The sequence below is a fragment of the Pontibacter lucknowensis genome (assembly GCF_900156415.1).
GTDB classification, from domain to species: domain Bacteria; phylum Bacteroidota; class Bacteroidia; order Cytophagales; family Hymenobacteraceae; genus Pontibacter; species Pontibacter lucknowensis.
The window spans coordinates 346,029-403,699 of record NZ_FTNM01000006.1 but is presented as its reverse complement, the minus strand read 5'-3'; the positions used below and the strand labels follow the sequence as shown (position 1 = coordinate 403,699).

The 57,671-nt window shown below is 51.3% G+C and carries 54 protein-coding genes (2 of these 54 cut by a window edge); 33 read left to right on the top strand and 21 right to left on the bottom strand.

From position 1 onward, the window contains the following. The 6 genes from BW972_RS18470 to BW972_RS18445 form a co-directional block, all read right to left on the bottom strand. Positions 1-9, bottom strand: partial view of a M28 family metallopeptidase gene (locus BW972_RS18470; RefSeq protein WP_007658064.1) — the 5' end (the start) only. 1,641 nt of this gene lie to the left of the window's left edge; only the first 9 of its 1,650 coding nucleotides appear in the window; it begins with the start codon at positions 7-9; the stop codon falls past the left edge of the window. A 228-nt stretch (positions 10-237) separates the two neighbouring features. Then, complete coding sequence (locus BW972_RS18465; RefSeq protein WP_007658065.1) at positions 238-870, bottom strand: hypothetical protein; 633 nt, start codon at positions 868-870, stop codon at positions 238-240. Between the two features lie 168 nt (positions 871-1,038). Next, positions 1,039-4,887: a PQQ-dependent sugar dehydrogenase gene (locus tag BW972_RS18460; RefSeq protein WP_076423210.1), complete on the bottom strand. Its 3,849-nt coding sequence runs from the start codon at positions 4,885-4,887 to the stop codon at positions 1,039-1,041. A gap of 489 nt (positions 4,888-5,376) precedes the next feature. Beyond that, complete coding sequence (locus tag BW972_RS18455; RefSeq protein WP_076423209.1) at positions 5,377-7,677, bottom strand: nitric-oxide reductase large subunit; 2,301 nt, start codon at positions 7,675-7,677, stop codon at positions 5,377-5,379. 73 nt (positions 7,678-7,750) lie between these two features. After that, on the bottom strand, positions 7,751-8,650 hold the full coding sequence (locus tag BW972_RS18450) for a hypothetical protein (RefSeq protein WP_076423208.1): 900 nt from the start codon (positions 8,648-8,650) through the stop codon (positions 7,751-7,753). A 67-nt stretch (positions 8,651-8,717) separates the two neighbouring features. Further along, positions 8,718-9,008, bottom strand: a complete 291-nt coding sequence (locus tag BW972_RS18445; protein WP_234986447.1) for a hypothetical protein — start codon at positions 9,006-9,008, stop codon at positions 8,718-8,720. 268 nt (positions 9,009-9,276) lie between these two features. Here BW972_RS18445 and BW972_RS18440 point away from each other — a divergent pair, with 268 nt between their 5' ends. From BW972_RS18440 to BW972_RS18365, 15 genes are all read left to right on the top strand, one after another. Continuing rightward, on the top strand, positions 9,277-9,678 hold the full coding sequence (locus BW972_RS18440; RefSeq protein WP_083674259.1) for a cupin domain-containing protein: 402 nt from the start codon (positions 9,277-9,279) through the stop codon (positions 9,676-9,678). A gap of 212 nt (positions 9,679-9,890) precedes the next feature. Next, complete coding sequence (locus tag BW972_RS18435) at positions 9,891-10,373, top strand: c-type cytochrome (RefSeq protein WP_234986446.1); 483 nt, start codon at positions 9,891-9,893, stop codon at positions 10,371-10,373. Positions 10,374-10,402: 29 nt separating this feature from the next. Then, entirely contained in the window at positions 10,403-12,421 is a 2,019-nt protein-coding gene (gene nosZ / locus BW972_RS18430) for a Sec-dependent nitrous-oxide reductase (protein ID WP_076423206.1), read from the top strand. Between the two features lie 91 nt (positions 12,422-12,512). Further along, complete coding sequence (locus BW972_RS18425; RefSeq protein WP_007660487.1) at positions 12,513-13,115, top strand: hypothetical protein; 603 nt, start codon at positions 12,513-12,515, stop codon at positions 13,113-13,115. Then, positions 13,112-13,576: a nitrous oxide reductase accessory protein NosL gene (locus BW972_RS18420; protein WP_076423205.1), complete on the top strand. Its 465-nt coding sequence runs from the start codon at positions 13,112-13,114 to the stop codon at positions 13,574-13,576. Before BW972_RS18425 ends, BW972_RS18420 begins: the two co-directional genes overlap by 4 nt. Continuing rightward, complete coding sequence (locus BW972_RS18415; RefSeq protein ID WP_076423204.1) at positions 13,560-14,858, top strand: nitrous oxide reductase family maturation protein NosD; 1,299 nt, start codon at positions 13,560-13,562, stop codon at positions 14,856-14,858. Before BW972_RS18420 ends, BW972_RS18415 begins: the two co-directional genes overlap by 17 nt. Then, positions 14,821-15,528, top strand: a complete 708-nt coding sequence (locus BW972_RS18410; RefSeq protein WP_076423203.1) for an ABC transporter ATP-binding protein — start codon at positions 14,821-14,823, stop codon at positions 15,526-15,528. The genes BW972_RS18415 and BW972_RS18410 overlap by 38 nt, the downstream gene beginning before the upstream one ends. A gap of 3 nt (positions 15,529-15,531) precedes the next feature. Next, complete coding sequence (locus BW972_RS18405) at positions 15,532-16,299, top strand: ABC transporter permease subunit (RefSeq protein WP_076423202.1); 768 nt, start codon at positions 15,532-15,534, stop codon at positions 16,297-16,299. A 338-nt stretch (positions 16,300-16,637) separates the two neighbouring features. Continuing rightward, positions 16,638-17,138: a c-type cytochrome gene (locus BW972_RS18395; protein ID WP_234986445.1), complete on the top strand. Its 501-nt coding sequence runs from the start codon at positions 16,638-16,640 to the stop codon at positions 17,136-17,138. A gap of 17 nt (positions 17,139-17,155) precedes the next feature. Continuing rightward, positions 17,156-19,192, top strand: coding sequence for a Sec-dependent nitrous-oxide reductase (nosZ, locus tag BW972_RS18390; protein ID WP_076423199.1), 2,037 nt, complete (start codon positions 17,156-17,158; stop codon positions 19,190-19,192). A gap of 83 nt (positions 19,193-19,275) precedes the next feature. Then, entirely contained in the window at positions 19,276-19,857 is a 582-nt protein-coding gene (locus BW972_RS18385; protein ID WP_076423198.1) for a hypothetical protein, read from the top strand. A gap of 16 nt (positions 19,858-19,873) precedes the next feature. Next, on the top strand, positions 19,874-20,341 hold the full coding sequence (locus BW972_RS18380; RefSeq protein WP_007659140.1) for a nitrous oxide reductase accessory protein NosL: 468 nt from the start codon (positions 19,874-19,876) through the stop codon (positions 20,339-20,341). Further along, a complete protein-coding gene (gene nosD, locus BW972_RS18375; RefSeq protein WP_076423197.1) occupies positions 20,325-21,641 on the top strand; it encodes a nitrous oxide reductase family maturation protein NosD in 1,317 nt (438 codons plus the stop codon). Before BW972_RS18380 ends, nosD begins: the two co-directional genes overlap by 17 nt. Further along, the gene (locus BW972_RS18370; RefSeq protein WP_076423196.1) at positions 21,586-22,296 is read left to right on the top strand and encodes an ABC transporter ATP-binding protein; all 711 of its coding nucleotides are present in this window, start codon (positions 21,586-21,588) and stop codon (positions 22,294-22,296) included. The genes nosD and BW972_RS18370 overlap by 56 nt, the downstream gene beginning before the upstream one ends. Beyond that, the gene (locus BW972_RS18365; protein ID WP_076423195.1) at positions 22,293-23,060 is read left to right on the top strand and encodes an ABC transporter permease subunit; all 768 of its coding nucleotides are present in this window, start codon (positions 22,293-22,295) and stop codon (positions 23,058-23,060) included. Before BW972_RS18370 ends, BW972_RS18365 begins: the two co-directional genes overlap by 4 nt. A gap of 136 nt (positions 23,061-23,196) precedes the next feature. Here the strand turns inward: BW972_RS18365 and BW972_RS18360 are convergent, their stop codons facing one another. The 4 genes from BW972_RS18360 to BW972_RS18345 form a co-directional block, all read right to left on the bottom strand. Beyond that, entirely contained in the window at positions 23,197-23,418 is a 222-nt protein-coding gene (locus BW972_RS18360; protein ID WP_040574535.1) for a hypothetical protein, read from the bottom strand. 166 nt (positions 23,419-23,584) lie between these two features. After that, on the bottom strand, positions 23,585-24,034 hold the full coding sequence (locus BW972_RS18355) for a 6-pyruvoyl trahydropterin synthase family protein (protein ID WP_076423194.1): 450 nt from the start codon (positions 24,032-24,034) through the stop codon (positions 23,585-23,587). 7 nt (positions 24,035-24,041) lie between these two features. Beyond that, positions 24,042-25,847, bottom strand: coding sequence for a hypothetical protein (locus BW972_RS18350; protein WP_076423193.1), 1,806 nt, complete (start codon positions 25,845-25,847; stop codon positions 24,042-24,044). Positions 25,848-26,120: 273 nt separating this feature from the next. Then, positions 26,121-27,314 carry a proline dehydrogenase family protein gene (locus BW972_RS18345; protein ID WP_076423192.1) on the bottom strand — a complete coding sequence of 398 codons (1,194 nt, stop codon included), beginning with the start codon at positions 27,312-27,314 and terminating at the stop codon, positions 26,121-26,123. A gap of 239 nt (positions 27,315-27,553) precedes the next feature. On the opposite strand from BW972_RS18345, the gene BW972_RS18340 reads away from it, so the two are divergent. The 3 genes from BW972_RS18340 to BW972_RS18330 are packed head-to-tail and all read left to right on the top strand — an operon-like array spanning position 27,554 to position 29,934. Further along, positions 27,554-28,198, top strand: coding sequence for a thioredoxin family protein (locus BW972_RS18340; protein WP_007659154.1), 645 nt, complete (start codon positions 27,554-27,556; stop codon positions 28,196-28,198). After that, positions 28,195-28,635 (top strand): hypothetical protein, encoded by a 441-nt coding sequence (locus tag BW972_RS18335; RefSeq protein ID WP_076423191.1) that lies wholly within the window; start codon positions 28,195-28,197, stop codon positions 28,633-28,635. The genes BW972_RS18340 and BW972_RS18335 overlap by 4 nt, the downstream gene beginning before the upstream one ends. 3 nt (positions 28,636-28,638) lie before the next feature. Beyond that, positions 28,639-29,934 carry a hypothetical protein gene (locus tag BW972_RS18330; RefSeq protein WP_076423190.1) on the top strand — a complete coding sequence of 432 codons (1,296 nt, stop codon included), beginning with the start codon at positions 28,639-28,641 and terminating at the stop codon, positions 29,932-29,934. A gap of 68 nt (positions 29,935-30,002) precedes the next feature. Here the strand turns inward: BW972_RS18330 and BW972_RS18325 are convergent, their stop codons facing one another. Next, positions 30,003-30,302, bottom strand: a complete 300-nt coding sequence (locus BW972_RS18325) for a helix-turn-helix domain-containing protein (RefSeq protein ID WP_076423189.1) — start codon at positions 30,300-30,302, stop codon at positions 30,003-30,005. 2 nt (positions 30,303-30,304) lie between these two features. Continuing rightward, positions 30,305-30,643 (bottom strand): type II toxin-antitoxin system RelE/ParE family toxin, encoded by a 339-nt coding sequence (locus BW972_RS18320; RefSeq protein WP_076423188.1) that lies wholly within the window; start codon positions 30,641-30,643, stop codon positions 30,305-30,307. Between the two features lie 28 nt (positions 30,644-30,671). Between BW972_RS18320 and BW972_RS18315 the strand changes: the two genes are divergently transcribed. Further along, on the top strand, positions 30,672-31,004 hold the full coding sequence (locus BW972_RS18315; protein ID WP_076423187.1) for a hypothetical protein: 333 nt from the start codon (positions 30,672-30,674) through the stop codon (positions 31,002-31,004). 181 nt (positions 31,005-31,185) lie between these two features. Here the strand turns inward: BW972_RS18315 and BW972_RS18310 are convergent, their stop codons facing one another. The 4 genes from BW972_RS18310 to BW972_RS18295 all read right to left on the bottom strand — a co-directional run bounded on the left by BW972_RS18310 (position 31,186) and on the right by BW972_RS18295 (position 37,697). Then, positions 31,186-32,865 carry an AlwI family type II restriction endonuclease gene (locus BW972_RS18310; protein ID WP_076423186.1) on the bottom strand — a complete coding sequence of 560 codons (1,680 nt, stop codon included), beginning with the start codon at positions 32,863-32,865 and terminating at the stop codon, positions 31,186-31,188. A 6-nt stretch (positions 32,866-32,871) separates the two neighbouring features. Then, complete coding sequence (locus BW972_RS18305) at positions 32,872-33,780, bottom strand: DNA adenine methylase (protein ID WP_076423185.1); 909 nt, start codon at positions 33,778-33,780, stop codon at positions 32,872-32,874. Further along, complete coding sequence (locus BW972_RS18300; RefSeq protein ID WP_234986444.1) at positions 33,777-34,097, bottom strand: helix-turn-helix transcriptional regulator; 321 nt, start codon at positions 34,095-34,097, stop codon at positions 33,777-33,779. The genes BW972_RS18305 and BW972_RS18300 overlap by 4 nt, the downstream gene beginning before the upstream one ends. 285 nt (positions 34,098-34,382) lie before the next feature. Next, complete coding sequence (locus BW972_RS18295; RefSeq protein ID WP_317042646.1) at positions 34,383-37,697, bottom strand: vitamin B12-dependent ribonucleotide reductase; 3,315 nt, start codon at positions 37,695-37,697, stop codon at positions 34,383-34,385. Positions 37,698-37,874: 177 nt separating this feature from the next. On the opposite strand from BW972_RS18295, the gene ric reads away from it, so the two are divergent. The 13 genes from ric (at position 37,875) to hemA (ending at position 51,672) form a co-directional block, all read left to right on the top strand. Next, positions 37,875-38,831, top strand: a complete 957-nt coding sequence (ric, locus tag BW972_RS18290) for an iron-sulfur cluster repair di-iron protein (RefSeq protein ID WP_076423183.1) — start codon at positions 37,875-37,877, stop codon at positions 38,829-38,831. 414 nt (positions 38,832-39,245) lie between these two features. Next, complete coding sequence (locus BW972_RS18285; protein WP_076423182.1) at positions 39,246-39,746, top strand: hemerythrin domain-containing protein; 501 nt, start codon at positions 39,246-39,248, stop codon at positions 39,744-39,746. A gap of 2 nt (positions 39,747-39,748) precedes the next feature. Continuing rightward, positions 39,749-40,567, top strand: a complete 819-nt coding sequence (locus BW972_RS18280; RefSeq protein WP_076423181.1) for a DUF2249 domain-containing protein — start codon at positions 39,749-39,751, stop codon at positions 40,565-40,567. 327 nt (positions 40,568-40,894) lie between these two features. Next, entirely contained in the window at positions 40,895-42,223 is a 1,329-nt protein-coding gene (locus tag BW972_RS18275; protein ID WP_076423180.1) for a hypothetical protein, read from the top strand. After that, positions 42,183-42,503: a metal-sulfur cluster assembly factor gene (locus BW972_RS18270; protein WP_007658699.1), complete on the top strand. Its 321-nt coding sequence runs from the start codon at positions 42,183-42,185 to the stop codon at positions 42,501-42,503. The genes BW972_RS18275 and BW972_RS18270 overlap by 41 nt, the downstream gene beginning before the upstream one ends. Before the next feature lie 39 nt (positions 42,504-42,542). Beyond that, positions 42,543-42,998, top strand: coding sequence for an RrF2 family transcriptional regulator (locus BW972_RS18265; protein ID WP_076423179.1), 456 nt, complete (start codon positions 42,543-42,545; stop codon positions 42,996-42,998). A gap of 46 nt (positions 42,999-43,044) precedes the next feature. Next, positions 43,045-44,088 (top strand): quinolinate synthase NadA, encoded by a 1,044-nt coding sequence (gene nadA, locus BW972_RS18260; protein WP_076423178.1) that lies wholly within the window; start codon positions 43,045-43,047, stop codon positions 44,086-44,088. A 108-nt stretch (positions 44,089-44,196) separates the two neighbouring features. Beyond that, positions 44,197-45,753 carry an L-aspartate oxidase gene (gene nadB, locus BW972_RS18255; protein WP_076423177.1) on the top strand — a complete coding sequence of 519 codons (1,557 nt, stop codon included), beginning with the start codon at positions 44,197-44,199 and terminating at the stop codon, positions 45,751-45,753. A 94-nt stretch (positions 45,754-45,847) separates the two neighbouring features. Next, complete coding sequence (locus BW972_RS18250; RefSeq protein ID WP_007658693.1) at positions 45,848-47,392, top strand: sensor histidine kinase; 1,545 nt, start codon at positions 45,848-45,850, stop codon at positions 47,390-47,392. 6 nt (positions 47,393-47,398) lie between these two features. Next, entirely contained in the window at positions 47,399-47,845 is a 447-nt protein-coding gene (locus BW972_RS18245; protein ID WP_007658692.1) for a response regulator, read from the top strand. A 178-nt stretch (positions 47,846-48,023) separates the two neighbouring features. Further along, positions 48,024-49,253 (top strand): hybrid sensor histidine kinase/response regulator, encoded by a 1,230-nt coding sequence (locus BW972_RS18240; RefSeq protein ID WP_076423176.1) that lies wholly within the window; start codon positions 48,024-48,026, stop codon positions 49,251-49,253. A gap of 2 nt (positions 49,254-49,255) precedes the next feature. Next, positions 49,256-50,317 carry a response regulator gene (locus BW972_RS18235; RefSeq protein WP_007658680.1) on the top strand — a complete coding sequence of 354 codons (1,062 nt, stop codon included), beginning with the start codon at positions 49,256-49,258 and terminating at the stop codon, positions 50,315-50,317. 89 nt (positions 50,318-50,406) lie between these two features. Then, positions 50,407-51,672, top strand: a complete 1,266-nt coding sequence (gene hemA / locus BW972_RS18230; RefSeq protein WP_007658679.1) for a glutamyl-tRNA reductase — start codon at positions 50,407-50,409, stop codon at positions 51,670-51,672. Positions 51,673-51,777: 105 nt separating this feature from the next. Here hemA and BW972_RS18225 read toward each other — a convergent pair whose 3' ends face one another. The 3 genes from BW972_RS18225 to BW972_RS18215 all read right to left on the bottom strand — a co-directional run bounded on the left by BW972_RS18225 (position 51,778) and on the right by BW972_RS18215 (position 53,802). Beyond that, positions 51,778-52,392, bottom strand: a complete 615-nt coding sequence (locus BW972_RS18225; protein WP_076423175.1) for a carboxypeptidase-like regulatory domain-containing protein — start codon at positions 52,390-52,392, stop codon at positions 51,778-51,780. 23 nt (positions 52,393-52,415) lie between these two features. Beyond that, entirely contained in the window at positions 52,416-53,261 is an 846-nt protein-coding gene (locus BW972_RS18220; RefSeq protein WP_076423174.1) for a carboxypeptidase-like regulatory domain-containing protein, read from the bottom strand. A 226-nt stretch (positions 53,262-53,487) separates the two neighbouring features. Continuing rightward, positions 53,488-53,802, bottom strand: a complete 315-nt coding sequence (locus tag BW972_RS18215; protein WP_007658670.1) for a putative quinol monooxygenase — start codon at positions 53,800-53,802, stop codon at positions 53,488-53,490. A 228-nt stretch (positions 53,803-54,030) separates the two neighbouring features. On the opposite strand from BW972_RS18215, the gene BW972_RS18210 reads away from it, so the two are divergent. Then, positions 54,031-55,314 carry a serine hydrolase gene (locus tag BW972_RS18210; RefSeq protein WP_234986443.1) on the top strand — a complete coding sequence of 428 codons (1,284 nt, stop codon included), beginning with the start codon at positions 54,031-54,033 and terminating at the stop codon, positions 55,312-55,314. Between the two features lie 62 nt (positions 55,315-55,376). On the opposite strand, the gene BW972_RS18205 is transcribed toward BW972_RS18210, so the two are convergent. Together BW972_RS18205 and BW972_RS18200 are read right to left on the bottom strand one after the other, a co-directional pair. Further along, positions 55,377-56,807, bottom strand: a complete 1,431-nt coding sequence (locus BW972_RS18205; protein WP_076423173.1) for a SusD/RagB family nutrient-binding outer membrane lipoprotein — start codon at positions 56,805-56,807, stop codon at positions 55,377-55,379. A gap of 14 nt (positions 56,808-56,821) precedes the next feature. Beyond that, positions 56,822-57,671: the 3' portion of a SusC/RagA family TonB-linked outer membrane protein gene (locus tag BW972_RS18200; RefSeq protein ID WP_076423172.1), read on the bottom strand. Its footprint extends 2,270 nt past the window's final position; 850 of the gene's 3,120 nt are visible here — the last part of the coding sequence; the start codon falls outside the window, past its right edge; it ends in the stop codon at positions 56,822-56,824.

Here is a 57,671-nt window from a genome sequence, read left to right as displayed (position 1 = left end):
GCGTTTCATTCAGATCAGATTGGTTGTTTCACCAAATATAAGGGAAATGCAGCATAGCGCCTATGCTACACCTGCCCGAAAGGTATAGGAGGAGAAGTATAGAGTTAATCTCTACGGTTTTTGCGATGCTCGATCTTTCTCAAAATGAAGGTCAGCGCAGTCAGGAACATCAGAAACAGAATCAGGCTCAGGATTTTCATACCTTATGCAACTGTTGGTAGAGTTACACACAGCTGACTACTCGTCTTTTCTCTCCTCCTGGTGCACGAGGTAGCTGGTAAGCTTGTCCCATTGCAGCCCCTGAAAACCGGCCCAGCCGCCTTCTGCTATCAGGGTGTTCAGCACCGAGCGGTCACCGGATTCTTCGCCCTGGTTGTTGATGTACTCATTCTTACCGATCTCGGAGGCGATGAGTCTGGTGCCCTGCAATTCTACCCGAAACGTACTGCTGGCCTCTTTGGTGAAAAAGTGCTCGGTTACTTCCTCCTCATCCACAGGCGGATTGGGTTTCTCGCTGGGATGTACCGTAAACTCGGCCAGGTTGTCCTCGATGCGTATGCTGGATATGTTCACCCAGTTTTCTACATTGGAGGCAGGCAGCGTAATCTTCACAAAATAGCCAATCTCCGGAATTTCTGCCGTCGTTTTCCGCCCCCGGTCATCATGCAGTTCGAAAGTGGAATTGATGCCCTCCAGGTTTGACCAGAGGTTTACGTTGAAAAGCTTCTTCTTTGATTCCTCAAAAGCCGTTCGCGCAGTGGTCATATCCGGGTAGTTCTGTTCGTTCTGGTAGACTTTGTCCTTGGACTCTTCGCCCTTCAGCACTTTTACTTCTTCTTTTACCTTATCAACTACTTTCTTGATGCCCATGTTGTCTTGTTTTAGTTTGTTAACTGAACTAGGTGTATACGTTAGATATGTCGATCTGAAGGATATAGGAGGACTAAAACGATCCGAATTGTTTTACATAAACTAATATCAGACCAGCACTGTCATGCGATAAGCAGCGCTGGTCTGATATTATGATTCTGAATGTCCTTACCGTTTGGAGAGTTTGACCTTATAAGATTCTCCTTGCCGATCTACACAATACAGCATGTAGATGCCTGAGTTCAGTTTTAGCGCTCCTAAGTTGATTTCCAGCTTGTTATCCGGGGTTTTTATTTCTGAAGCTGACCGGTATACCTGTCTTCCTGCCATGTCATAGATGGTCAGCTGCCGGACCTCTGCCATGCCCTCTGGAAGCTGTAGCGTAAGCTCATCCCGGAACGGGTTAGGGTATGCGGTGATCTCCTGGCTGAGCAGCGGGTCCGTTGAGCCGGTAACAGCTTGCGTTGCAGTAGCGGCTATACCTGAAACGACGTATGGTGACAACCTGCTGCCAGGTATAGGGCGCTCGAGCGTGCCATTCGGCAACTGCCAACCTACGGCCAGGTGATCTGAGCCGCCGCCCTCCAGGTGCACAGCCTCAATGTAGTAGCGTTTACCGGCTTCCAACGTGATCCTGGCTGACTGCTGACTTGGCGACTTCAGCCATTCCCGCTCATAGGTCCACCCCGGAACAGAGGCAATGCGTACTTTTTGTGCCGGATTCTCTGAGGTGCTCAGGTATAGCTCGGCCACATCGTCGCCGGCAATCCAGAAAGTATACTGGCCAGAGGCAGGGGCAGTCACGTAGCCTCTGATACGCTGCCCGTAATTAGTGCCCACATTGACTGGCGCTTCGAAACTAGTGAGCTCAGAGGTGCTGGTCGGCGTAGAGTTAACGGGTACGGCACTTACGCTCGAACCGTGCACATTGGTCCAGAAGTCGCGGGTGATTTTGCCGGCGGTAGTGGGAGGTGTGCTGCCAAAAGGCGAGAGCCTGCTGCCGGGTATGGGCCGCTCGAGGGTGCCGTTTGGCAGCTGCCAGCCGACAGCCAAATGGTCACCACCGCCGCCCTCCAGGTGCAGGGCTTCTATATAATAGCGCTTGCCTGCCTCCAGCGTGATCTTTGCTGACTGCTGGCTTGGGGCCTTGGTCCACTCCCGCTCGTAGGTCCAGCCTGGAACTGTGGCGATGCGCATCTTCTGCGCCGGATTGTCGGTCGTACTCAGCCACAACTCCGCAAAGTCGTCGGCAGCGATCCAGAAGGTATACTGTCCTGACACCGGCGCGGTGACGTAACCCCGCACCCGCTGGCCATAGTTGGTGCCTGCGTTCACGGGCGCCTCAAAGCTTGTCAGTTCGCTCACGCTGGTAGGCGTGCTGCCAACAGGTATAGCCGTTACGCCGGAGCCATGTACGTTGGCCCAGAACTCCCTGGTGATCTTACCTGAGCCGGACGTTGTTCCTCCGGTGATGTTGACGGTGATCGGATTGGAAGTAGACGTGTGCCCCTGGCTGTCGGTGGCTCTTGCCGTGATGCTGTAGCTGCCTGCCGTGGTGGGTTGCCAGGTATAGCTGAAGGGCTGTGTGCTTGAACTGCCGATGACGGTGGTGCCGGCCAGGTATTCGACTTTCGTCCAGGTGCGGGCCAGGTCCGTGAAACTGACTTTTAGCTCCACATTGCTGCCCACTGCAAACGAGGAATTGTTGGCAGGCGAGGAAATGGTAACCGGCTTGGTGGTGGTGGTGCCGCAGTCAGGGTATAAGTCCACGAAGGACGAAGCCGACAAGCCCGCAGGGTCTGTCACTTTCAGGTTGATGCGGTAGAAATAGGTTTCGCCGTCGCAGCCAACCGGAGTGATGGTGGCAGAGGTGGACGGGTTGGTGTCGATGGCCTCGGGGTGAGTGTGGGTGTTGTGGTGCAGCACTGCCTGCCATTCGTATTTTAGCTGCGCTGCCGTATGCTCCCGGTCCGTTACATTGGCCGTCAGTTTGTACACGGTGCTCTGCGTCATGGGGTATTTTGTGCCGGCTGCCGGGCTGGTGATCTGCACCGTTGGCGGGGTGTTGTTCACCGAAATGGTCAGGTTGGTAGTATTGCTCAGTCCACCAGCGTCTGTCACCTTCAGCACCACCTGGTAAGAGGCCAGTCCGGACGCGTTGAAGGTATGGCTCGGGTTGGCCTCTGTCGATACAGGGGTGCCGTCACCGAAATTCCATTCATAGCGGAGCGCCTGTCCTTCAGGGTCTGCAGAGCCAGTGCTGCTGAACCTGACGGTGAGCGGGCTCGGGCCGAAGAGTTTGTCGGCTGAGGCGGCTGCAGTAGGAGGCTGGTTGGTGCCGGCGCCATAGCTTATTTTGCGCAGCTGGGCGGCGTAGTTGATGTAGTAAAGCCCGCCTGTAACCGGGTTGGTAGCCATGGCTACCACTGCAGCTCCGTTATCTACAAAGTTGCTAATTGATTTGGGGTTATCAGACGCATCAAACGTAGAGGTTTTGATCCAGCCGCCTACATAGTCCCCAAAGAAATAGGTGTTTTTATACTGCGCCGGAAAGTCGTTTCCGGTGTACCAGACACCCCCTGTGACAGAGCCGCCTCCGAACTGCGGACCTGAGACAGGAGAACCGGCCGCTCCGATGTTTATTACGGTGGCGTCTTCGCCTGAGAAGGTACCAGTGCGGGAGCCGCCTCCTTTCTGCACGTGCAACCAGTCAAAGGCAGGACGGGCGTGCACAAACAATCTGAAGCTGGAAGCAGGTATAGCCACGCTCCAGTTGCAGGGGTTACCGAAATATGGTTGTGTGGTGGCTCTGGGCTGCATGATCAGATCACGGTACATAAAGTACTGCTGGGTACAGCCGCCCTGTCCGTAGAGCGGGTTCTGGGCGATTTGCGTGTTGTATACCTGCCGGTGATAGTGCCACTCCTGTTGCTCCAGCCCTTCGTAGATGGGCCAGCCGAAGTTCATGCCCGGTCTGGGAGCAACGTTTATTTCTTCGTAGTTATACCAGCCCACGTCGCCAATGTACAACGTACCGGGATTGCCGGAGCCCCCTGAGCCCGGTTTGATGGTGAAGCGAAACGGGTTCCGGAAGCCCAGCGCCCATACCCTGGAGGCAGGAGCCCGCGGATCAGCAGAATTATAGAAGGGGTTGGATGGCAGTCCATTTCCAGTCGCTGGGTCTATGCGCAGAATTTTACCGTTTAGCGAATTGACCTGCTGCGCCCTGTAAGCGCCAATGTTGTCGCGCTCTGTGATGATGCCGTCCCGCAGCGCCTGCGGGATGTAAGTATCGTTGGGGTTGGCGGGGTCATAGCCGGTATCCACGTAGCCAGCAGAGGCCGCATCGCCAGTCGAAACCAACAGGGAGCCATCCTCCCCGAAAATGAGCGAACCCACGCCATGACCCATATAAAGGATCGGTATACCTCTGGAGATGGATTCCCCGATCAGAATCTTACGGGTGCTTAGGTCGGTGGTTTTGCGGTTGTCGGAAGAGCGGGCCGTATAGCGGGTCAGGCGACCGATGGTGGCATTGTTGTACTCATTGGCTGAGGCGCTATAGCTGCCGGAGCCATGGTAGAGCAGGTGGTGCCTGTCGACTACATACAGCAGGTAGAAATAGCCGTTGGAATCGAAGTTCGGGTCCAGCGCAAAACCCAGTAAACCGTGATCTACCCAGTTGCCGACCTCTTCGCTGATGTCGATCAGTGGCGTAGGAAGTTTCTGTCCGTTCTCCACAATCCATACCTTCCCACCTTTTTCCCAGACATAGATCCGGTTACCGTCTTTTGAGAAAGTGAGGCCTACGGCAGCATCCCAGGTACCGCCGATCTGTACATTGGTAAAACCGGAGGGCTGCGCCTGCAGTGAAGTAGAAGCTAAAACCAAAAACAGGAGGTATAGGCAGCAAGTATAGAAGTTAACATTCCGAGCAATAGGGGAAATACCAGCGATGCGCAGGCGCAAACGGGCACAGCCCCGGCAGAGGCCGCCAAGCGTGTAATCCTGAAGCATAAGAATAAGAATTAAGGTGAGAAAAAAGTTGAAAGAGCAGGAGCAAGTAAACTACCAGCCGCAGGCCGATAAATATTTGCTAAAAATACTACCTGACCGAGATGTCAGGAGAAAGGGTAAGCACATTTAGGACATTAAAACTGCTGATAGCATCCGCCAGCCAATATCGTGTTATATCTGAATATTTATTTAAATAGTATAAATTTCTATGCAAATAACAATATTGTATACGACTGAGGATAAGGCTTGTTTCGGCAGCAGCTATAGCTGCTACTCGTTAGTTTTAGTTGAATGGCAATCAGGAGATTTAAGCAAAAGTCAAAATACTGCCTCCTGTGCTGTGGGCAGCGGTACGGGAACTGCTTTCAGATACCAGCATAGAATAAAACAAGCCCTCCCGCCAAAGGCAGAAGGGCTTGTTAAGTAAAGGGTATATGTATAATGAGCGGTTTGCTCGGAGTTCAGCTTTTGGGTATAGCCGAATTTAATTTAAGAACGAACCTGTTTTGCAGTGGCTTCTTCTTCAATCAGCGGTGCTACGTCCTCGTCCTCTTCCAGCGACCAGCCTGTTTTGAGACCGATGATGAACCAGGCCAGGGCCAGCACACCACCCGCGAAGATCGTATCACCCACCACACGCAGCCAGCGCAGGATGTTCATGGTGTCTGTCTGCATGAACTCCATAGAGCGGGCATACCACAGACCGTGCTCCACGCTTGCCCAAGTTTGCATCAGACCGATTGGCAGCACGCTGATGAGTACCATCAGGATCAGACCGATGTTAATAGACCAGAAAGCGAAGCTGATCACCCCGTCTTTCCAACGACGGCGGGCTGACAGGCCTTTGAGCACGAAGAGCATCAGACCGATACCCAGCATACCGTATACCCCGAACAGGGCGGTGTGGGCGTGCACCGGCGTGGTATTCAGACCCTGCATGTAATAGAGCGCGATCGGCGGGTTGATCACGAAACCGAACACACCGGCACCTACCAGGTTCCAGAAAGCCACAGCCACGAAAGAGTAGATTGGCCACTTGTAGGCTTTGATCCACTGCGTGAGCTTGCTGATCTGCAGGTTGTGGTAGGCTTCAAAACCGATCAGCACCAACGGCACCACTTCCAGTGCACTAAAAGTCGCGCCGAGGGCCATCACCGCCGTAGGAGTGCCGCTGAAGTACAGGTGGTGGAAAGTACCGATGATACCGCCAAACAGGAAGATGATAGTCGAGAACAGCACCGTAGCCGTCGCCATTTTGGTGTCGAGCAGGCCCATGCGCACGAACAGGAAGGCGATCACTACCGTGGCAAACACTTCGAAGAAGCCCTCTACCCACAGGTGCACCACCCACCAGCGCCAGTACTCGGCAATGGCCAGGTTAGTATGCTGACCCCACATCAGGCCAGAGGCATAGAAGATGGCAATAGCAGCCGAAGAAATCAGGAACATACCCAACAGGTGGCGTCCATCTACGTCTTTTTTAAAGGCCGGTAGAATAGCGCGCACCATCAGACCCAGCCACAGGAACAAGCCCACGAGCAGGAAGATCTGCCAGAAACGACCCAGGTCCACATACTCATAGCCTTGGTGACCGAACCAGAAGTTTTCGGTATAACCCAGCTTCTGCATGATGCCGTACCACTGACCGGCCAGTGAACCAGCTACAATTATGAGTAAGCAGACAAACAGGAAGTTCACGCCCAGTTTCTGGAATTTCGGTTCGTGACCTGATACGGCAGGCGCTATGTACAGACCGGTTGCCAGCCAGGAAGTGGCGATCCAGAAAATGGCCAGTTGCACGTGCCAGGTACGGGTAATGGAGTAGGGGAGATACTCAGCCAGCGGGAAGCCGTAAAGTGCCTGTCCCTCCACACCGTAGTGCGCCGAAACCACCCCGAGCGTGACTTGCACGAGAATCAGAGCCGTCACGATCCAGAAGTACTTCAATGTCGCCTTCATAGAAGGAGTAGCCGTCAAGCCCAACAATGGATCCTGCTTCGGCAATTTAGAGTGGTCGATCTCCTCTTCACGGTTAGACGCATAGTAGTAGGCCAGCATTCCCACGCCTGCAATCAGGATGATCACAGAGAAACCGGTCCAGATGATGAGGTCAGAGCTAGGCTCGTTAGCCACTAGTTTCTCGGCAGGCCAGTTGTTGGTATAAGTGATTTTTTTGCCCGGACGTTCGGTCACACAGGCCCAGGAAGTCCAGAAGAAGAAGGTGTTGAGCTTCTCCATGCGCACCGGGTCTTCTACGGTGTTGTCTTTCATGGCGTAGGCATCGCGGTGCTTGGCCAGCGCCGGGTCGTTCATGAACAGGCCAGTGTAGTGCTTGCCCACCTCTGCAATCGCCTCGGCACGCAGGTCTGACACGGTCAGGATGCCTGTCTCCGGGTCATACGTGTTGGCACGGATCTGCTTCTGCAGACGGGCCTCCAGCATCGCTTTTGTCTCTTCGTCCAGGTCTTCGTACAGCACGCCTTTTTCCTGCTGCGCCCAGTAGTCCAGGAAGTACATGGCTTCCTTGTGCAGCCAGTCTGCGCTCCAGTCAGGGGCTATATAGGCACCGTGGCCCCACACTGAGCCCAACTGCTGACCGCCCGTGGACTGCCATACGTTCTGCCCGTCTTTGATGTCATCCCCGGTAAAAAGGACTTTTCCGGACGTAGTGACCACCTTAACAGGTATAGGTGGTGCTTCTCTGTAAATCTCGATACCGTAGTACCCGAGAACGGCGAAGGAGCCGACAATTACGGCAATGAACCCCAGCCATAGGTTTCTGTATTTCATAAAAGGTAAAGGTTTGAGTGGTTATAGTTGAATTTGAGTTGAAAATCAGTAGCTGAGGTTCTGGCCATGAGCCTTAGAACATGTAGGTCAGGTTAACCATAGTGCGTCGGTTGCCTTCGGTGTGGTGGTGCGCCTCGGTGCTGCTCACAGGTAACTGTATTGTGCCGCCTACCGCGATGTTTTTCACATACACGCTCATGCCCAGGTTAGTGAAGAAAGAGTCGCCGCCTTTCTGCAGGTTAGAGGCCCCTTCGTAGCGGTCGCCTTCGGCATGCTCATAGTACACACCCGCGCTAGGCAGCAGGGAGATGCCTTTCACATTCTGCCAGTAAAACAGGTTGGAAGAAGCGCTGACACGGTTGCCGAAGCGGTAGCCGTTGCTGTTCTCGCTGTTGAAACGGTAGGTCACATCATTGCTCAGGCCCAGTTGCTTGTAGCGGATGGTATAGATACCGTTTGCCAGGTAATCGGTGCTGCCAGTGCCGGGTTGCATGTTTGGGGCCAGCTGCTCGCCATGCTCCTGGTTGCGGTAGGCGCCTGTGGCAAGTTTGACACCGCCACCCACCTGCAGCGTGTGCTTCAGGTTCTTGTCCATTCTGTCGCCTGTGTTGATAAGCGAATAGTTGGCCATCAGGGTCACATCCCCAAAGCCTCTGCTTTTGATGGCATGGTGACCACCGCTCTGTTCATTGAGCATGTAGGGCACGAAGGCGAAGATCTGCACGTTCCTGACCGGCACAAAGCGGCCCCACAGCTCGGCCGTGGCAAAGCGCTCATCGGTTACCTGCACATGCTGGCCGTGTGTGGCTGTAGTGGTATATGAGCGTGTGGTATAGCGCAGACCCATAAAGTTTTTATGGAATTGAGGCAATATGCCCATGTAGCTGCCGCCCATGGTGCAGCCTTTGTCGCAGGCCTGGCTGCTGATGTTGATGGATAAAAGGGCGATGACGATTAATAATATCTTTTTCATGACTTAGTACTCTTTGAAATTTTTAAAATAAAAAAGGAGGGTGCCGAAGTGGCACCAAGATCAGAGACTAAGCGATGAAGCGTGGGGGATGAAAAATGGAAAAATCGGGTGAGGTATAGGCAACTGCCTGGTATAGGGAGTGTCCGCTGGTTTCTTCTGGTGCTATGGCAGGCGCCACAGGAAGTAGCTCTGCATTAAAAGCAATCAGGTCGATCACGCTGTGCTGCTGACGCTGCGACTGCTGCTCACGTTCGGTGTCTTTTTCCAGCTCTTTGCGCAGGTGACATTTTCCATTGCATTCGGAGCCAGGTATAAACCTGTTCTCACACAGCTCACTGGCGATATAGGTCTTATTCAATTGGTATACCAACAAGATACCCTGCTTGCTCAAGGGCTGCACCAGCACACAGATCACACACATTATAATAGCAAGCCGTTTCATGGCATCTTCTCTACACTTGGTTTTGAACTGTTGCAAAGGTCATACAGGCAGGCAAGGAGAAAAATGACATAGATCACTAATAAAAGAGATTAAGGTCTTCTATTGTAAGGTCTGCTTGGAATACTTTTGTACAAGGTCAAGGCGGTAAGAAATACCCCACCTACTCTTATATAATAATAGAGACATGAAAGAAACAGAAAACTCACAGCAATCCGGCAACTCTCTTCCCAGGGATAGTGTCGGGGCTTTGATCACTACCGATCTTGTTGCCCTGGCACTTGAACTGAAAGGGGAAGAGAACTGGCAGAAGAGCGGGCGAGGGTCCAGGACGATCTATAAGTCTGAGGCGATGCGCATCCTGCTGAATGTGATGCAGGCGGGCGCGGAGATAAAGCCGCACCAGGCACCGGGTCCCATCAGTGTGCAGGTGGTAGAAGGAAGCATCCGGTTCAACACCGAAACGGAAACTGTAGTGCTGACTAAAGGACAGCTGCTGACGCTGCAAGAGCATGTGCGTCACAGCGTGGAGGCACTCGAAGAGGCAGCTTTTCTACTGACTGTTTCACTGCTCACTTCAAAAAGATGACAAAGGTCACTATTAAAAGAGATAAAGGTCTTTTATTTCGCGACACGCTGAGAATACCTTTGTATTGTAAATGAAAGCCAAATAGTACTGATTAAAGAGGGGGTCAAAACCTGAAAGTGAGAGTCTGCAAACACAAGACAACAACGGAACCTGATCACCTCATAGTTAAACAGGTAAACATCATGAATTTCAAAAAACAAAAACCAACCATCATGAAATCTATTAAATCCGTCGCTTTCCTTTTCCTGGCTGCTATGACACTCTATAGCTGCTCCTCTGACAACACCACAACTACTGAAACCAAGCAGGAGTCGGGCCTTGCCCATCAGGCACCTGCTGCACCGGTAGAAGATGACGGAAAAGGTATAGGACCAGTTAAGTCAGTTGAAGTGGGTGCAGACATAGACCAGGCATTGGCTTCTGAAGGTCAGTCTATTTTCGAAGGCAAATGCTCTGCCTGCCACCAGTTGTCAGACCAGAAAGTGGTTGGCCCAGGTATGGCAGGTGTGACCGAGCGTCGCAAGCCGGAGTGGGTGATGAACATGATCATCAACCCAGAGGAGATGACCAAAAAAGACCCGACTGCTAAAAAACTGCTGGCTGAGCACTTAACGCAGATGACTAACCAGAACATCAACGAAACTGACGCCAGAGCCCTGCTGGAGTTCCTGCGTCAGAATGACAAGAATTCTTAATCTGAAACAACACGCAAATCATAATCATCATGAAATCTTTATTCAATAAATTCAAAAATGTCGCTCCTGCAGCCGCCTTTATCATGGCGGTGGGCGGTGGTGCCGTGCTGCAGGGTTGCAGCAGCGGCCCGGGCGAAGGAAGCGCTACTGCTGCAGGCGTCTCCTCTGATGCTGCGCAGGCAGTGTATGTAGCTCCTGGCAAGCACGACGAGTACTACTCTTTCCTGTCAGGTGGTTTCAACGGACAGATGTCTGTGTATGGTCTGCCTTCCGGTCGACTGCTGAAGATCATCCCTGTGTTTACACAGCACGGTGAGAACGGCTACGGCTACAGCGAAGAGTCTAAGGCGATGCTGATGACCTCGCACGGCTTCGTGCCCTGGGATGACTTGCACCACCCGAAACTGTCGCGCACCAATGGTATGACGGACGGCCGCTGGTTGTTCGCCAACGGTAACAACACCCCGCGTGTGGCCCGTGTCGACCTGACTACCTTCGAGACTGTGGAGATCATGGAGATCCCGAACTCTGCCGGTAACCACTGCTCACCTTATCCAACTGATAACAACGAGTATGTGATCGCAGGTACACGTTTCTCTGTGCCACTCGACATGAAAGGCGGTACGGCTGACGTGAGCATGAACGAATATGCCGACAAGTTCCGTGGCTCTATCTCCTTTATCAAGGTAGATCAAGACAAAGGCGATATGGAACTTGACTTCCAGATCCTGGTACCAGGCTTCGACTACGACCTGGCGAACGGTGGCAAGGGCCCGTCTTCTGACTGGGTGTTCTTCACCACCTATAACACAGAGCGTTCTGGTACGCTGAAAGAACTGGGTGCTTCACAGAACGACCGCGACTACCTGGCTGCTGTGAACTGGAAACTGGCTGCCAAGTATGCTGCCGAAGGCAAGGCGAAGGAAATGCCAGCTTACTACTACCACAACAAAATGGACAAAGACTCGCACATGGCGAAGTCTACTATCAAGAAGTCTGTTCGCTACCTGCTTCCTGAGGATTGCCCAGGTATGATGTACTTGATCCCGGCTCCTAAGTCTCCGCACGGTATCGACGTGGACCCAAGCGGCGAGCACATGGTGGTGAGCGGCAAACTGGCTGCAACTATTCCGGTGTTCTCTTTCTCTAAAATGCAGCAGGCAATTAAAGACAAAGCGTTTGACGGCGAGATCAATGGTATCCCAGTGTTCAAATACGAGTCTGTGCTGAAAGCTGAAGTGCCAGAGCCAGGTCTCGGACCATTGCACACTGAATTTGACGGCAAAGGCAACGCCTATACCTCTATGTTCGTGTCTTCTGAGATCGTGAAATGGAAATTGAGCGACTTCACAGTAGTGGACAGAATGCCGGTGTACTACTCAGTTGGTCACTTGATGATCCCTGGTGGTGATACGCACACTCCTGACGGCAAGTACCTGGTGGCGATGAACAAGATCACCAAAGACCGCTACCTGCCAACTGGTCCTGAACTGGCGCACTCTGCCCAGTTGATCGACATCAGCGGTGAGAAAATGCGCATGCTCCTTGACTTCCCAACCGTAGCTGAACCGCACTACGCACAGGCTATCAAAGCCGACAGAGTAGCGCCGAACAGTGTGAAATTCTACGACCTGGCCAAGAACACCCACCCTCATGCGGTGAAGAAAGAGTCTGACGCCAGCGTAACCCGCGAAGGCAATGTCGTAAGAGTGAAAATGACGGCCATCCGAAGCCACATGACACCGGACAACATTGAAGGTGTGCAGGTAGGTGACACCGTACTCTTCCACGTGACGAACCTTGAGCAGGACTGGGACGTACCGCACGGCTTCGCAGTGATGGGCGCCAACAACGCCGAGACGCTGATCATGCCGGGCGCAACACAAACACTGCGCTGGGTACCGAAGAAAGCCGGTGTGTTCCCATTCTACTGCACAGACTTCTGCTCTGCGCTGCACCAGGAAATGCAAGGTTACATCCGCGTATCTCCTAAGGGATCAAACGTACCGATTACATTCTCTACAGGCAAGAAAAAGCCTGCCGCTTAACCAAAAGGTATAAGCCGGGCATAACACAAGCGGAGGTTGCCCGGGGCAGCCTCCGCTTATTTTTTAAATTTTCACCTTAAACCAAAAAAGGATGAAAGCTTACCACAAAGTGCTGATGATGATAGCCTCGCTGTCACTCGGTTTGTTATTCCTCTTCCCGATGTGGAAGATTTACCTGCAGGCTCCACAGTATCCGGAAGGACTGGAGATGCACATCTGGGTGAACAAGATTTCAGGTGACACTGAAGGATCGCTCCAGAATTTTAACATTCTCAACCACTACATTGGCATGGAGCCAATCCACGCCGACTCATTCGCTGAACTCAAAATCATGCCTTATATCGTCATCTTCTTTATAGTGGCAGGTATACTGGTAGCGCTGCTGGGCAAACGAAAACTGGTTCTTTCCTGGGTTGTGCTGCTGATGATAAGCGGTGCCGTAGGTATAGCCGACTTCTACATGTGGCTCAACAAGTTCGGCACCAACTTAGACCCAAGTGCCCCCATTAAGGTACCCGGTATGACGTATGTGCCACCGCTACTCGGAAGCAAGACGCTGCTCAACTTCGATGCCTTATCGCTGCCTGCCATGGGTAGTTTAGGAATAGGGCTTGCAATACTGCTGGCAGGTCTGGTCTACTTCTTCAGCCGCAGCACAGTGCATGTGAAAACAAAAAGAAAAGTAATGGCATGAGACGCTTAATCCAAAATATACTGCTGGTGGCCATGGTGCTGACTTTGCTGGCTGCCTGCCAGGTAGAGCCAAAGCCCATCGCCTACGGGGAGGTGAACTGTGCCCACTGCCAGATGACAGTGTCTGACAGCCGGTATGGCGCTGAGCTGGTCAATGACAAAGGCAAGCCATTTTATTTCGACTCCGCAGAGTGCCTGGCAGCATACCTGCAGGATAACCCGGAGCAGCAAGAGAAGGCAGCCTATCTGCTGGTGACAGACTTTACCCGACCTAATCAATTGATTGACGCTCGCAATGCCAGTTTTATACAGAGTAGGGAGCTTCCAAGCCCCATGGGTATGTACCTGACCGCTTTGTCAGATGAGGGAACTGCCACCAAAATGCACCAGGAGGTAGGCGGCCGCCTGCTGAACTGGGATCAGGCCATGATAGCCGTACAGAACAATGAAAAACCTGAGTAAATATATTGTAGTTTGGACAGCATGCGCTTTGGTGTGGATGCTGGGTAGCCCGACGGCTCTCGGCGACACACTAAAGGTATGCAACACCTGCGAGTACCACTCCGTGAAGGAGGCCGTGAACCGGGCGAAGGCCGGTGACGTGGTGTTGGTGGACGGCGGCGTATACCTGGAGTCAGGTATAGAGATCACCAAACCCATCAGCCTGATCGGGCGCAACAACCCGGTGATAGATGGCCAGAATAGCGGCCAGATTATCACCATCACCTCATCCAACGTGAAAGTGGAAGGCTTTACGGTGCAGAACGTGGCCGTGAGCTACATGCGTGACGATGCTGCCATACGGGTAGCTGACCGTGAAAATATACAGATACTAAACAATACCGTCCTGAACACCTACTTCGGTATATACCTGCAGAACGCCGACAACAGCATCGTGAAAGGCAATGTGGTGAAGGGAGTCAATACAGGCAAGATAGAATCGGCACTGGGCAACGCCATACACGTGTGGCGCACTGACGGAGCCGAAGTAAGCGGCAATAAAGTGGAAGGTCACCGCGATGGCATCTACTTCGAATATGTAACCAACAGCCTGATCCATGAGAACATCAGCGAGCGCAACAACCGTTATGGCCTGCACTTTATGTTCTCGGACGGCAACGTGTATACCCGCAACATCTTCCGGAAAAACGGGGCCGGTGTGGCCGTGATGTATACCCGAAACATCCGGATGGAGCAGAACACCTTTGAAGATAACTGGGGAGCTGCCGCCTATGGCCTTCTGCTGAAAGATATCTCGCAGAGCACGATCCTTAACAATACATTCCGCAGAAACACCACCGGCATTTACATGGAGAGCTCCAGCCGGTTATACATAGAAAACAACGATTTTGACCGCAATGGCTGGGCGATCCGTCTGTTGGCGAGCTGCATCCAGGATACGTTTAGGTTGAACAACTTCACCGGCAACTCCTTTGATGTGAGCACCAATGGCAGCCCGACCATGAACCTGTTCGAGCACAACTACTGGGACAAGTACAACGGCTACGACCTGAACAAGAACAGGGTAGGGGATGTGCCTTACCGCCCGGTAAGCCTATACTCCATGCTGGTGGAGCGGGTGCCGCCTTCGGTGATGTTCATGCGAAGTTTTATGGTCGATCTGATGGACAGCATCGAACGCGTGCTGCCGAGTTTTATACCTGAGAGTCTGGTCGATGAACGGCCTTTAATGAAGAAAGTGAATCATGATAGCGATAGAAAACTTGTCCAAAACCTACGGTAACCTAACCGTGCTCAAAGACCTGACGGTGCGCTTTAGTGGTGGCCGTGTGGTGTCTATTATCGGGCCGAATGGTTCTGGCAAAACCACCATGAGCAAGTGCATACTGGGCATGGTGCTGCCTGACAGCGGCGATATCAAATTCAATGGCGAGAGTGTGCTGAAACAGTATGCTTACCGCAGCCAGATCGGGTACATGCCCCAGATCGGGAAGTACCCCGAGAACATGAAGATCCGGCAGGTGATTGAGATGATCCGTGACATCCGAAAAGACGCTGCCGTGATCGATGAGGAATTAATAGGCCTATATGGCTTACAAAATATGTACGATAAAAGAATGGGCTCCCTGTCGGGCGGCACGAAGCAGAAAGTGAGTGCGGCACTTGCCTTCATGTTCGACCCGCAGGTGCTTATTCTCGATGAACCAACCGCCGGCCTCGACCCGATTTCGGCGGAGATCCTGAAGTGCAAGATTCTGAAGGAAAAGAAAAGAGGCAAACTGATCCTGATCACGTCGCACATCATGAGTGAAGTAGAGGAAGTGGCTGACGAGGTGATGTGTCTGGTGGACGGTACGCTCAAATTCCACGAGACGATCAGCAGCATCAAGCAGCACACCAACGAGGAGCGCCTGAGCCGCGCTATTGCTAAAATTATGAACGAGGAGGACTAAGCCATGAACAAGATCATCAAATACGTACTCTACGACATTGTCCGCAACAAAATCATCGTTGCCTATACTCTGTTTTTGCTGTTGCTCTCCATCGGGTTGTTCAACCTGGGGGGCAGCCCGGACAAGGGCCTGCTGAGTTTGCTCAACCTGGTGTTGCTCACCGTGCCGCTGATCAGTATTGTGTTTGGCACGACGCACTTTTACAACTCTTATGAGTTTATGGAACTGCTGGTGTCGCAACCGATCCGGCGCAGCAAGATCTTTATGAGCGAGTACCTGGGGGTATCGCTTTCCCTGTCAGCCGCATTTATGATCGGTGTCGGTATACCGGTGCTGCTCTTCGCACCCGGCGCCACCGGGCTATACCTGGTGCTGACAGGTATCTTTATCACCTTTATCTTCGTGGCGCTGGCCTTCCTGGCCTCGGTCATCACCCGCGACAAGGCCAAAGGGATAGGTATAGCGCTGCTGCTCTGGTTCTACTTCGCTTTGATCTACGACGGTATCGTTTTGTTTATTCTCTACTCCTTCGGCGACTACCCATTGGAGTACGCCACCCTGGTACTAACGGCGCTCAATCCGGTGGATCTGGGGCGTGTGATGGTGCTGCTCAACCTGGACGTATCGGCCATGATGGGCTACACCGGGGCCCTGTACAAGAGCATCTTCGGCAGCCTGTGGGGCATAGGCATCGCCTTCGTGGTGATGGTGCTCTGGGTGCTGGTGCCGGTGCTGGCTTCCAGAAGAGCTTTTACCAAGAGAGATCTGTAAATAGCGATAAATACCCGCAGTTTGGGTGGCTAATCAGACAGCATTAAGCAAAAGAGCGCAGGCCTTGAGGTCTGTGCTCTTTTGCTTTTGGTGGATTTGGATATTGATATCGTGGCGCAGGGGATCCTGGTTCTGGAAGCATGCATTTGTTATCCGTATTGAGGGAATTGGGAAAAGGTACAATACGCTGTTGATCTGCGGTATATACTTGCCCAAATTGAACTGAAATGAAAGGTCTGCGTAAACAAGGGCCAAGAATGTTTAACGATTGCTCACCTTAACTATCCAGAACTATGACAAATCAACTCTTTTCATTAAACAGAACGCTACGAGATCTTATGCCAAGTTCTATCAGGTATAGTGTAGTAGCACTCTTCTGCGGCTCTTTACTTTTTAGCTGTTCATCAGGTGATAACGAGAATAATTCTGCCGAATCACAGGAACAAACCGGATTGGCTCACCAGCAGGAACAGGCCCCTGTAGAGGATGATGGCAAAGGTATAGGACCTGTTTCTTCCATTGAGGTAAGTGAGAACATTGATGATGCCCTGGCCGCAGAGGGTAAGTCAATTTATGAAAGTAAATGTTCTGCCTGTCATACCCTCACGGACGAAAAAGTAGTGGGCCCGGGGCTGCTGGGTGTAACTGAAAAACGCAAGCCGGAGTGGATCATGAACATGGTGATCAACCCGGAGGAGATGACCAAGAAAGACCCGACCGCCAAAAAACTGCTGGCTGAGCACCTGACGCAGATGACTAACCAGAACATCAACGAAAAAGATGCCAGAGCCCTGCTTGAGTTTATGCGACTCAACGACCTGCAGGCACAAGGAAAGTAAACTAAACCCCTAGGATCATGGAAGTACTAAAGCAGAAGTTAAAAAGAATAGCACCAAAGTTAGGCTTTATGTCAATGATGATGGCAGGCGCGGTATTGCAGGGATGTGGAGGAGGAGACGCCAACCAAAAATCCGGCACAGTTGACTCTGATGCCGCCGCCGCCGTTTATGTTCCGCCTGGGCAACACGATGAATATTATTCTTTCCTATCAGGAGGTTTCAATGGGCAGGTTTCAGTCTACGGACTTCCATCGGGCAGGCTGCTGAAAGTTATACCTGTCTTTACGCAGTTCGCTGAAAACGGCTACGGTTACAACGAAGAGACAAAGCCCATGCTGATGACCTCACACGGCTTCGTGCCCTGGGATGATCTGCACCACCCCAAACTCTCCCGCTCCGACGGTATGGCCGATGGCAAGTACCTGTACGTGAACGGCAACAACACGCCGCGTGTGGCAAAGGTGGACCTGACCACATTTGAGACGGTGGAGATCATGGAGATCCCGAACTCTGCCGGTAACCACTGCTCGCCATACCCCACCAACAACAACGAGTACATACTGGCAGGTACTCGTTTCAGTGTGCCGATAAGCACAGATAAAGCCGGGATGGGAGATGCCAGCCTGTCGGAGTACAAGGAAAAATTCCGTGGTTCTATCTCTTTTATCAAAACAAATGAAGACGATGGCCACATGGAGCTTGATTTCCAGATCCTGGTACCCGGCTTTGATTATGACCTGGCCAATGGCGGCAAAGGTCCTTCCGGTGACTGGGTGTTCTTTACGACTTACAACACCGAGAAGTCTTCCACACTGAAAGAGCTGGGAGCATCCCAGAACGACCGCGATTACCTGGCGGCCATCAACTGGAAACTGGCAGCCAAGTATGCTGCCGAAGGGAAGGCACACGAGATGCCAGCCAACTATTACCACAACACGATGGACCACAACTCCCATATCGCCAAGTCTACCGTGAAGAAATCAGTGCGCTACCTGCTGCCGGAGGAGTGCCCGGGCATGATGTACCTGATCCCGGCACCAAAGTCGCCGCACGGTATCGACGTAGACCCGACAGGGGAGTACATGGTGGTGAACGGAAAACTGGCCGCCACGCTTCCTGTGTTCTCTTTCTCTAAAATGCAGCAGGCCATCGAAAACAAGGACTTTGACGGCGAGGTGAATGGTATACCTGTATTCAAGTATGAATCGGTGCTTTACGGCGAAGTACAGGAGCCTGGTTTAGGACCATTGCACACGGAGTTTGATGGCAGAGGCAATGCGTACTCTACCATGTTTGTGTCGTCGGAAGTAGTGAAGTGGAATGTGAAAGACCTGCAGGTACTGGACAGAATGCCGGTTTACTACTCCCCAGGCCACCTGATGATTCCGGGCGGCGACACGAGAGAGCCAGATGGCAAATACCTGGTCGTGATGAACAAGATCACCAAAGATCGCTACCTGCCAACCGGGCCTGAACTGCTGCACTCCGCACAGCTGATCGACATCAGCGGAGATAAAATGCGGATGCTGCTCGACTTCCCGACCCTGGCAGAGCCGCACTACGCCCAGGCGATACAGGCAGACAAGGTGGCACCAAATAGCGTCAAGTTCTTTAAGCTGGACGAAAACACGCATCCGGAGGCTGTCAAAAAAGAATCAGATGTGAGCGTGACGCGGCAAGGCAGGACCGTTAAAGTGAACATGACCTCGATCCGAAGCCACTTTACACCGGATAACATTGAAGGTGTGCAGGTAGGTGATACAGTGATCTTCCATGTGACCAATCTCGAGCAGGACTGGGATGTGCCGCACGGCTTTGCGATCATGGGTGCCAACAATGCCGAGACGTTGATCATGCCAGGCGCCACGCAGTCGCTGAGGTGGGTGCCGAAGCAAGAGGGCGTTTATCCGTTCTACTGCACGGACTTCTGTTCGGCCCTGCACCAGGAAATGCAAGGCTACGTGCGGGTGTCGCCAAGGGGATCCAACGTCCCTATCAAGTTCTCGACAGGAGAAAAGAAACCGGTTCCCCCGGCTCAGGCAAGCGTAAATTAAGATAAGCTGATTGTGTAAGACAGCGGAGTTTGTTAAAACCAGGCTTCGCTGTCTTTTTATACCTCCAACCTAAACAGGAAAGTATGCGCATATACCTGAGAATACTGATGGTAATAGCCGCTTTGTCGCTGGGCACACTGTTTTTCTTTCCGATGTGGAAGATCTACCTGGAGGCGCCGCAGTACCCCGAGGGGCTGGAACTGCACATCTGGATAAACAAGCTGGGCGGAAGCTCTGACCACGTGCTGCAGAACTTCAATATCCTGAACCACTACATCGGCATGGAGGCCATTCATCCGGATTCATTTGCCGAGCTCAAGTACATGCCCTACATCGTCATCTTCTTTATGATGACGGGCGTGCTGGCTGGGATTCTCGGGAAAAGAAATCTGGTGCTGTACTGGGTGATTCTGTTGGCCATAGCTGGTGCAGCTGGCATCGCAGACTTTTACCTCTGGCTGCATAAGTTCGGCACCAACCTCGACCCGACTGCTCCCATCAAAGTGCCGGGTATGACCTATATCCCGCCGCTGCTTGGCCACAAGGCGCTGCTCAACTTTAATGCGCTTTCGCTGCCCGCCTGGGGGAGCCTGGGCATCTTCCTGGCTATCGTTATAGGCGGACTCGTATACCTGTTAAGCAGGCGTAAAACTTATTTTACTTAAACCGAAAATCTTCGACATGCTACACAAAACCACCCTTTACACACTGAGCCTACTACTCCTGCTGATAGGAGCCGCGGGTTGCTCGGTGGAGCCGAAACCCGTGCCCTATGGTGAGGCTAACTGCGTCCATTGCCAGATGACCGTGTCTGACAGCCGATATGGCGCTGAGCTGGTAAACGACAAGGGCAAAGCTTTTTTCTTTGATTCGGCGGAGTGCCTGGCCGCTTACGCACTGGAGCAGCCAGAACTGAGCGATGCTGCGGCTTACCTGCTGGTAACGGACTTCACCAACCCTGATAACCTGGTTGAGGTAGACAAGGCACACTTTCTGCAAAGCCGGGAGCTGCCCAGCCCTATGGGCATGTACCTGACAGCCGTGGCAGACGAGGCCACAGCCAGCAGACTGCAACAGGAGTATGGAGGCCGCCTGCTGAACTGGGAAGGGGCAAAAGAAGCCGTTAAAAACAATGAAAAACCTGAGTAAAAAGATAGTAGTTTGGACAGCATGCACTTTAGTGTTGCTGCTAACGAGCCTGCAGGCGGTTGGCGGCACGCTAAAGGTATGCACCAACTGCACCTATACCTCCGTGAAACAGGCCGTAAGCCAGGCGAAAGCCGGCGACGTGGTGCTCGTGGACGGCGGCGTGTACCTGGAGTCAGGTATAGAGATCACCCAGCCCATCCGCCTGATCGGGCAGAACAACCCGGTGATAGATAGTAACAACAGCGGTCAGATCATCACGGTGTCGTCTGACAACGTAACCATTCAGGGTTTCACGCTGCAGAACGTGGCCACCAGCTATACCCGCGACGACGCTGCCATCCGGGTCAGGCAGCAAAACAACATCCAGATCCTCGACAACACCATCCTGAAAACCTATTACGGGATATACCTGCAGTATTCGAATGGCATCGTTATTAAAGGCAATGTGGTAAAAGGGGAGAACGTAGGCAGAACCGAGTCCTCGCTGGGCAATGCCATTCATGTGTACTACACAGACGATGTGCAGATAATAGGAAACGAGGTGCAGGGCCACCGGGACGGCATCTACCTGGAGACGGTGAAGAACAGCACCGTGGAGCGTAACCTCAGCCACCAGAACAGCCGCTACGGCCTGCACTTTATGTTCTCGGACGGGAATGCCTATACCCATAACATTTTCCGGAAAAATGGCGCAGGTGTGGCGGTGATGTACACCACCAACGTCCGGATGGAGCACAACGTGTTTGAGGATAACTGGGGTGCAGCATCGTACGGTCTGCTTCTGAAAGAAATAAACAACAGTGTTATTTACAACAACACATTCCGGCGCAATACCACAGGTATACACATGGAAAGTTCGAGCCGCCTTGATTTCAGAAACAACGATTTTGAGCGCAACGGCTGGGCCATTAAACTGATGACTACCTGTATACAGGACACCTTCCGGCTCAACAACTTCACCGGAAATTCCTTTGACATCAGTACCAACGGAAATGCGCAGCACAACCACTTTGAGCACAACTACTGGGAGAAGTATAGCGGCTACGACCTGGACAAAAACGGAGTAGGCGATGTGCCCTACCGGCCGGTGAGTCTGTACTCCATGCTGATCGAGCGGGTGCCGCCTTCGGTGATGCTGATGCGTAGCTTTATGGTAGACCTGCTCGATAACATGGAAAGAGTGCTGCCAAGTATCATTCCACAAAACCTGGTGGACGAGCGCCCCTTGATGAAGAAAGTGAATCATGATAACAATAGAGAATTTGTACAAGTCCTACGGCAAGCTGCAAGTGCTCCGTAACGTGAGCGTTGAGCTGGGCAAAGGCAAAGTCATATCCATAATAGGGCCGAACGGCTCTGGCAAAACCACCATGAGCAAGTGCATACTGGGCATGGTGCTGCCTGACAGCGGCGATATCAGATTCAATGGCGAGAGTGTGCTGAAAAAGTACGCCTACCGCAGCCAGATCGGGTATATGCCCCAGATCGGAAAGTACCCCGAGAACATGAAGATCCGGCAGGTGATCGAAATGATCCGTGACATCCGCAAGGATGCTGCCGTTGATGATGAACTGATTGGTTTGTACCGGCTGGAAGAGATGTACGAAAAGCGGATGGGCGCACTGTCAGGCGGTACGAAGCAGAAAGTGAGTGCGGCACTTGCCTTCATGTTCGACCCGCAGGTGCTTATTCTCGATGAACCAACCGCTGGTTTGGACCCTTTTGCAGCTGAAATACTGAAAGGCAAAATCCTGAAAGAGAAAAAGAAAGGTAAACTGATTCTGATTACTTCGCATGTGATGAGCGAAGTGGAAGAGGTGGCGGATGAGGTGCTGTGCCTGGTGGATGGCAGTGTGATGTTCTATGAAACGATTTCTGACTTAAAAGCGCAAACACAGGAAACCAGATTGAGCCGAGCCGTTGCCAAAATCATGAACGAAGGATACAAGCCATGAACAAGATCATCAAATACGTACTCTACGACATTATCAGAAACAAGATCATTGTGGCCTACACCCTGTTTCTGTTGCTGCTCTCCATTGGCTTGTTCAACCTGGGGGGCAGCCCGGACAAGGGCCTGCTGAGCCTTTTGAACCTGGTGCTGTTGACCGTGCCCTTGATCAGCATCGTCTTCGGCACGACCCACTTCTACAACTCCTACGAGTTCATGGAGCTGCTGGTCTCCCAGCCCATCCGGCGCAGCAAGATCTTTATGAGCGAGTACCTGGGGGTGTCGCTTTCCCTGTCAGCCGCCTTCATGATCGGGGTGGGTGTACCGGTGCTGCTCTTCGCGCCCGGCGCCACGGGCCTGTACCTGGTGCTGACGGGGGTGTTCATCACCTTCATCTTCGTGGCCCTGGCCTTCCTGGCCTCGGTCATCACGCGCGACAAGGCCAAGGGCATCGGCATCGCGCTGCTGCTCTGGTTCTACTTCGCTTTGATCTACGACGGGCTGGTGCTGTTTATCCTGTACTCTTTTGGCGACTACCCGCTGGAGTACGCCACCCTGGTGCTGACTGCCCTTAATCCGGTGGACCTGGGCCGCGTGCTGGTGCTGCTCAACCTGGACGTGTCGGCCATGATGGGCTACACCGGGGCCCTGTACAAGAGCATCTTCGGCAGCCTGTGGGGCATAGGCATTGCCTTCGCGGTGATGGTGCTTTGGGTGCTCGTGCCGGTGCTGGCCTCCAGGAGGATATTTAAGAGGAGGGATATGTGAATCAGGTTGCTATACCTAATGCAACAGCTATACCTGGGCCAGAGACCCCACGATACATAACGCGTGCGTTGACACTTGCGCCATGACCGAGACCGCCGCTACACCAGTACAACATACAGTGAAAGCAAAACCAACTTTACTGATTATTCCGTCTTGGAGTCGTCACCGTATCAACTTCAAATGCGGCTGTGTCGTCCTGCATTTCCAGTTGTGGGTTGATCTCTTCGCCAGAACCAATCTCTACACTTTCATCCATACTTTCAGTGCCACGTGTATCAGTAGCGGTATCGTGCGTGGTATTGTCCGAGCTGCAGGAGAAGAAGAAAATGCCAATAAAAATTATAAATGCCTTTTTCATAGTCGTGTTCATTGGTAACAGACTTTACAACGGATAACAGGCGGCTTCGTTTCATGGTATGGCGTTGGGAATCAGGTAGTACTATTCTGAAACATATAAAACAAACCGCCCTGTCCGTTGCTTTTGGCCTAACGAACAGGGCGGTTTAGCTGGAGGTAAGATTTACTTACAGGTTATCTGAAGCGTACCATTCTGCAAAGGATTTCTCTGTTTCCCAGAGCTTGAGGCTATGCAGCCTGACCTGCGGCGGTAACAAATGCCTGAGCTTCTGTTTGAAATCGATCAGCATATTCTCGCATGTCGGCTGGAAGGGCGTGAGCACCAGTTTATGACTAAGGTGCCGCAGCGCCTCCACCAGCTCCAGCGGCGCATCCTGCCGCAGCAAGAGCGCATGGTCGATCGGCTCGATGATCGTTTCCTGGACGATCTTTTTCAGCTCCTTGAAGTCCATCACCATGCCGTCGTTCGGGTGCGTCTCGCTCACGATGGGTGTGCCGATGATGGTTACTTCCAGTTTGTAAGAATGCCCGTGTATGTTACGGCAGCCCCCTTTGTAATTCTGGAGGGCATGTGCTGCCTCGAATGTGAACAGGCGGGTTAATCGTATGCTACTCATGTTCGGTTTATATCTTCTGATTCGCCAACTGTAATTGGTCTTCTGCGTCCAGTAATTCATCCAGCATCAGCACGCGCTTCTCCAACTGATCCTTGAACAGAACAGGCAGCTGCTCTTTGTAATAGCTTATACCTTGCTGCAGGTTCTGCCAGAAGTTCTGCAGGTATTTCTCCTGCTTGTCGGTCATGCTCTCCTGCAACTCTGCCTTCTTGTTCTTCCAGTAGTCCACGTACATCCGCAGCTCGTTGACGAACACGTGCGGACGGTAGGTGTTGTTGAGCACGTTCATGCGGCCGTAAATATGGTCCACCATCTCCTGCAGCTTGAAGATGTTAGAGAAGTAGGCCAGATTCGGTCCCGGGCAAATGGCCACCGGTCTGGACGCAACAGCTTTGCGTGCTATACCTAGTTTTACGAGGGCTGTGTTGGCAAGTCCTTCACAGAGGCACTCTTTCTCCAGTACTTTGGCTTCCTGGGCTTTGTATTCCGCTTCCGGCAAACCTAATCCCTGCAACTGCACGAGCTTGTTGCGCTGGTACTTGCGGGAGGCGGTGCAGATGGGCTCTTTCGTGAAGTCTGTGTTGGAGACAAGGTGCTTCTTCTCGCACGGACTGCCCGGCTTGCCTTTTTCAATGCGGGACAGTGTAAGAGCTTCAGAACTTGTGCCGCGTAGCGAGTTGAAGGGTACTCCAAGCGGGGAAATCGGGCTCAGGTACAGGTCTTCTTTTTTGGCACGTGCCAGCTTCTCCATTGTTTCTACGTCTACCGTAGTGGCTTCGGGTACAAGCAAAAACGGTGTGCCCCAACCGGCTGCGTCCATGCCGTAGTGCTCCAGCAGGAAGCTGTGCTCCTCGGCTGTGCCAATACCCCCCTGCATCGTAATGTGCATGCTTGGCGCAGTGGCTGGCACGGTATAGCCTTTGGTTGTGAGGGCATTGCTAAACAAGGTATAGAGCTCCTCCTGCATCGCCTGTCGGTTCTGCTTGAACTCCTCCAGGATCGGGCCGATCAGGTAGCCGTCTGTGGCAAAAGCGTGCCCACCGCAGTTCAGGCCCGACTCAATACGAAACTCCGATACCCAGATACCTTTCTTAGCCAGTATCTTGCCCTGCACAAATGCCGAGCGGTAATCACTCACTTTGATCACCACCTGTTTCTCCAGGTAGCCGTTTTCATCAGGGAAGAAGCATGGGAATTGTTCGAGGTAGCTATACAGTCGCATGTTCATACCAGCCGAGAAAATCACCGAGGCATGCACGGTACTTTTAGCAAAACCACGCAGTGCGGCCAGTGCGTCGGAGTACTCCGATGGCAGCGGATTGCCGTCTTTGTCGTAATTGGTTTTGTCGAGCTTCGTCATGATGTTCACATCGATACTTCCTGGTGCCACAGCCTGGCGCAGCTCATCCTGCATGATCTTTTTCAGCTCCGGATTGTTGGTCTGCACCATCTTCTGATATAGAACCTTGAGCGGCGCCTGGTCAGGCAGCAGCAAAAAGTACTTGGTCAGGCGCGACTCCGCATCAAATGACTCCTGTTTCAGGCTTTCCACTTGCTGCTTCACAATACGGTCGGCCAAATTGAGGTACTCTGTGATGCGACGGGCGCGGTAATCCTCTTCTTTAGGGGTGATGGGCATGAAGCGCTCCTGGTATACCTGACTGTAGTGCTGTCGCATCTGTTCGATCAGGGTATCGTCGCTGAGCGAGATAACCGATGAAATGCCGTACTGCGCCACTTTCATGGGCGAGTCGATGGAAAAGGCCAGTCCCATAACCGGGATGTGAAAGGTGTGCGGTGTGTTTTTGATCATGAATGAAAATGCTGTATCGGTTTTACTGATTGGTTACTTTTTGTTTTATCTCTAGCCCATTTTGTCTGAATCTCTACATAGGGCCCCTACCCCAAGGATTTACAGGATTAGAGGATTTTCAGGATTCTCGCATATACCGGGTCATCCCCCTGCCCCCTTCAAAGGGGGACTTTCTTGCAAGATGATTCCCCTCTTGAGAGGGGCAGGGGTGTGTTAATCGTTCCAAGAGCTCCCCCTTTGAAGGGGGCAGGGGGATGATCACTCTCTGCGAACTTACAACCCCCGCCGCTTCATCTCCGCCTCCAGCAAACTCAACTCCCTGCCCATCTGCCCGGCAATGGACGTATTCTCCTCCGCCCGCCGGATCATATAAGGCAGCGTAGTGGCCACATCGCCGTAGGGCAGATATTTGGAAGCGTTGAAGCCGGCGCTGGCCAGGTTGTAGGTCAGGTTGTCGCTCATGCCGTAGAGCTGCGAGAAGTAGATACACTTGCGGTGGTCAGCTACACCCCGGCGGTTGATCTGGTTGACAAGGTAGCGGGTGCTGGCTTCGTTGTGCGTCGCGGCGCAAAGTTCTACTCTATGTAGATTTTGCAGACAGATGTCGATGGCTTTGTCAAAGCTGTGATCGGTGTCGGCTTTGATGCTGAATACCGGGCTCGGATAGCCATACTCTGCGGCTCGTTCCTGCTCTTTCTCGATGTAGGCGCCCCGCACAATCTTTATACCCAGCACCACATCATAGCCTTCGCTTCTTTTGAGCAGATCGGTGAGGTAAGCGATGCGGTCCGTGCGGTACATTTGCAACGTGTTGAACACCACGGCACGGTGCTCGTTATAGCGCAGCATCATCTTTTCGGCCAGCTCATCCATGGCCTGCTGCAGCCAGCTTTCCTCTGCGTCAATGTATACCGTAATGTTGGCCTCGAAGGCGGCTTTGCAGATCAGGTCGAGCCTGTTTTCTGTGCGCTGAAAGGCAGCTGTTTCCTCGGCTGTAAGCAACTCGCCTTCCTGCAATTTCTGGAAAATGTCGCGGGAGCCTATACCTGTCAGTTTCACACTGATATAAGGAATTTCCCCAGTGACTTTTGCCAGCCGGATGTTGCGCATGATCTCGTCGAGTACGTAGTCGAAACCGTCTTCGTCTTCCTTCGCTTCAGCGGCGTAATCGAGCACGGTGTATACCTTGGCTTTGGCCATGCGGCGGATGGCTAGCTGTGCCTGCTGCGCCGTTTCTCCTCCGCAAAAGTGACGGTAGATCGTATTTTTTACCAGGCCTTTTATCGGCAGCCCAAGCTTAAGCGCCCAGACTGTGGCGATGCCGCCCAGTTTGACTAGCGTGGGCTTACCCATCATCCTGAATAGGAAGTGGGCAAGTTTAAGTTCTTCATCCGTTTTATTGCTAAAAGCGATTTTAAGATCTTCCGGATCGAATAATGTAGTTGGTTGTATGGTAGTGACGCCCATGTGTGTAATTTGATAGGATAGATGCCGTCTTAACAGGATATATGGCATGACAAGGTAGGCTAATTTCAAGCCCTCAGAAATGAGCATCGTTAGTCAAAATAATGACATAGGTCATTTTCTATGTATTTATTTTTACATCCGGTTAGAGGTTTGTTAATTATTGTATGTGAGTGACTTAAGTCATTTTATAAGCAGGTATAGATGGGTAGACTTGCAGTATAATTTAACCTAAACGTCTCATGAATACCCCCGATATATTGACCCCCGAACTCATCAACCCGCTGACCTACCAGAGCTTCAGACAACTGGTTGATGAACTTGTAGCCAACAACCAAACTTCAGGTCCGGAGCAAACCGAAGAGCGCATTGGCTATACCAGGCTGAACCAGCAGCGCATGAAGCGCGTCGAGAAGCAATTTGCCATCAACCCTGACTTGCTTGCAGCCCTGCAGCAACCGCGCCCTGAGTGGCATTGGGTAGTGCTGGTGGAGTCGTGGTGCGGCGACGGAGCGCAGCAACTGCCTGCTCTTGCCGCTATTGCTGACGCCGTGCCGACCATCGAACTGACTATTATTCTGCGCGACGAAAACCCGGCCTGGATGGACACCTGCCTTACCAACGGAAGCCGCGCTATACCTAAGTTGATTTGCCTGAACGCCGAAACGAACGAGCGCCTGTTCACCTGGGGGCCGCGACCGCTGGCGATACTCGAACAAGTGCTGCACTTTAAAGAGGAGAACCCAAATGCGACGAAAGAGGAGATAGGTACACTGGTGCATACGCAGTATGCGAAAGACCGCAGCCAATCGCTGCAGCAAGATTTGCTGCGCCTGGCACAACAGGCTATACCTGTGCAGGAAAAAGAGGAGGGAGTGGTATCATGAAGCTAATCATCATCGCCATATTTCTGGCCAGCCTGACCTCGATGTGCGGACACGAGCGCGATCTGGAAACAGAGCATACTGAAGTAATTCACGAAGAGCAAACGCTGGCCCTGAACGGCACTGAGCGTTGGCAGGCCGACGAGCCGACCAACCGCCACATCGCCCAATTGCAAGCTATGCTGCAGGAGTTTAAGCTGCAGGCCGAGAACAATTCGGCAGAAGCTTACAACGATTTGGGGTCTTCGATGAAAGCCGAACTGCAACAGCTCTTCAAAGACTGCCGCATGAAAGGGCCCGACCACGACATGCTGCACGTATACCTGGTGCCGCTGGTGGAGGATGTGAACGTGCTGGCCGAAAAAGACGAGCACCTGTCTGAACAGGCATTAGCACGGGTAAGCACGCGACTAAAAGAATACAACACCTATTTTAAATAAACGATGGTGGAGGTAAAGGCGCAGCGGCAACCTATAACGGAACAGGACACCCTGGTGCGGGCTCGGCTTGCGCTCGGGTATTTTGTGCTGGTGGCAGTGCTGGGCCTTTTCCTGCGCTGGCTGATGGTGTCGCCGGTGGTGGGGGTGAACTACAAGAACTTCCTGCACGCGCATTCGCATGTGGCTTTGCTGGGCTGGCTTTACTGCGCCTTTTTTGCAGCTTTGCTATACATTTTTCCAGCCACTACTTCCGCTGACCGCAAATCTTTCCGACGGCAGTTTTTCCTGACGCAGGTCTCGGTGCTGGGCATGCTGTTCACGTTCCCCGTGCAGGGCTACGCGCTCTTCTCCATCATCTTTTCGACCATGCACATTTTGCTCAGCTACTGGTTTGCCCGCAGCTACTGGCAGCATGTGCAGCGCAACGTCGATACCAGCACGCACGCCACTTCCCTGAAGTACATCGGGGTGGCCTTGCTGTTTATGGTGGTGTCTTCCATCGGTCCTTGGGCCATGGGGCCGATTATGGCGAAAGGCACCATTGGCGGTGAACTCTACTACTCGGCCATCTATTTTTACCTGCACTTCCAGTACAACGGCTGGTTTACCTTTGCCGTGCTCGGCTTGCTGTTCTGGTTTCTGGAGCACCACCACATCACTTTCAACCGAAGCTGGGCCATGCGGGCTTTCTGGTTGTTGGCGCTGGCCTGTCTGCCCGCCTATGCGCTGTCGGTGCTCTGGACCAAACCTGCGGACTGGGTATACGCCATCGGGTATGTGTCGGTGGCTATGCAACTGGCGGGCTTGCTATACCTGACAAAAGTACTGCGGCAGGTATGGGCAGAGGCAGTGCCTTTGCTGAAGCCTTGGGTGCGGCCGCTGGCAGGTATGGCGCTGTTCTTTTTCGTGCTGAAACTGGCCTTACAAACGGCCTCCGCTTTCCCGTACATGGCCGACCTGGCCTACAAACTCCGCTACTTCATCATCGGCTACCTGCACTTGTCTTTACTCGGCTTTGTGTCGCTCTTCGTGCTGGGCTTCCTCCTGCAGCAAGGCCTCTACCGCCTCGGCCGATATGGTGGTATCGGGCTGGTGCTTTTCCTGACGGGCTTCTTCGCGACGGAATTGCTGATGTTCGGGCAGGGCACTTTGCTCTGGCTCGGGCTATCGGCTTTGCCGAGTTTCAACTGGCTGATGTTCTGGGCGAGTGTGCCCATGCCGCTGGGGTTGGGGCTGTTCTTTCTGGGGCAGCGGGGGCTGAAGGTGAGTGGGATAGGGAGGATTAGTCATGCTTCGTAGGGACAGGTCGCGACCTGTCCGAATCGTGCACAAGCATTCTTGCCTTCGAGCCTGTTCTTATCGAGCTATTAAAGGAAAGTCAAGCCGATTTTCTTATTCAGTCCTTTTTCAAATATTCTAATCAAGGTAGAAAGCTGGATATCGCCTCTTGCGTTTTCAATTCTGGAGATATAGCTCTTCTTGGTTCCAGCTTTTTCCGCCAATTGCTCTTGCGTCATCTTAGCTTCTTTACGGGCTTCCTTCAGCATTTCACTCACAATAAATAGCTGGGCGCTTTCTTCATAGCTGTTGCGGCTTTCGGTCCCGATTTTGCCGTGCTCTCTTTCAATCAGCTCGTCAAATGTTTTGATTCCTTTATAATCTGTCATGGCTATTTTCCTTTCAATTTAAAATACTCGTTCTTTAGTCGCATTGCCTTCTCTAATTCTTCTTTGGGTGTTTTTTGTGTCTTCTTTTGAAATCCGTTGAAGAGGACCACCAGCCTCCCTTCGTCGAAGCAGCAGAAAATTCTATAAATGTTAGATTGATACTCCACCCTTACTTCATAAAGTCCTTCGTATCCACTCATCGGGGCAAGGAACTTGACGGGCACCCTTTCAACTTGCTTAATCAATTCTAACACGTACTGAATTTTGGTCTTCACCTTAGCGTCTAGGCTTTGGTAAAAGTCTATGAAGTAATCCCCGTGAAAGATGATTTGTCTTATCATACGACAAAGTTATCTTATAAGATAACTTTTGCAAAGAATATCGTACCTATTTGAAATAAATTTCATCATCGGCTACCTGCACCTGTCTTTGCTCGGTTTTGTATCGCTCTTCGTGCTTGGCTTCCTCCTGCAGCAAGGCCTTTACCGACTCGGCCGATATGGCGGTATCGGGCTGGTGCTTTTCCTGGCTGGTTTCTTCGCCACGGAATTGCTTATGTTCGGGCAGGGCACTTTGCTCTGGCTCGGGCTATCGGCTTTGCCAAGTTTCAACTGGCTGATGTTCTGGGCGAGTGTGCCCATGCCGCTGGGGTTGGGGCTGTTGTTTTTGGGGCAGCGGGGGTTGAGGGTGAAGATTGTTTGAATCAGGATTTGCGGGCAATATATTATGAGAATGCAGAGGTCTTTATGATTCAAGTTTGCTCTAAAATTGAATCATAAAGACCTCTGTACTAAAAGTGCTTATTAAGTTAAATTTTAATTAAAAGCAATTCATTTTGCATGGCAACTAAGATGAACAATTACCACTGTTAATTATTTGACCATCATCCAGCCAACCAGTTAAGTGCTTCTTGATTAATTCCATTATACCAATCTATTTCGTTATCTGTGGAGCTTGCTAATTCATTTGAACGTTCAAAAAACCGTTGAACGTGCCTTGGTTCGGGTACATAATTTGCGTTATAAGAGTCCTCAACCATTTTAATGAAAACACTTAATGGTAATGGTACTATCGTTGAGGTGCCACCATAGTATTGGATATTCATTTTGTGCAAAGCGTAAAAATGGGCTTTACAAGCGTCGTTTATGTTCGGTGCAATAAATAAACAGTAAGCAGGTTTTTCTGTTTCTCTCTTAAATTTAGCAAGGTGTCTAGTTACTGGTTCACCTTCTGTTTCATACTGCCTTTGTCCGCTTTGCATGGTTACTTCAACTGTCAAACCAAAGTCTCCATAATCGCAAACAATGTCAGCCATATTACCCTGTGCCGTTGACATGGGATTTCCAAAGTCATCAAATTTGAGATTGGCTTTAATGCTGCCACCGTCTAACATTGTCATTGCTCGCCAAGTATTCCACTCTAAAATCAAAGGAGTATCATATAGCGAATTATCGAGAATTTGTTCAAATGTTGTATTTATATCCTCAAACAGTCGGTAATCTTTAATTGCTTCAACTTGTGCTGTAAGTATTTGCTCTTTTCTGTTTTCTAGCTCGTCAGCAAATATATTTTTAAGGTCTTGTAAAGTTGAAGTAGCTTGGAATTCAATCCGCGGAAATTCAGAGCGTATTTTTTGTTCAAGTAATTCTCTGTTGTCAGTTAGCAATGTCGGAATTTGGGGGTTACCTAGATATGCAACATACTGACTTTCATTATCGACGAAACAAGGTTCTCTATCTGTATGTTGCAAGAAGTAATCAACTTCTTGAATTTTTTCTGGAACAATTGATATTGATTTTCCTAAATGTGAAATGTTAACTAATCCTGTAGCTCTCAAATAACGGAAGCAAGCATCAGCGTAATCACGCATATTGCTAGCTTTTGTTTTAAGAAATTTTGTAATTGAAGCATCATTAGTTTCTCTGGTTCGCGTATTCCCTGAACTAATATCAGCGCTATAAATTTCTCTTAATTCTCTATCAAAAAATTCAGCTCGAAAACGCTTGTAGTTGCCTTTATTCTGCGCTTTTGCTATTCTAAATTGATTGATTTTTTCAATTATTGTCTCGAATTCTCGGTAATTAACTAACTGTAAACCGAAAATCATTAATTCATCAAACTTTAATGAACCTAACTGCCTAATAAGTCTGAAAAGCTCAAGGTAAGGTTTTACCCAAAAATCTGCAGAGTTTTCAGTCGGTTTATGAAATGGGGATGGAACTTGAAATTTGAGTAATTGTCTTAAAAATATTTCATCCTTTCGTCTTGAATTTACTAATTCAACTCCTGCGGGAGTTAGTTCTATCCTAGGTGAAAGAACGACAAAGCCAAGTGCCTTTGGTGCTCTATTTATTCTGTCCCTTGCACTAAATGCAGGGTCATTAGCACCTTCGCCATTGAAAAAGTTTTCCTCTCTCAATAGCTCCATAAAAGCTCTTTGTGTTTCGTTATTCCATTTTTCTCCTGCGAAATGAGTATGTAACAGCCCAATTTCAGGAATCATTTTAGCTGGTGTCCTTGGAGAAGTAGTTACGAAAATTACCTTGCTATCAATTCTAGCCATACCTTATTACTGAACTAACACTTTGTCAAATTCTAAACTAGGGAAATTTTTTTTAGCAACGTTGCCATAATTTGAAATTAATATATGGCTAGCTTCTGATTTGAATCTATTTCTTATATTCACTGCATAGGATTTTCCATATTCATCAACAATCAAATCTCCATATAGCTTTTCTGTTAATGGAGTTCTTCCAATTACCATAAGTGCTTTACATTTCAGCTTCTTGTATTGATTGGCAAGTTCAATTTGATTATTTTCATTAAACCCATCTTTATGTTCTACATTTCCATAGTCTGAAAAAACACAATCGTAGGGTGGGTCTAGAAACATAAAATCATCTTCGGTTGCCATTTTAAATATTTCTGAATAGTCAAGATTATAAATTTCTGTGTTTGCAAGTAAATTGCTATGAGACTTTGTAACTAAAGAAGTATTTAAGTTGGCATATCGCCCGTAGGGCACGTTAAACTCTCCTTTTGAGTTATATCGAATCATCCCCGAATAAGCTGTTTTATTAATGAAGAAATAAAGCAATGCATCAGAATATTGCTTTATTTTTAAATCATTGAACATATCTCTAATTTGATAATAGAGATGTTCATTTTTGTCTTCAACCCTATTTTCAGGAGCTTCACTTTTGAGTTTTTCGAACTTTTTACGATTTATTGTATAAATTTTTTCGATTTCGCTCAATTCAGTTTTAAGCGATTCAAAATCATTTCTAACACCCAAATAAAACGATATAAGTTTTGAGTTAATGTCGTTAATAATTGCTTTTTTAGGTTCTAAATGGAAAAATAATGCCCCTCCGCCAAAAAATGGCTCAATATACCGTCCATTATATTGCGGTACATGTTTAATCAAATGAGGAATTTCTTTTGATTTACCCCCTCTATATTTTACTAATGGCTTCATATTTTGGCAGATTTATAATTTGCGATACTTTCGGCAACTACATTTAAAATTTGTGTTGCATCTTCCTCTTCAGCTATTATTTCATAAATTTTGTCTGCCGACCATAATCGAATTAGTTCTTTTGCTTCAACTTTAAGTAATTTTGCAAGAACTAAAACTTGTTCTCGTTTTGCACGTCTGTCGCCTTTTTCAATCTTGCAGTAAGTTGCTGTGTCAATTTCCAGTGCAGCAGCTAGCTGTCGCTGCGGAATTTGCTCCTCTTCCCTAAGCTTCCTGATTCTGTTTCCAAACATTGTTGACATATTTTGTCTTGACATTATTTGGCAAATATATAATTAATATTTTTGCTTTCAATTATTTATTTTTTTTGTTTTTTTATTAATTCCCATTTAAAAATCATTGCTTTAAAAAAATGCATTAACTAGGCGGGGATGTTTATATTCAAATTCTCTTTCTTCTCTACCCTACCAAAAGTAACACATTAGGAATTTAATAAAGCTAATATAGTCCTTTTTCTATAATCACCAAGTTCAAACATCATACAATAAAAAAACAGGAGCGCCTATATCCAGACGCTCCTGTTTCATTTCCACTCAACTCCCTCAACTACACCCCAAACTATTCCCACAGTTCAGGCATTTGTAGCACGTGCCCGAGCGGATGGTGATGTGGCCGCAGACGTTGCAGATGGGGGCGTCGCCCATCATGTTGGCCAGCACCTGTTGGGTCTGTTCCAGTAGAACGGTGCGGCTCTGCGACACCAGGGTATAGCCATTGGTTTTCACGTCGGTGACTGGCTCGGGCTGGGCCGCTGGCCTTGCTACCGCAGGTATAGCCGCGGCCACGGGCGGGGCGGGTGCTTCTGTTTTCTCACGCGGCACATGCACGAGGTCCTCGCGCTGCAGGTACTCGTAGCCGAGGAGGCGGAAGAGGTAGTCGAAGACCGAGGTGGCGGACTTGATGTTGGGGTGCTCCACGCGGCCCGCTGGCTCGAAACGGGTAAACGTAAAGCGGTTCACAAACTCTTCCAGCGGCACGCCATACTGCAGGCCGAGCGACACCGAAATGGCGAAACAGTTGAGGATGGAGCGGAACGAGGCGCCCTCCTTGTACATATCGATGAACACTTCGCCCAGGTCGCCGTTCGGGTACTCGCCCGTGCGGATGTACACGGTGTGGCCGTCAATCTTGGCTTTCTGGGTGAAACCGCTGCGCTTGTCGGGCAGTTTGCGGCGCTCCACCATGTGGGCCAGTTGCTTGCGGAACGGCTCGTTGGCGGCGTCTTCCAGAATGGCCTTGGCCGCCTGCAGCACCTGTTCGGCGCTAATGCTGTTGTCGGTCTGCGGCGCTTCCGCGTCGGGCGCTTCGTCGGTTTCGGCTTTCTTGCTGCCCGACGAGAGCGGCTGCGAAAGCTTGCTGCCGTCGCGGTAAATCGAACAGGCTTTCAGGCCCAGCTCCCACGACAGGAGGTAGCAACGGGCCACTTCTTCGCGGGTGGTTTCGTTGGGCAGGTTGATGGTCTTGGAGATGGCCCCCGAAATGAACGGCTGCACCGCCGCCATCATCTGGATGTGCCCCTCTGGTCGGATAAAGCGCTTGCCTTTCTGCCCGCACTTGTTGGCACAGTCGAACACGGGGTAATGCTCCTCGCGTAGGTAGGGCGCGCCCTCGGTGGTCATGGTGCCGCAGATGTAGTCGCTGGCTTCTTCTTGCTGGGCATAGGTATAGCCGAGCGCCTTTAACAGGTTGAAGTCAGGCTGGTGGTACTGTTCGGGTCTGAAGCCGAGTCGCTGCAGGGTGGCGTCACCCAGGGTATAGGCACTGAAGAGCGAGGCCACGTCGTAAGCCGTCGGCAGGGCCGCTTCCAGTTTCTGAATCTCTTCCTGTTTGAATCCTTTCGCCAGCAAACTTTCCGCGTTGATGTGCGGAGCGCCCTTGAACGTAGCGTGGCCTTTGGCGTAGTTCACAATGGCCTGCAGCTCGGCTTCGGTATAGCCCAGTTTGCGCAGCGCGGCAGGTATAGACTGGTTGATGATTTTGAAATAACCGCCACCTGCCAGCTTCTTGTACTTCACCAGCGCAAAGTCAGGCTCCACGCCCGTGGTGTCGCAGTCCATCAGCAAACCGATGGTGCCCGTCGGGGCGATGACCGTGGCCTGCGCATTGCGGTAGCCATGTTTTTCGCCCAGTTCCAGCGCTTCGTCCCATGCTTTGCAGGCGGCTTGGTGCAGGTAGTCGGGGCAAAGGGTAGGGGCGAGCGGCTGTGCAGGTATAGACAAGCCTTCGTAGGCTTCGGGCTGGTTGTGCGCGGCCGCACGGTGGTTGCGGATGACGCGCAGCATGGTTTCTGCGTTGGGTTTATACTTCGGAAAAGCCCCTAGTTCGGCGGCCATCTCGGCAGAAGTCGCGTAGGACGTACCTGTCATAATCGCGGTGAGCGCGGCGGCCACCGTGCGGGCTTCGTCGCTGTCGTAGGCGAGGCCCTGCACCATCAGCAAAGCACCGAGGTTGGCATAGCCGAGGCCAATGGTGCGGTAATCGTAGGAGCGCTGCGCTACTTCTTCGGAGGGGAATTGCGCCATCAGCACCGAAATCTCCAGCACCATGGTCCAGAGGCGGCAGGCGTGGCGGTAGGCGTCCACATCAAAAGTCTGCGTGGCTTCATCGAAAAAGCGAATCAGGTTGAGCGAGGCCAGGTTGCAGGCCGTGTTGTCGAGGAACATATACTCCGAGCAGGGGTTGGACGCCCGTATCGGTCCCTCGGAGGGACAGGTATGCCACTCGTTAATAGTAGTGTCGAACTGCAGTCCAGGGTCGGCGCAGGACCAGGCGGCGTCGGCTATCTGGTCCCACAACTCGCTGGCATGTATAGACTTCATTGCCTTGCCAGTGGAGCGGGCGTGCAGGCGCCAGGGTTCATTATTATGGAGGGCTTTAAAAAAAGCATTCGGCACACGCACCGAGTTGTTCGAGTTCTGGCCCGACACGGTCTGGTAGGCTTCGCCGTTGTAGTCGGCCGAGTAGCCCGCCGCAATCAGGGCCGCCACTTTTTTCTCTTCTTCTTTTTTCCAGTTGATGAATTCCACAATCTCGGGATGGTCCAAATCGAGGCACACCATCTTGGCCGCCCGCCTTGTCGTGCCCCCCGACTTAATGGCCCCCGCCGCACGGTCACCAATCTTCAAAAACGACATCAGCCCCGAAGAGCTGCCGCCACCGCCCAGCGCTTCGTCCTTGCCACGGATGTTCGAGAAATTGGTGCCCACACCTGAGCCATACTTAAAAATGCGTGCTTCCTGCACCCACAGGTCCATAATGCCGCCTTTGTTCACAAGGTCATCGTCCACGGCCAGTATAAAACAGGCATGCGGCTGGGGACGCTCGTACGCCGAGGTCGACTCCTGCAGCTTTTCGGTTTCGGGGTCTACATAATAGTGTCCCTGCGCCTTGCCCTTTAATTTATAGGAGTTGTAGAGGCCCGTGTTGAACCACTGCGGCGAGTTGGGCGCGGCGTACTGCCCGAGGAGCATGTACACCAGTTCGTCGTAGAATGCCTGCGCGTCTTCTTTGGTCTTAAAATAACCATGGCCTTCGCCCCACGAGCGCCAGCAATCGGCCAGACGGTGCACTACCTGTTTCACCGATTTCTCGGGGCCCTTGCTGCCGTCGGGCTGCGGAACGCCCGCCTTGCGCAGGTACTTCTGGGCGAGTATGTCCGTGGCAATCTGCGACCACTGGGCAGGCACTTCCACATCCTTTATCTCGGCCACAATGCCGCCGCTCGGGTCGCGGATGGTGGAGGACCGTGTTTCGTAGTCGAACAAGGCATACGGGCTCCCACCGTGTTGGGTGAAGAAGCGGGAAACAGCCAGACCGCTGGCTCGGGGACTTCCTTTTTTCATAAGGCTTGTTTTAATTTTTTTCGTTGATTTTTAATAAGTTATGGTATATCGTGATTGGCTATATAGGCTGGAGTAAATGTAGAAATTAAATAATTAAGAAAAAAAGACCTTTTTATCTTTTATTTAATTATTTTCGTACATACTTTTACATCGGCAATCATTTACAACCCATTATTCATTTAAAACAACACCATGGAAACCATAGAAAAATTAGACGTAACGGTACTGGAGCCACGCATGAAGCACCCGACCATTTTTAACTGGTTCGACAACCTGAATGGCGGCGAGGCTTTCGTGATTCACAACGACCACGACCCGAAGCCCCTGTACTACCAGTTGCTCGGCGAGCGAGGCAATACCTTTAAGTGGGAGTACCTGTTGCAGGGTCCCGAAATCTGGGAAGTGAAAATCTCAAAACTGACTCCCGAAGAGGGGGAGACCGTGGGCGAACTCGTAGCCAAAGACTACCGCAAGGCGCAGGTGTTCAAAAAATACGGCATTGACTTTTGCTGCGGAGGCAAGAAATCGCTGAAACAGGTATGTGAAGAAAAAGGCATTAGCCCCGAAGTAGTTGAAAGCGAGCTGAACGCTATACCTGAAACAGGCAGCGCCACCACACGCGGCAACGAGTACGAAAAATGGAGCCTGAGCTTCCTGAGCGACTACATCGTGAACATGCACCACAGCTACGTGCGCGAGGCTATACCTACGCTGTACGAGTACACCACCAAAGTAGCGCGTGTGCACGGCGGCCGTCACCCAGAGGTAGTGGAAGTAGCCAAGCACTTTGTGAACATCGCCAACGAGCTGGAGGCCCACATGCCGAAAGAAGAGCGCGTGCTTTTCCCATTCATCAAGCAACTGGAAGAAGCCCAGAAGAGCGGCGTGAAAATAGACCGTCCCGCATTCGGCAGCATTCAGAATCCGATCAACATGATGGAGATGGAGCACGAAGCCGCTGGCGACGAACTGGCTGCCATCCGCACTCTGACCAAGAACTACACGTTACCAGCCGATGCCTGCGCGACTTACAGAGTAATGTTCTCGAAGCTGCAGGAGTTCGAAGAAGACCTGCATCGCCACATCCACCTCGAGAACAATGTGCTGTTCCCGAAAGCAGTGGAGCTGGAGAAGGAGGTACTGAAGTAAGGATCAGGATTTTCAGGATTTTTAAAGGGGCCCCCAACCCCCAGGATTAACAGGATTCTCGTGCACGATTAACCCACCCCCAGCCCCTCCCAGGAGGGGAATTTTGGGGAATGATTCGGACAGGTCGCGACCTGTCCCTATAACTGGGAAATCATTTGTTGAGAGTCCCCCTTTGAAGGGGGTAGGGGGATGTTAATCATACACAGGTAAACAGTAGCCCCAGCGCTTATACCTGAAGAAAAGGAGCAACCGAAGATTCCCCTCTTGGGAGGGGCAGGGGTGGGTTTACATCAGTGAGCAAACATCCAGATGACCAAGAGCAAAGAAAAACAACCCTTTCCAACTCCCCCTCCTGTTTTAGGGGTAGGGGCCCTTGAAAAAGGAGGGGGTCGGGGGAGGTAAAACACTACCACTATGACAACTGCAACCAAACCACTGAAACGCGACAAGAGCCTGGTGCCGCTCTCACGGGAGCACCACTTCGGACTGTTGTTCTGCTGGAAGCTTAAGCAAGGCTTAGCCAACGGCACTTCGCTGGAAGTCATGCGCCAGTACATCCAGTACTTCTGGAAAAATGTGCTCAAAGCGCATTGCCGCGAAGAGGAGATCATCCTCAAAAGATTGCTGCCAGAAGACGATGTAAATTCGCTTCGGCTGCACGAAGAGCACCAGTTGATCGAAGCCATCATCGGCCTGATCAACAAACAAAAAACCGTGAACACCTCGCTGGTGGCCACTCTGCAACAGGACCTGACCGACCACATCCGTTGGGAGGAACGCGAGCTGTTCCCCTACCTGCAGACCATGGCTGACCCTGAAGAACTGGCCGATGTGGGCAGGCTGCTGGAGCATGACCTGCAGGAGCCGAAAGACGAGTTCACGCCCGCTTTCTGGGAGCACAAAAAGGTAGCCTAGCCATGGAGCTTTCTGCCACCACCCGCATCTCGACTATTCTGCGGGAGAACCCTGCGGCGATAGAGGCTATCGTGTCGATCAACAAGCACTTTGAAAAGCTGCGTAACCCCGTGCTACGCAAAGTGCTGGCATCACGGGTCACCATCGCCGACGCTGCCCGCATAGGAAAGTGTAGGGTGGAGGATTTTTATGAAAAGCTGCAGCCGCTGGGCTTCAGTGTCGCGTCAACACCAACTCACAACAAAAGGGCAATACCCATGGAAACCGATGTTTTGGAAAGACCTGCCTTTATGGAGAATCTAAAGGCAACAGACACCATCGTGCTGGACGTGCGCGAGACCATTGCCAAGGGCGACGACCCCTTCCTGCAGATCATGGATGTGGTGAACAAGCTGAGTCACGAGCAGGTGCTTTGCATTGTGAACACCTTCGAACCGATTCCGCTCATCGCGATCGTGCGCCCCAAAGGCTTCGAGTACTATACCGAAACGCTGGGACCGAATTTGGTGAAGACCTATTTTAAGCGAGAGGGTGTAGGAGAGAAATTGGAGGTCGCTAATTCCAGGACCGAAGAGAATTTCGATGAGGTTTTGGCCAGGTATAGCGACACACTGCAGCACATCGATGTGCGACAAATGGAAATGCCTCAACCGATGGTGTCTATACTTAGCGCATTGGAAACACTTCCAAAAGACGGGGCGCTGTACGTGCATCACCGTAAGGTACCGCAGTTCCTGTTGCCGCAACTGGCGGAGAGGGGATTTAAAGTGAGTATAAAAGAAGTAGGGCCAAATGAGGTATACCTGTTGATATATAGATAAAGCCCTCGCTCGCGTCCCTCGAATGTGAGCTATCCAGTGGCGTCCCGCCACTTGTACTGACAGGTATAACTCCAAGCGGCCAGAGTCCGCCAAATAGCTCACACTCGCCAGAGGCGAGCGAGGGCAAGAGTATGGATAGGCTAAATGCCGGACCAATGCTGTCTTTTTAGATGACTTATGTCATTTCGACCATCGGGAGAAATCTGGAAATTGTGAACAGAAATTAATGATCCAGATCTCTCAATTCTTTCGAGATGACATATACGGCTTATAGCATGTGATACCAAACCATTAATAACCAGCAATTAACAATAAATAATTACCATCATGAGCGCCGCAACTACTTCCAATTCACCATCTAAATGGCTTGTGCTGCCGCACTACGCCTTCGCGGCGGTGACCTTTGTGGTGCTTTGTCTGCTGCTGGTATTCTCCACCGATTCCTTCGGCGGACACTACTTTCATCCCAAGCTGCTCACGATGACACACGTGGCGGCATTGGGCTGGGCTACGATGATCATCTTCGGTTCGGTTTACCAACTGCTGCCGGTGGTGCTGGAAGTGAGACTCTACAGCGATAAATTAGGTATGGTAGCATTTGCGATGCTGTCAACAGGTACAATCCTGCTCTCCATCGCCTTCTGGAATTTCTGGGTGGGTACCATCATGCACCTTGCGGCCTGCCTGCTTTTTGTCTCATTTTTACTTTTTGCCTATAACGTGGTGCAAACTGCCCGGCAAGTGAAGAAGTGGGGGGTAGAAGCAGATTTTATGGTTACTTCAGTTGTATGGCTGGTGGCTACGGGGCTGGTAGGCGTATTGATGGTCTTCAACTTTCAGTATCCTTTTCTGCCGCAGGACCATGTGCATTATTTGAAACTGCATGCGCACTTAGGTATGGCGGGTTGGTTCCTGCTCCTGATCGTGGGCGTAGGTTCCAAACTGATTCCGATGTTCCTGCTGGCACACCCTGAAGATACCCGAAGCCTGAACTGGAGCTATTACCTGATCAACGGTGGATTGGTCCTCTTCGCGGCAGACCACTTGTTTGTACACAAAGGCTACTATGCGCTTTATGCGGCTATGGTAGTGTCCGGTATAGGTTGCTTCCTCTACTTTCTGTACCAGGCCAAATGTCTTGCCAAACGGCCTGACCTGGATCTGGGCATGAAACAGACCTTCGTGGCGCTGGCTTTGCTGGTGCTGCCTATTGTGCTGGTCTTTGTGGTGACATTGCAGCTTGGCTTACCACAGCACCTGTTGTCTTCGTTATACCTGGTGTATGGGCTGTCCATCTTCTTCGGCTTTGTATCGGCGCTGATTCTGGGGCAGACCTTCAAGACGCTGCCATTCATCGTCTGGATGCACAGCTACGAAGACTATGTCGGCCGCTTCAAAACGCCCATGCCCAAGGACCTGTATAGCGTGACGCTGCTGCGCTGGCAGAACATCGCCTACATCGTGGGTCTGGTGGGTTTGCTGGGAGGGGTGCTGCTGGCAGAGCAAACAGTGATCCTGCTTGGGGCGATACTGCTGAGCATAGCAGCGGTGCTGTATGCGGGCAATGTATTTAAGGTGCTGCTGCACAAGGTGAAAGATTTAAAACCATTTGGATATGAAAACGCAGGAACAGGAGCTCGTCAACGAAGCGTATGAGGCGCTCAAGTATATCATCGACCCTGAAATAGGTATAAACATTGTCGACCTCGGACTGGTATATAAAGTAGTGGTCGACGAAGACAAGGAGGCACTGCGGGTGGAGTTGACACTGACAACGCCGGGTTGCCCCATGAGTGGCACCATTACCACAGCGGCAGAGCAAATGCTGCACAAGCGTTTTCCAAATCTGGAGATAAAGGTGGAGTTGGTATGGCTCCCACCATGGACACCCGAGATGATAAGTGAGGAAGGAATGCGATTACTGGGAAATACCTGATAAATTTGCGATCCGAGCACAGGATATAAAGACAAGGTTATGCTTTCAAAAACAACAGAATATGCCCTGCGGTCCATTGTATACATCGCGATGGCCGACGATGAAGGCAAGCGGGTAGGCATAAAGGAAATAGCGAACGAACTGGAACTGCCGGCCCATTTTATGGGCAAGATCCTGCAGGACATGGTGCGCAAAGGCGTGATCGCGTCTATCAAAGGTCCCCATGGTGGTTTTTTCCTGCACCGTCCCGCCAATGAAATCAGCATTCTGGAAGTAGTGCGCCTGATCGATGGGCTCGAAGCTTTCAAAAAATGCGGTATGGGCATGAAGCAATGCTCTGACAAGCACCCTTGTCCGCTCCACGATGAGATCAAAGTATACCGCGATCACCTCTTACAGGTGTTCCGCGACAAGACTATACAGAGCCTGGTAGACGACGTGAAAACCGGAAAATATTTCATCAAAAACCAACCTGAACCAGTGCTGAACGGCTAAGCTCAAGCTGACCTGAGGCACAGCTCAAACAATTCTAACACATAACATGACAGCGACCCTGACACAGGGTGCCTTCTCTGAAAAATTCAGAGCCATGCACCCTTTTGCCCAAACCGAAGAGATTGCCGCCCTGCAGGAGGCGGTGGAAGAGATCCGGGAACTGAAGCGTGAGAAGAACGCGGTGATCTTGTCCCACTTCTACATGTCGCCCGAACTGCAGGTGCAGCACGCTGATGGCGGTATAGCCGATTTTGTGGGTGACTCGCTCGGACTGAGTGTGGCCGCCAAAAGTGTGGAAGCTGATAACATCATTTTCTGCGGTGTGAAGTTCATGGCCGAAACCGCCAAAATACTCAACCCGGCCAAGCAGGTATTGCTGCCGAGTTTTGAGGCCGGTTGTTCGCTGGCTGAGAGCATCACAGGTGCCGATGTGCGCAAACTCAAGGCGCAGTACCCGGGTGTGCCGGTGGTGGCCTATATCAACACCTACGCGGAGACCAAAGCCGAAGCCGACATCTGCTGCACCTCTCGCAATGCCCTGGACATTGCCCGTTCCTTCGACTCCGACCGGCTGATTTTCCTGCCGGACTTGTTTATGGGCCGCAATCTGCAGACCCGCATCAAAGCGGAGACAGGCAAAGAACTGATCCTTTGGGAAGGTAAATGCGAGGTGCACGAACAGTTCACACCACAGCGTATTAACGGACTCAAAATGATGTATCCCGAGGCCCAGGTACTCGTGCATTGGGAAGTGCCGGACGACACCGTAGCCGATGCCCTGACAGGAGCCGGCGGCGTGGTGGGCAGCACATCGGATATCCTGCGTTTTGTAGGTGAGAGCCAGTCACGGCAGTTCATCTTGGGTTCGGAGTGTGACTTAGGGGCGACCCTGCGCGGCATGTATCCGGAGAAAGAATTTATAGTGCCATGCATCAAGTGTCCGCACATGAAGCAGATTACGATACAGCGTACGCTGCAGGCATTGCGGGCCATCGGCACGGAAGCGGAGCGGATGTATACCGTAGATCTGGCGGAGGATATTCGTCAAAGAGCCTTGCTGCCGATCGAGCGCATGCTGGCCTTTTCTTAGAATTTGAAGTTTTGAAATTAAGTGAGGTCGATAGGTGAGGCAACAATCAGTTATGGTGAGAAATCCTATGGTCCTTTGCCAACACAACCCTAGTCCAGTTCATTAAAAATGAAAGTGCCAGATTTTGATTTCGTGGTGTTGGGCAGTGGCATTGCAGGGCTTACGTTTGCCCTGCAGTCCGCTGCCCATTCCCGCGTACTGGTGCTTTGCAAAGCTACCCTTTCCGAAACCAATACGGCCTACGCACAGGGCGGTGTAGCCGCCGTGCTCGACCCTAACGACACCTTTGAACAGCACGTGCAGGACACGCTCGAGGCGGGCGCAGGACTGTGCCGGGAAATGGCTGTGCGCTTTATGGTGCAGGAGGCGCCTGCCGCTATCCGCTGGCTGCAAGGTATGGCCGTGGGCTTCGACAAGGACGGATCTGGCGATATGGCCCTTGGGCTGGAAGGCGGCCACAGCCATCACCGTATTGTGCATGTAAAAGACCACACGGGACGCAGCATACAGCAGGCCTTGGAGGAGGCGGTGCGGCGACATCCGAACATTTCGGTGCAGGAACATCAGATGGGTATAGAACTACTCACGGATACCAGCGACACAGGTACGTTTTGCTATGGCGTACAGGTGCTGGATCTGCACACCAACGAGGTTCGGTCTATACAAGCGCAAGCGGTGGTGCTGGCTACCGGCGGGGCGGGACAGGTATACCAGTACACCACCAACCCAGGTATAGCCACCGGCGACGGACTGGCCATGGCGGCCCGAGCAGGAGCCGAGATCCGGAACATGGAGTTCTTCCAGTTTCACCCGACAGCGCTTTACCAACCAAACGGGGAGGTATTCCTGATCAGTGAGGCGCTGCGGGGAGCGGGGGCGGAGCTGGTCCTGCCCGACGGCAGCCACTTTATGCACCTTTATCACTCCATGGCTTCGCTGGCTCCCCGCGATATCGTGGCCCGCGCAGTGCTCACCGAAATGCAGCGCCACAACAGTCCTTGTCTATACCTGGATGTGCGCCATCTTCCGGCCGGAAAGGTGCGACAGGGTTTTCCTTCTATTTATCATAAGTGTGCCACTATTGGCATTGATGTAGAAAAGCACCTGATACCCATCGTGCCGGCAGCGCATTACCAGTGCGGCGGCGTGAAAGCAGACCTGCGCGGACGAACTTCCATTGACCGCCTGTATGCGATAGGAGAGGTGGCCTGCACAGGCGTGCATGGGGCAAACCGACTGGCCAGCAACTCGCTGCTGGAGGGGGTGGTGTTTGCCCGGAGTGCAGCAGAGCATGTAACGGACATCGTCGCAAATCAGGAAGGGGCTATACCTGATAGTACTGAAGAAAAAGAGTATGTCGGTGCCTTGTGGTTGGGTATGCGGGCTGAGGTAGCACGCAGCCGTGCTAAATTACAAAAGTTACTTTGGGAACAGGCCGGCATTGTCCGTTCAGTCAAAGGCCTGCTGCGCTGCCAATCCGAAATTGAGGCGCTACAGCGGAAGGCGAAAGGTATACGGGAACTGACAGGTATACAGCAGGAGGTGCTGGAGCTCCAAAACCTGATCACAGTGGCCGGGCTGATCACAGATGCTGCCTTGCTTAGGCGTGAAAATGTGGGTGGGCATTTCGTAAAGGAAAACTTATCAGAATTATGCGCTGTATAAGACCAGAACCAAATGAAGCTATGGTATAATATGGGACTCTGCGCTTCCTTTGACATTAAGGCCGTAGTGCGTATATTTAGCAAAAGAAATACGCGTGAAAGAACAAGACCATTCCGATAACCACCAAATAGACAGCGAGTCACGCTTAAAAGCCATCATCGAAACGGCTATTGACGGCATCATTACCATTGACCGGAGAGGTGTCATCGAAACCGTAAATCCGGCGGCAGCCCACATTTTTGGCTACCATCCTGAAGAAATCATCGGACAGAACGTAAGCGTACTCATGCCGGAACCCGATCATAGCCTGCACGATACCTATCTTGAAAACTATCACCGCACAGGGGTAGGGCAGATCATTGGAAAAGGGCGCGAGGTACTGGGTAAGAGGAAGAACGGTAAGGTCTTCCCGTTTCTGCTCAGCATCAGCGAAGTGAACCTGCACGACAAGCAGATCTTCACAGGTGTGATCCACGACATTTCAGAACTCAAAAAAACGGAGGCTGCCCTGCGTGAAAGTGAGAGCCGCATCAACTCCATCATCCAGACGGCAGTAGACGGCATCATCACCATCGACACGCGTGGCGTCATCGAAATGGTTAATCCCTCGGCATGCAGGCTATTTGGTTACGACGCTTCAGAAGTACTGGGCCGGAAGATCAATATGCTGATGCCGGAGCCGGACAAGAGCCTGCATGACAACTACATGCATCACTACCACGAGACGGGTGAGAAACGCATTATCGGAATAGGACGTGAGGTATCCGGCCTGAAAAAAGACGGTACCATTTTCCCGCTATACCTGAGCATCAGTGAAGTGCAGCTCTCAGACCGTAAGGTATACACTGGCTTCATCCACGACATCACAAGACAAAAAGTAACAGAAGAGCGCCTGCGCCGCTACGCTGCCGAACTGGAGCGAAGTAACCGGGAATTGCAGGACTTTGCCTACGTTTCGTCACACGACTTGCAGGAGCCGCTGCGCAAGATACAGGCTTTCGGTGACCGACTCAAGATGAAGGAGTACGAGAACCTGAGCGAGCAGGGCAAGGACTATGTGGACCGGATGCTCAACGCCGCCAACCGCATGCAGAACCTGATCAACGACCTGCTCACGTTCTCCAGGGTGACGTCCCAGGCGAAGCCTTTCTCTAAAACAGACCTGAATCAAATTGCAAGGGAGGTCGTTTCAGATTTAGAAATTGCCATAGAGCGCAACCATGCCAAAGTAGAGATAGGGCCACTACCCACTATCCAGGCCGAGCCGACGCAGATGCGCCAACTGCTGCAGAACCTGATCAGCAATGCCATCAAGTTCCGCAAAGAGGAGGTAGACCCGGTAGTGAAGGTATACGCGAAGGAGCTGCAGCTGAAAGCCCACATGACCTCCACGCCAGGCGACGAGCTGGTGGAGCTGCACATCGAGGACAACGGCATCGGCTTTGAAGAAAAGTACCTGGACCGGATCTTCAACATCTTCCAGCGACTGGAAGGGCAGAAATACGAAGGCTCCGGCATTGGACTGGCCATTTGCCGCAAGATTGCGATCCGCCACGGAGGTGATATCACAGCCAGGAGCAAACCGGGGGAAGGAACGCATTTTATTGTTACCTTAGCAAAAACTCACCTGAAGGAATAAACGCCTATGAAATCGAATAGACCAATCGTGATACTGATAGCTGACGACGATGCCGAGGACCGCATGCTCATAAAAGAAGCGCTTGACGAGAACCGGCTGAGTAATGCGATTCAGTTTGTGGAGAACGGCGAGGAACTGATGGACTACCTGCACAACCGCGGAAATTTCGCTGACAAAGGCAAGTACCAGACACCCGGCCTGATCCTGCTTGACCTCAACATGCCCAAAAAAGACGGTCGTGAGGCGCTGAAAGAGATCAAAGCTGACGATCACCTGCGCGTGCTGCCGGTGGTGGTGCTGACTACATCCAAAGCGGAAGAGGACATCCTGCGCACCTACGATCTGGGCGTGAGCTCCTTCATTACCAAACCAGTTACTTTCACAGCCCTGGTAGACGTAATGAAAACCCTGAGCAAGTACTGGTTTGAAATAGTAGAACTGCCGAAACCCTAGTAAGTTTAGGAGTTGGGGAGTTTGAGAGTTTAGGAATTATGAATTTTCAGTTTTGAGTTGATGAAAGAATGAGACTCAATCACTTAGTTAAGTCAATTCAACTTTCTAAAGCTGTTACCCTACTCTTAACCCCCTAAACTCCCCAACTCCTAAACTCTCTAACTCCCAAACTCAAAATATGCCTGACAGAATTCGTGTTTTGCTGGTAGATGATGATGAAGATGACTTCATCATTGCGCGTGATATCATGGACGATATACCCGGGCGCAATTACGTGCTCGATTGGGCGCCGTCCTTCAACGAGGCCATCAGCATAATCAGGGAGCAGCGACACCATGTATACCTGGTCGATTTCAGGCTGGGGGCGCATGACGGACTGGAGCTGATCACGCAGGCTGTGAACGAAGGTATAACAGCACCGTTCATTTTGCTAACAGGTCAGAGCGACCGTGAAACGGACGAAAAAGCCATGCGGGCCGGTGCGCAGGACTACCTGGTGAAAGGCACTTTCAATCCATACGACCTGGAGCGCTCGATCAGGTATAGCATAGAGCACGCCAAGAGCCTGGCTGAGATTCAGAAGCTGAACACGGAACTGGAACAACGGGTAGAGGACCGCACACAGGAGCTTGCCGCTGCCATACAGAACCTGGAGAAGGCCAATAAGACACTTAAAAAAGCGCAGCAGGAGATTTACAAAGCCCTGCAAAAGGAGAAGGAACTGCATGAGCTGAAGTCACGCTTCGTGACCATCGCCTCACACGAGTTCCGGACTCCGCTCAGCACCGTGCTTTCATCGGCCTCACTGATCACCAAATACAAGTCTGCCGAAGATGATGAAAAACGCCTGAAGCACGTAGGCCGCATTAAGTCCGCCGTTCATAACCTGACCAATATCCTGAACGATTTTCTGTCGATCAGCAGGATGGAGGAAGGTAAGATTCACAATGTGCCGAGCACGTTTGACCTGCAGAGTTTCGCAGCAGAGGTAGTCGACGAAATGCAGGGCTTCCTGAAAGAGGGGCAGCGCATTGATTACCGGCACGAGAGTGAACAAATTACCGTATACCTGGATAAGCAACTCATGCGCAACGTCATGATCAACCTGCTCTCAAACGGAAGCAAATACTCAGGAGAGGACAGCACGATCTGGTTTACAACAGACATCAAGGGAGACGCAATAAGGCTGGTTGTGCGTGACGAGGGGATCGGTATACCTGAAGGGGACAAAGCACACCTGTTTACGCCGTTTTTCAGAGCGCAGAACGTTACCAATATACAGGGAACGGGTCTGGGCCTTAATATTGTAAAAAAGTACGTAGAGATAATGGGCGGCGAGCTGCACTACGAAAGCGAACTGGACCGCGGCACTACTTTCACCATCACATTGCCATACACTACCGCATAAGTATGAGAAAAATATTACTGATTGAAGACAACCAGGAGATCCGCGAGAATACCGCCGAGATCCTGTCGCTGGCCAACTACCAGGTCATCGAAGCACCTAATGGAAAGATAGGCGTGGACCTGGCCAAGAAGGAGCATCCCGACCTGATCATCTGCGACATCATGATGCCACAGCTCGATGGCTACGGGGTGCTGCACATGCTCAGCAAAAATCCGGAAACGGCCAGTATCCCCTTCGTCTTTTTGACGGCCAAGTCAGAGAAAGACGACTTCCGCAAAGGCATGAACCTGGGCGCCGACGACTACCTGACCAAGCCTTTTGATGACGTGGAGTTGCTCGACGTGGTAGAAATGCGCCTGAAGAAAAACGAGATCCTGAAAGCTGAATTTCAGCGTGACGTGCAGGGCATTGATAACTTCATACAGGAGGCAAAAGGTTATGAAGAGCTCAACAAGCTGATCTCCGAAAACCGTCGTGTGACGGTGTTCCGTAAGAAGCAGCATTTGTTCTCAGAGGGCAATTACCCGAGCAACCTCTACTTCCTTAACAAAGGCAAAATCAAGACATATAAGTCAAACGAAGAGGGACGTGAGTACATTACCAGCCTGTACAAAGATGGTGATTTCATCGGCTACCTGGACCTGCTGGAGGAGAAGACCTACCGCGAATCAGCCATGGCGCTGGAGGACTCAGAGGTATACATCATCCCGCGTGAGGACTTCTATACCTTGCTCTACCAGAACCGCGACGTAGCAGGCAAGTTCATCAAGATACTGTCCGATAACCTGGCTGACCGTGAGGAGCGACTGCTGAAGCTGGCCTACAACTCCGTACGCAAACGTGTGGCAGAGGCCCTGCTGTTTGTAGAAAAGCAGTATAAGGAAGACCCGAACTATAAGTCAGAAGTGTCAATCACGCGTGAGGACCTGGCCAGCATTGTAGGTGCTTCCAAAGAAACGGTGATCCGTACTCTGGCTGATTTCAAAGACGAAAACCTCATCGATACCCGCGGCAGCAAGATCACGATCCTGAACTCGCAGAAGCTGGAGCGGATGAGGAATTAAGGGTGACATTTCTCCTACACGAAAGTGACCAAAGTCATACTTTCCGACCCCAGCTTTTAAGACCTTTGCATTGTATCTGAGAGAAAGACATGCAAAATCAGTTTAAAGCCCTTACATTATCTTACAAGCAAGCACCCATTGCCGTACGTGAAGCCGTGTCGCTGAACGAAATCGGCTGCCGTAACCTGCTCGATAAGATCAGCGAGTTCACCAATGCGCAGGATGTCATGGTGCTTTCTACCTGCAACCGCACAGAGGTGTATTATTCTGCTGCGCAGGACCTGTCACGCGAGATCATCAAACTGATCGCGATTGAAAAGGGCTTTATCGCTACTAAAGAAATTGCATCTTATTTCCAGAACATCACCGATCACATGCAGGCGGTACAGCACCTGTTTTATGTGTCGCTGGGTCTGGAGTCGCAGGTAGTGGGCGATATGCAGATACTCAACCAGGTGAAAAAAGCCTACCAGTGGGCTGCTGATGCCGATATGGCCGGTCCGTTTCTGCACAGGCTGATGCACACCATCTTCTATACCAACAAGCAGGTATTCAACCAGACCGCCTTTTTTGACGGTGCCGCTTCGGTATCGTATGCCACGGTAGAGCTGGTAGAGGAGCTGACCAGAGGGATGGCTGATCCGCGTGTGCTGATGATCGGGGTAGGGGAGATCGGGGCCAATGTGTGCGACAACTTCGGCAAGTCGAAGATCAGCAATATCACCATCGCCAACCGAACACACCACAAAGCACTCGAGCTGGCTCAGAAGACCAATGCCCGTGCTATTTACTGGGAAAACGTTTGGGAAGAGATGGCCCAGGCAGATGTGGTGATCTCTTCTGTACCGGGCGACTGCTTCTTTATCGGACAGGCTGATATTGCGCAGCTAGGTGAAAATGCACCTCAGTTCTTTGTAGACTTGTCTATGCCGCGCAGCATCGACGCCGCCATTGAAGCTTTACCAAATGCCAGGGTATACAACGTGGACAACATCCGTAACCGCGCCACCGAAGCGCTGACCATGCGTATGGCCGCTATACCGCAGGTAAAGGACATCATAGCAGAAGCCATGACTGAATTCAACGCCTGGACCCGTGAAATGGCCATGTCACCTGCTTTGCAGCAGTTCAAGAGCCGATTAGAGGAGATTCGTCAGCAGGAACTGGCCCGCTATACCAAGAAGCTGGGTGACAGCGAGAAAGAACTCGTAGAAGCGATCACTAAAAACATCCTGAACAAGATCGTGAAACTGCCTGCCCTGGAGCTGAAAGCAGCCTGCCAGCGTGGTGAATCAGAAGCACTGCTTGAAGGACTGAGTGCGCTCTTCAATCTGGAAGAAAAGCAGGAAGCCTAGATTATACCTGTTAAGCTTCCGAATTAGTAGATAAACTTATTGAACAATGGCGAAACTCTCCCACTGGGGAGAGTTTTTGTTTTTATGGCTTCGCTTAAAGCAACACTAATAGTACTTGATCGGGATTGAAAACACTTTCAGAATATCCGGTACCCTGAAGCGTGCCTCACGCTGTCCCTGCTGTATTCCCTGACCGTACCTGTAATTTGCATCTGCATCCATAGCTGGCATGTCTGTAATGGACTTATAGACTACTGGTGGCGGAATAACGGGTAATTGCTCCGTAGGGTCTTGGGGAAGTTTAGTTCTCAGGACAGCCTGCTTCAGGTCATATTCCGTTGCCCATGGCATCACATCCACAGTGGGTAGGGTATTGCGCCTTTCTTCCAGCCTGATGCTTAAGGTAAGACTACTCTCTTTGATGTTAGCAGGTATGGTCATGTATAGCTTTTCGAAGCCCAGCGCTGCAAACACCACCGTATCTCCTGCCACTACGGGCATCGAGAAATAACCACTTTTTCGGGTGTGCGTGCCTCGGGTAGTGCCCGGTACATACACCGCCACCCCTTCCAACTCCGTCAAGCTATCGCCTGCTACCACCCGACCGGAGAATTGCAGAATTTGCTTGTCTTTTATAAGACGCAACTGTGCCTCTGCCGCAAAGAACTGCATCCAGCAAAGTGCTGTCAGAAAGAGAACACGACCGGCTAGCTTTTTCATACAGCGTGGTTGAGCCCGGTGCCCTATTGTCTTACTGTCACGTAAGCCGCCAGCCGGCCTCCAACCCCTTTTTCCCAGTCTCCCAGGCTGGCTTTTCTGGAATAGAAGCTGCCGCCCAGTGCTGCGCCGTAAATGAAAATGTACTTTTCGTGATTGCCGTATTCGGGTAGGTATTCTATACCTAAAAAGAAGTCCTCATCCACTACCAGGCCATATTGCTCGAGCGGAACAGTGACCCAGCCTTTTGTAAGCGGCAACCGCCTGATGATGCTTTTCTCGATCAGACGCTCACCCGGCATACCTGCTTCGTTTTTATACAGGTTGATGCGGAAGGAAGCGGAGTCGCGTTTGATGCTGCGCAGGTATACCGTGGCCGATAAGATCTCAGATGTTTTATTGTTGAGGTTGATGAATTTGCCCAGCTCCGAAATGTCTTCTGAGTGCACTGTTTCAGCTGAACCATACAGGAGAGGGTTGCGCGAAGTAGTGCCAAATTTCTTGACCTTAGCAGCCTTGTTGCTGATGACAATTTCCCGGAGCGCCGTGGTTTTTTCAGAGAGCTCAAAAGCAGTCAGGCCACCGGAGAGTATGCTTGAAATGGGCAGGGAAAGCTCATGGTACCCAATGGCCGAAAACGTGAGGGTGTCGTGGCGGTACTCCTCTTTCAGGTTGAGCGTAAAGCTGCCATCCGGTCTACTGGCGGTGCCCAGGTTCTTTTTCTTGATACCGATGTTCGCATATGGTATAGCCTCTTGCTGCGCAGCGTTTGTGACCGTTCCGCTTATCTGAAGACCCTGGCCAAAAGAGATACTGGCCATGAAAAGGAAAAAGAAAGTGATGAGCAGACGGCTTAGTTTGTTCTTGGGCATAGCTTGAATCTTTTGATAGTTTTGGTGAGGCTATACCTTGTTTAGGTATAGTTGCTATCAGGAAGATTCCATATCTATAACATAGGTTGCAAGTCATAGAACAAATTTCTCACGGTGTATCTACATTCGGTTAGACATAAATGAATTTGAAATGCTGAGTCGCTTTATCAGCAATTACTCTAGAGGATACTCGTCTTATATACCTAGTGTCGATGCCTCAGGTATCTCAATCAGGTAAACCCGCTCCACCCAGTACCTCCAATACCTGTCCTTTTTCTGGTCTGCCAGCCAGTAGCGGCATGGCCTGGCCGATCAGCTCTTTCACGCCAGCCACTTGCAGGGAGTTGTCGTGGTCCTCTTTGCTGTCCCATACTTCCGTCACCCATACCCCATCTGGGGTCTCCTGATCCTGACTTACCAGGTATAGGAGGCAACCCTTTGCTGTGGAAACCAATTGAGCGGCTTGTAAAAGTATTGCAGCAAGCTTGTCGCCGTTTCCGGCTGTTGCCTGTAGTTTTCCGTGCAGACCGTATTTGTTCATGGATGTGGATTTAAGATGAAGGTATGTTTCAACTGATACTATGCCATCGGGTTTGATTTGGGAGGTATAGCGTTACAATATAGAAATTCCCGATGTATTTGTTGACCTGAAGTATAGGAGGTAAAAACTAAAATGCCTTTTCTGAGAACTTAGCTTAATTTATACCTGAAATGTAGGACAAACCGGGAAAAGCTGCTTATTTTAACCTTAACCCGATCACCTCCTGCCATGAAAAAGACACCCCTTAATTCGATGCGCAAGTTGGCGCTATACCTGAGTTTGGTCGGAAGTATCTCCGTGGCTTCCTGCGCTGGCAGTAAGCAGGGAGCAAGCAGACAAACTAATATGATCGAAAAAATTCTTGCGGCACAGCCCGAGCGGTTCAAAAGCATTCTCGATAATCCGGACCATTACCGGTTGCAGATCCTCTATACCCAGATCGACCGCGACGAGCAGAACCAGCCGCACTTCACCTCCTATACCTACCGCGTCAATCCGCAGGAGTATTTCTACCCGGCAAGTACGGTGAAACTGGCAGGAGCCATTACAGCGCTGGAGAAGCTCAATGAACTGGGTATAAACGGCCTGGACAAGTACACGCCCCTGCAAGTGGACAGTGCCTATGCCGGTCAGAGCACGGTGCAGGGCGACAGTACTTCAGCGGATGGACAGGCTACCATTGCACACTACATCAAAAAGCTGTTTCTGGTGAGCGACAACGATGCCTACAACCGCCTCTATGAATTTGTGGGGCAGCAGCAACTGAACCAGTCGTTGCATGAAAAGGGTTTTAAAGACGTGCAGCTTGTACATCGCCTCAGTATCTTTTTGAGTGCAGACGAGAACCGGCATACCAATCCGTTCCGGTTTTACAAAGACGGGCAGTTGATCTACGAACAGCCCTTGGCTAATAACCCAACTCCATTCACGCAGGCAAAGTTTGGGGGCATGCTGGGCAAGGGACACATAGTGGACGACAAGCTGGTAGATGGGCCTATGGACTTCAGTGTCAAAAATTACATTTCATTGGAGGCTCTGCAAGGCATACTCAAGACTGTACTGTTTCCGGAGGCAGTGCCGGCGGAGCAGCGCTTTAACCTGACCGATGAGGACTATACCTTCCTTTACAAGTATATGAGCATGTTGCCCCGTGAGAGCGACTACCCAAGTTACGACCCGAAGGAGTTTCCGGATGGCTACGTGAAATTTCTGATGTATGGCAACTCAAAAGAGCGTATACCTGAAAACATCCGCATCTTCAACAAGATCGGCAATGCCTATGGCTTCCTGATTGACAATGCCTATATCGTGGATTTTGAAAAGAAGGTAGAGTTCATGCTGTCGGCAGTTATTCTGGTAAACGAAAACGGAATCTTCAATGACGGCAAGTACGAGTACGAAACTGTAGGCTATCCTTTTATGCAGAATCTCGGCCGCGCGTTCTATGAGCACGAAGTGAAGCGCAAAAAACAGCACCTACCTAACCTCGATAGATTCAAACTGGAATACTAAGCTCTTCCTTGATTAGGAGAAAACAAAAGCCGGTCCACACAAGCAGACCGGCTTTTTAACTGCTACTGGTCCCACCAAAGTGGTTCTGACAAGGCAGGAGTGTTCGGTGTATTCGGATTCTTGCTGGATTCACCCTGCGGATAAGCGACTCTGCGGATAAAAGTGGTCAGTTCAGCATTGGCAGGAAGGTCGAAGTCAGCGTACTGGTAATCGTAGCGCCGGGCATCCGTCCAGGCTTCGGCATTGAGGTACGTCACAACGTATTTCTCCTTGAAAATCAAATCAAGTGTTAGGTTGGCGGCTCCCACAGCTACGGCAGGGTTGCTAAGGTAAGCATTACGCTCGCCCTCCGGCACACCCAGCTTATTCATATGCGCTGTTATCCCTGCTAAGTAAGCAGCGTAGGCCCGTTCGCGGTTGCCGGCTCTGAAAGCGGCTTCGGCCTCGATGAACTTCATCTCGGCATACGAAGCGATGGTGATGGGCGAAGTTTCTCCCGTCAGTGGGGAAGTGATGGAGATATATACCTCATCACGATCCGTGTTACTTCTTGTACCCACGTTGCCTACGCCGTTTGGCGTACCTATGTAAGGGGCTATTGAAAACTTAGGGTCGGTCGGTTCGGTAATGCGTGGTAAGCGTGGGTCAAATACGCCATATGTCGTGCCGTTGAGGTGGTCTACGAACTGCTCCGACAGCCAGCCGCCCAATACCAGTTGCGTGTTGCTAATTGCTACCTGGGCCCAGGGGTTGCGTACTTCAAACACCTCCATCTCCGCATCATCAGCATTGGACTGGTAAGAGTTGTCGACGGCAGTCAGTACGGCAGTAGGGTCGTAGCTGGGAAGCTTGCTGACTTTATTGAGCATGCGTGCCTTAAAGGCATTGGCCGTGCGAATCCATTGGGTCTTGTTGCCCCCGTGTATCAGGTCATCCGCTGCCCTGAGCGGGATGCGTGAATCTGTTTTGTTCAATTCAGCTATACCTTCGTCGAGCAGGCGCAGTGCTTCAGCATACAGGTCCTGCGAGGAATCAAACCGAGGTGTGAGGGTTGTGTTGTCGAAAGCCTGCGTATATGGGGCATCTCCCCAGTGGTCAACGATCAGGTTGAGGTGATAGGCCATCATGATGTTGGCAACGCCCACATAGTCGGTAGCGCCTTCTTCCATTCCTTTCTGCTTCATGTCCTGGATGTCAGCCATGGCCAGATAGATCGCATCCCAGGTGCCGGTGAGGTCCACCTCCTGGTAGGTATCGGTGGCGTTGCCGGCAACCGGACTGGCCAGGTACTGCACGTAAAAAGCAGTAGTGGCGGCTATGCGTTGGCTGTTCAGCCCGGTCTTGTGAGTGGTGGTGGAAAGCATGGCGTTCAGCGGCGGATTCGACACCAGGTTTGGATTTTCATGCAGGTCGAAGTAATCCTCGCAGCTTTGCAGGCTCAGCGATGCCCCTATCAGTGTGAAGGCAAGCGCAAATCTATATATCTTTCTCATGTTCGTTCCTCTTTTTAGAATCCTATATTCAGCGTAATCAGGTAGCTTCTCACGGCCGGGTATGTGAAACCGGCAAAACCAGTGACATTGCTACCACTTGGCGTGGAGCTGTTCTCAGGGTCAAAGCCAGAATATCTGGTCCAGAGCCACAGGTTGTTGCCGGTGAGTGCCACTGAGCTGTTTCGGATAAATATGTTTTCGAAGAGCCTGCTTGGCAGGGAGTAGCTGAGGGTCAGGGAGCGTAACCTGATCCAGGAGGCATCTTCCACAAAGTTTTCGGAAACGCCGCGGTGGAAGCGGCGGTAAAAACCGTCACCGTAGTCTACGCCGTCAGGTCCCACGCCTTGTCCGAGCCATACCTGTTTTGTGTTAGGTGTTCCGTCTGCCAGCACACCTTCAAAAACCCTGAAATCCTCTCTGTCTTCTGTATAATCAGCTATACCAAACGCAGAGAAGAAGTTGCCCATCTGGTTGTATTTCTCGTGTCCCCACTGGGCATCAAACAAGCTAGTCAGGCTCAGACCTTTGTAACTAAAGGTGTTCGTAAAACCACCAATCCAGTCAGGCATGGAATTGCCCAGGATCTTCTGGCTGGTAAGCGGCGCACGTACCGGAAAGCCATTCTCACCGATCACGATTGGCCGGTCCTTGTCAATAAACAGCGGATCCTCTTCAGCCCCACCGTAATAGCGCTGCCAGTGTGAACCATAGATATTACCATATGGCTGACCGGGTATCAATTTCATAGTAACCGTGGAACCTACATAACCGAACTGGGAGGCGTATGTAATCTCCTCGAGTCCTTCCCGTATGCTCAGGATCTTGTTGCGGTTTGCCGAGAAAATCAGTTTGGAGTCCCAGGTG

Coding starts and splice junctions, on each gene's coding strand:
- nadB (WP_076423177.1), top strand. CDS start 44,197: ATGAAAGTGCCAGATTTTGATTTCGTGGTGTTGGGCAGTGGCATTGCA.
- BW972_RS18370 (WP_076423196.1), top strand. CDS start 21,586: ATGATAACAATAGAGAATTTGTACAAGTCCTACGGCAAGCTGCAAGTG.
- BW972_RS18320 (WP_076423188.1), bottom strand. CDS start 30,643: ATGATAAGACAAATCATCTTTCACGGGGATTACTTCATAGACTTTTAC.
- BW972_RS18205 (WP_076423173.1), bottom strand. CDS start 56,807: ATGAGAAAGATATATAGATTTGCGCTTGCCTTCACACTGATAGGGGCA.
- BW972_RS18395 (WP_234986445.1), top strand. CDS start 16,638: ATGCCAAGTTCTATCAGGTATAGTGTAGTAGCACTCTTCTGCGGCTCT.
- BW972_RS18335 (WP_076423191.1), top strand. CDS start 28,195: ATGAAGCTAATCATCATCGCCATATTTCTGGCCAGCCTGACCTCGATG.
- nosZ (WP_076423206.1), top strand. CDS start 10,403: ATGAAATCTTTATTCAATAAATTCAAAAATGTCGCTCCTGCAGCCGCC.
- BW972_RS18275 (WP_076423180.1), top strand. CDS start 40,895: ATGAGCGCCGCAACTACTTCCAATTCACCATCTAAATGGCTTGTGCTG.
- BW972_RS18440 (WP_083674259.1), top strand. CDS start 9,277: ATGAAAGAAACAGAAAACTCACAGCAATCCGGCAACTCTCTTCCCAGG.
- BW972_RS18380 (WP_007659140.1), top strand. CDS start 19,874: ATGCTACACAAAACCACCCTTTACACACTGAGCCTACTACTCCTGCTG.
- BW972_RS18465 (WP_007658065.1), bottom strand. CDS start 870: ATGGGCATCAAGAAAGTAGTTGATAAGGTAAAAGAAGAAGTAAAAGTG.
- hemA (WP_007658679.1), top strand. CDS start 50,407: ATGCAAAATCAGTTTAAAGCCCTTACATTATCTTACAAGCAAGCACCC.
- BW972_RS18340 (WP_007659154.1), top strand. CDS start 27,554: ATGAATACCCCCGATATATTGACCCCCGAACTCATCAACCCGCTGACC.
- nosZ (WP_076423199.1), top strand. CDS start 17,156: ATGGAAGTACTAAAGCAGAAGTTAAAAAGAATAGCACCAAAGTTAGGC.
- BW972_RS18240 (WP_076423176.1), top strand. CDS start 48,024: ATGCCTGACAGAATTCGTGTTTTGCTGGTAGATGATGATGAAGATGAC.
- BW972_RS18450 (WP_076423208.1), bottom strand. CDS start 8,650: ATGAAAAAGATATTATTAATCGTCATCGCCCTTTTATCCATCAACATC.
- BW972_RS18365 (WP_076423195.1), top strand. CDS start 22,293: ATGAACAAGATCATCAAATACGTACTCTACGACATTATCAGAAACAAG.
- BW972_RS18225 (WP_076423175.1), bottom strand. CDS start 52,392: ATGAAAAAGCTAGCCGGTCGTGTTCTCTTTCTGACAGCACTTTGCTGG.
- BW972_RS18245 (WP_007658692.1), top strand. CDS start 47,399: ATGAAATCGAATAGACCAATCGTGATACTGATAGCTGACGACGATGCC.
- BW972_RS18235 (WP_007658680.1), top strand. CDS start 49,256: ATGAGAAAAATATTACTGATTGAAGACAACCAGGAGATCCGCGAGAAT.
- BW972_RS18345 (WP_076423192.1), bottom strand. CDS start 27,314: ATGGGCGTCACTACCATACAACCAACTACATTATTCGATCCGGAAGAT.
- BW972_RS18310 (WP_076423186.1), bottom strand. CDS start 32,865: ATGGCTAGAATTGATAGCAAGGTAATTTTCGTAACTACTTCTCCAAGG.
- BW972_RS18300 (WP_234986444.1), bottom strand. CDS start 34,097: ATGTCAAGACAAAATATGTCAACAATGTTTGGAAACAGAATCAGGAAG.
- BW972_RS18270 (WP_007658699.1), top strand. CDS start 42,183: ATGAAAACGCAGGAACAGGAGCTCGTCAACGAAGCGTATGAGGCGCTC.
- ric (WP_076423183.1), top strand. CDS start 37,875: ATGGAAACCATAGAAAAATTAGACGTAACGGTACTGGAGCCACGCATG.
- BW972_RS18280 (WP_076423181.1), top strand. CDS start 39,749: ATGGAGCTTTCTGCCACCACCCGCATCTCGACTATTCTGCGGGAGAAC.
- BW972_RS18355 (WP_076423194.1), bottom strand. CDS start 24,034: ATGAGTAGCATACGATTAACCCGCCTGTTCACATTCGAGGCAGCACAT.
- BW972_RS18305 (WP_076423185.1), bottom strand. CDS start 33,780: ATGAAGCCATTAGTAAAATATAGAGGGGGTAAATCAAAAGAAATTCCT.
- nadA (WP_076423178.1), top strand. CDS start 43,045: ATGACAGCGACCCTGACACAGGGTGCCTTCTCTGAAAAATTCAGAGCC.
- BW972_RS18220 (WP_076423174.1), bottom strand. CDS start 53,261: ATGCCCAAGAACAAACTAAGCCGTCTGCTCATCACTTTCTTTTTCCTT.
- BW972_RS18415 (WP_076423204.1), top strand. CDS start 13,560: ATGAAAAACCTGAGTAAATATATTGTAGTTTGGACAGCATGCGCTTTG.
- BW972_RS18420 (WP_076423205.1), top strand. CDS start 13,112: ATGAGACGCTTAATCCAAAATATACTGCTGGTGGCCATGGTGCTGACT.
- BW972_RS18435 (WP_234986446.1), top strand. CDS start 9,891: ATGAAATCTATTAAATCCGTCGCTTTCCTTTTCCTGGCTGCTATGACA.
- BW972_RS18410 (WP_076423203.1), top strand. CDS start 14,821: ATGATAGCGATAGAAAACTTGTCCAAAACCTACGGTAACCTAACCGTG.
- BW972_RS18360 (WP_040574535.1), bottom strand. CDS start 23,418: ATGAAAAAGGCATTTATAATTTTTATTGGCATTTTCTTCTTCTCCTGC.
- BW972_RS18385 (WP_076423198.1), top strand. CDS start 19,276: ATGCGCATATACCTGAGAATACTGATGGTAATAGCCGCTTTGTCGCTG.
- BW972_RS18285 (WP_076423182.1), top strand. CDS start 39,246: ATGACAACTGCAACCAAACCACTGAAACGCGACAAGAGCCTGGTGCCG.
- BW972_RS18425 (WP_007660487.1), top strand. CDS start 12,513: ATGAAAGCTTACCACAAAGTGCTGATGATGATAGCCTCGCTGTCACTC.
- BW972_RS18330 (WP_076423190.1), top strand. CDS start 28,639: ATGGTGGAGGTAAAGGCGCAGCGGCAACCTATAACGGAACAGGACACC.
- BW972_RS18215 (WP_007658670.1), bottom strand. CDS start 53,802: ATGAACAAATACGGTCTGCACGGAAAACTACAGGCAACAGCCGGAAAC.
- nosD (WP_076423197.1), top strand. CDS start 20,325: ATGAAAAACCTGAGTAAAAAGATAGTAGTTTGGACAGCATGCACTTTA.
- BW972_RS18350 (WP_076423193.1), bottom strand. CDS start 25,847: ATGATCAAAAACACACCGCACACCTTTCACATCCCGGTTATGGGACTG.
- BW972_RS18460 (WP_076423210.1), bottom strand. CDS start 4,887: ATGCTTCAGGATTACACGCTTGGCGGCCTCTGCCGGGGCTGTGCCCGT.
- BW972_RS18405 (WP_076423202.1), top strand. CDS start 15,532: ATGAACAAGATCATCAAATACGTACTCTACGACATTGTCCGCAACAAA.
- BW972_RS18325 (WP_076423189.1), bottom strand. CDS start 30,302: ATGACAGATTATAAAGGAATCAAAACATTTGACGAGCTGATTGAAAGA.
- BW972_RS18455 (WP_076423209.1), bottom strand. CDS start 7,677: ATGAAATACAGAAACCTATGGCTGGGGTTCATTGCCGTAATTGTCGGC.
- BW972_RS18265 (WP_076423179.1), top strand. CDS start 42,543: ATGCTTTCAAAAACAACAGAATATGCCCTGCGGTCCATTGTATACATC.
- BW972_RS18210 (WP_234986443.1), top strand. CDS start 54,031: ATGAAAAAGACACCCCTTAATTCGATGCGCAAGTTGGCGCTATACCTG.